Origin of the sequence: Caballeronia fortuita, from assembly GCF_001544835.2 — a bacterium.
In the GTDB taxonomy this organism is placed as follows: Bacteria; Pseudomonadota; Gammaproteobacteria; order Burkholderiales; family Burkholderiaceae; genus Caballeronia; species Caballeronia fortuita.
In genome coordinates, this window is sequence record NZ_FCNX02000011.1 from 113,935 (window position 1) to 171,605 (window position 57,671).

Sequence of the window (57,671 nt, forward strand, 5' to 3'; positions counted from 1 at the left end):
CGTTACTGTCAATCTATCCCGCTGGAGATGATATGCGTGCACTTCGCTGGCATGGAAAACACGACATCCGTTGCGACACGGTTCCCGATCCCGAAATCGAAGAAGGGCGCGATGCCATCGTCAAGGTTTCGTCTTGTGCGATATGCGGCTCGGATCTGCACCTGTTTGACGGCTTCATGCCGACCATGAAAAGCGGTGACATCTTGGGCCACGAGTTTATGGGCGAAGTCGTGGAGGTGGGCCGTGAGAATAAGGCGCTTAAAGTCGGCGACCGTGTGGTCGTGCCGTTCACTATTTTCTGCGGCGACTGCGATCAGTGCAAACGCGGCAATTTTTCGGTTTGTGAGCGCAGCAACCGTAATAAAGAGGAGGCCGACAAAATGTTTGGCCACGCGACCGCTGGTCTGTTCGGCTATTCGCATTTGACGGGCGGCTACGCAGGCGGCCAAGCTGAGTTTGTGCGTGTTCCATTTGCCGATACTACGCATGTGAAGGTGCCGGCGGGTCTTACTGACGAGCAGGTGCTCTTCCTCGGGGACATCTTGCCGACCGGTTGGCAAGCCGCGGTGAACTGTGAAATCGTCCCGACGGATACGGTTGCGATCTGGGGCGCTGGCCCGGTCGGCCAGATGGCAATTCGCAGCGCTGTCCTGCTGGGGGCCAAGCAGGTGGTCGTGATCGATCGCGTGCCTGAGCGCTTGGCGATGGCCCGGCAGGGCGGCGCTATCACGATCAATTTTGACGAAGAGAGTGTGCTTGAACGGCTTGCAGAGCTGACGGACGGAAAGGGCCCGGAGAAATGCATTGACGCGGTGGGAATGGAGTCACATGCGACGCGGTCCTTTGACGCAATGTACGACCGTGTGAAGCAGGCCGTCATGCTCGAGTCCGACCGACCGCACGTGTTGCGGGAAATGATTTATGTCTGTCGTCCAGCAGGCATCTTATCGGTCCCGGGTGTGTACGGTGGATTGATCGACAAGCTACCCTTTGGGGCATCGATGAACAAAGGTTTGACGTGGAAGATGGGACAAACGCACGTCAACCGGTGGACCGATGACCTACTGCAACGCATTCAAGAAGGTCAGATCGACCCGTCTTTCGTAATCACGCATACCGTGGCGCTTGAACAGGGCCCCGGAATGTACAAGACGTTCCGCGACAAGGAAGACGGCTGTATCAAAGTCGTGCTGAAACCATGACGCCTCGACCGAGTCACCCCGAGCAAAGTCGGGATAGCCGCTCGAACGAGTGGTCGTCCTGCAAAGCGTCATTTATCTCGGCGAACGCTTGATGCTGTTGCAAGGACGCGAACCCGGACGACCGCCCTCGTTCGGGAATTGCAATACTCAATCGAGGCAGGCCATGTGGCGGAACAGGCGGAGTTTAAGGCGGAAGAAAGTGACGGAATAGAAGTGAGTGCCCTGCTGCTCACGCGTCGAAAACGGCGGAATTAGTCAAGGTCCATTGTCTAAGCTTGACGAGCCGGTCAATAGACCAAAGCGCCCCTCGTTCGCCTACACGATGCCGCGGCTCAGTGGAACCGCTGTGGAACACCTGATGCGTTCGTCACCGGGGCAACTATCGAGGCACAAATCGTTGTACACCGCGGGTCCGTATGTCCATCGCGCGCAAAGTGCTTTTTCGGGAAACAGCATGTCCGATCAAACCGCAGGTGCTGGATCGCCGCACCTTGACAGCAGCGAGCGCGAGCAGGCGGCCGACCATGCCACACCGCATCCGCTTGTCATCCATGAAATCGTTCGCGAAGAGGGCGAGGCCGCGATGGAGCGCAGCGGCACTGCGCTCATGTGGTCAGCCCTTGCGGCGGGGTTGTCAATGGGATTCTCTTTTCTCGTCCAGGCGATCCTGGAAGGGGCTCTGCCTGATACCGGCTGGCGACATCTGATTTCGAGCCTGGGCTACACCATCGGGTTCGTATTTGTGATTCTCGGCCGTCAGCAACTCTTCACCGAAAGCACGTTGACCGCCGTGCTCCCTGTCCTGACGCGTCGCAACTTCACCACGCTCGGTAAGACGCTTCGGTTGTGGGGGATCGTGCTTGTTTTTAACCTTGTGGGCACGACGATTTTTGCCGCGCTTTTGCAGTTCAAGCACGTGTTTGGCCCCGAGGTGACAACGGCGCTCGCGGAGGTTGCACGTGCGCCGTTCAGCGCGCCGTTCGGCGTCACCCTGGTGCGGGCTGTGTTTGCAGGCTGGTTGATTGCGCTCATGGTCTGGCTATTGCCGACTGCCCGTTCGGCTCGTCTCGCGACCATTCTGCTCGTTACCTACACGGTTGGCGTCAGCAAGCTCACGCACGTGATCGCGAGTTCGGCCGAGGCCGCCTATGCGGTGATGATCGGCGCCGTCGGGGTGGGCGATTACTTCAGCGTGTTTTTGTTGCCGACCCTCATCGGCAATATGCTGGGCGGAATCTCGATGGTGGCAATCATCAACCATGCAGCGATTGCGCCAGAGATCGACGACACGCGGCGCGAGGAGTGAGCTGAGGCTGTGCGCGTTTCAAAATAGCCGTTTCGCTGCCTCTGTCATCGATCCGAGTCACTTATGTATGGAGCTGCGCAGCGAACCCACGTCATTCGCGGTCACAGGGCGTGCATCGTTGCCCCAGGACGCGCGAATATAGGTGAGCACCTGCGCGATTTGCACATCGGTAAGCCGGTCAGCGAACGGCGGCATCGGCTGGCGCGCGGGGCCGTGAATAGTCGCCGGGCTGTTGCCGCCTTCCACGACCAGTCGAATCAGCGAGGTCGTGTCTTCGCTGATCACCGACGGATTACCTGCCAGCGCAGGAAACGCATTCGCCACGCCGTGTCCGTCGTCACGATGACATTGCGCGCAAAAGCCCGCATACACTGCTGCGCCTTGCGCGGGCGGAACATCGGGCGCGCGTGTCTTGAGGCGCCCGGGCTGCGCGAGTGCTGGATCAAAGGTGCCGTCCGCGGCACCCGTCGCGGGCAGGCTCTTGAGGTAGACGGCGATCGCGCGCACGTCGTCATCGCTTAGATACTGCAGACTGTCCTCCACCGTCTGCACCATGCTGCCGTAGGCGACCAGGCCCGCGCCGTGACCCGTCTTGAGGAATGCGGCGATGTCGTTGGGCGCGATGCGCCCGAGCCCCGAGCCGGCATCTGCGCGCAAATTCGGTGCGAACCAGTTGTCATTGATGCCGCCGGCCAGGAATCTCGTCGACGCTTCGTCGTAACCCTGTTCCTGATAGCCCATCCCGCGCGGCGTGTGACACGCGCCGCAATGTCCGAGCGACTGCACGAGATACGCACCGCGATTCCACGCCGCATCGCGGGTCGGTTGCGGTGCGAACTGCGCCTTCGGCGCGAAGATCATGCGCCACAGCCGCAACGCCCAACGCTGGTTGAACGGAAACGGCACCTTGGTGGGCGGAGGGCGGTATTTAACGGGCGGTACGCCGTGCATCATGTAGGCGTAAAGCGCGTGCATGTCCTCGTCATTCATCTTCACGAACGACGCATAGGGCATCGCCGGATACAAGCCTTTGCCGCCCGGGGCCACGCCCTCGCGCAGCGCCCGTGCGAAATCCGCATAGCTGTAGTTACCGATGCCGGTCTCCGTGTCCGGCGTAATGTTGCTGCTGATGATCGTGCCGAACGGCGAAGCCAGGCCCAGGCCGCCGGCATACGGCGCACCGTTAAGCGGGGCGGTGTGGCAGCCCGCGCAGTCCGCTGCCTTGGAGACATATTCGCCACGCGCGAGCAACCCCGGAGAAGGCGCCTCCTCCGCCATGACGAAGCGGCAGGGTGACAAGGCGATGAGCAGCAGAAGAGCGGGGAGGGCGGCACGCATTGCATTCACTGGTGGTAGAGATAGGCGGCGATGTCGCGCGCATCGGTTTCACTGACATCGAGATCGGGCATTGCGTTGCCGGGCACCACGCGTTGCGGAAAGCGAATCCATCTTTGCAGGTTGTCGGGCGAGTTCGGCAGCGTGCCGGCGACGTAGGCGCGCTCGCCGATGTTTTCCAGCGTTGGACCGACGGTTCCATAGGCGCCGGGCACGCCGTCGATCCGATGGCACGCGCCGCAGCCGTAGCGCTGGATCGCCGCGAGGCCGCGTTGCGGATTGCCGCCGGTGATCGCGTCGGACGTGGGCGGCTGCCCTTTGCAGGCGGCGAGCGCGAGACATATCAGGAGTGTGGACAAGAGGCTTCGCATGTCGTTAGCCTTCATGCGATACGCTCGCGATGTGGGGCTGCGCGCGCCGCACGAGCAGACGGGTGCCCACCCACAGCCCGCCAATCAGGTAGGCCAGGCCCCCCGGCACCCACATCACGAGCCCGCCGAGTTGCTGGTCCTGCAGCGGATCGAAGCCGAGGGCAAGCGTCGTCTCGATGCATGACGGATACCAGACGCCCGGCGCCAGCGTCAGCAACGCACCGAGCGCGCCGGTGTGGACCATCGTCGTGAATAGCGAGAGCATCGCGTGTGCGCTGCCGCTGGCTTGCGCGCCGGATGGCCGCCCGAACACCGTCCACCAGAAGAGCAGTGCACTGCCCAGAAAGCTCGCGTGCTGAAGCGTATGAACGCCGGGGAGAGTGAGCGCCGCCTCAAAAAAACGCGGTGCGTGCCAGCACCAGAGCGCCGCCGCGTGCAACATCCAGGCGACGGCGGGCGCCGTCAGCCATTGCCAGGGCGCCTTGATCCAGCGCGAGCGCACCGCTGCGCCAATGGCTGCTCTTGCGCCGGTCGGAAATGCCCATGTCCACACCGCGAGGGGCCGGCCGATTACGAGCAGGGGCGCTGCGACCAGCATCAGCAACTCGTGCTGGAGCATGTGGGCGGAGAACAGCCACTCGCTCAACGCATGCAGCGGCGACACTAGTGCGAGCACCAGCGTGAGCCACCCGGCGCTGAATGAGACGAGTCGCATGGAGCGCGGCGCGCGACCCCGCGCGCCGCGCGGGCGCAAGCGCATGTATCCGGCGATATACAGCGCGAGGCTCACCAGCAATGCGACCACGACCCACCACTCGAAGGTCCACGCGAGCGGCGAGGCATCGGTACGTGATCCGGCGCTCGAGAGGGTATGCGAGCGCGCAGCGTCGCTCCATAAGGCAGCGCAGACGAGGGCGGGCGCAACGGCCCTCCTCAGCAGGCGGGAAGTATCCATTGCGGTATCGAAATGGCGATGACGGCCAATACGGACAATGCGCCCACGCCTGTCGCCACGGCGGCGACGAAGGCTGGCCGCGCAGGCAAGTCGGACGCATCATTGGTCAAGACGGAATGAGCGCGCCGCGCGTCGCGCCAGCGTTGCCACGCGAGCAGCGTCGCCAGCACGCACACGACGAGGCTCGCGCCGCTCGCGCCGTCGAGCAGCGTGTGATTTGACAGGCGACAGGCGGGCGCTAGCAGCGCGTAGTTGACGCTCAGACAGGTCAGCACGATCGAGGGAGCGCCCAGCAGCGCGAGCCACGTTTTCATGATCAGAGACGGGCCGCCCAGTAAATGACCGCGTAGATCGGCAGCCAGCTCAGCACGACGAAGTACCAATACACCGCGTTCTCGCTGACATCGACGAAGCGCTTGTCTTCGAACGGTCCCGTGACAAGTAGCACAGCGAGCACGGCGGTGTCCACGGTATCGGTGATCAGGTGCGTCGTATGCAGGCCGAGCAGCAGCCAGACGACCGAGCCATACGCGTTGGTGTACCAACTGACGTTCAGGGAGGCGAACTCGAAGCCGCGTATCACGAGAAACGCGGCAGAGGCGAGCAGGCACGCCCACAGCCACAGACAGGCCCGGCGCCGGTCGCCGCGCTCGGCCGCCTGCTTGGCAAGCTGATTGGGCCACAGGCTCAGCACCAGCACGGCGGTGTTGAGTGTGCCCCAGACGAGGCGCGGCGCCGCGGCCGCCATTGGCCAACTCGGCGCGCGGCTGCGCAGGTAAAAGTACATCATCACGGCAATGGCGAACACCGTCCCTTCGATCAGCATGAGCCCCATGGTGCTCCACCACATGAGGCTCCGATGGCTGAAGCCGAAGGTCGGCAGCGCGGTGACGTCCAGCACGATGCAGGTGCGCTCGAGATCGTCAGGGCGCGCATGCGCCGTGCGCTTATCGGTATTCGTGGATGTCGTATTCATGGATGACGTTCCCGTGCGACAGCGAGCCGGTTATCGGTGCGCCTGGGCCAGAACCACGCGATCATCGCTACCGCCACCGGTACCGAACCCCACACGATGGCCCACGGCGTGTAGATCGAGCCGATGAACAGGACGGTCGTCGCGACGGCGCTAAAGAACGGCCAGATCGACGGCTTTGGAAACAGCGGTCGAAGATCAGGTTTCGCATCAAGCACCGTGGTGACGAGCACTTCGCGCGCATCGGCGGCGATGCCGCTGACGAAGGCCGGTTGCGCGGACGGCTCCCACAGCGGGTCGCGGCCATGGACCACAGGAATTGCATCGAAGTTGTGCGGCGGTGGCGGCGACGGCACACTCCATTCGAGCGTGCCCGCGCCCCAGGGATCGGCCGCCGCGTGATCGTTGCTACGCAGCGTCCTGGCGACATTGACCAAGAACAGCAGCACGCTCGCCGCGATCATATAGGCGCCGATAGTCGCCGTCAGATTCATGCCGTCCCAGCCCATGCCGTGCGGATACGTCCACACGCGCCGGGGCATGCCTTCGAGACCGAGCATGTGCATCGGAAAAAACGTTACGTTAAAGCCGATGAAAAACAGCCAGAACTGCCACTTGCCGAGCCGCTCGTCGAGCATGCGGCCCGCGAACTTCGGAAACCAGTAGAAGAACGCGCCGAACAGCGGAAACACGGCGCCGCCGAGCAGCACGTAATGCAGATGGGCGACGACGAAGTAAGTGTCGTGGACCTGCAGGTCGATTGGCACCGAGGCAACCATGATGCCCGTCATTCCACCGATCACCAGGATGAAGAAGAACGCGAGCACATACAGAAGCGGTGTGCGCAGATTGAGTCGCCCCGTCCAAAGCGTGGCGATCCAGCAAAAAATCTGGATGGCCGACGGGATGGCGATCATCAGGCTCGCGGCCGTGAAGAAGCTCTTGCCGAGCTCCGGCACGTTGGTCGCGAACATGTGATGCACCCATAACCCAAAGGCGAGAAACGCCGTCGCGATCAGCGAGAGCACCATTGCCGGATAGCCGAACACGGGCCGACGCGCGAAGGTCGGGATGATCGACGAGATGAAGCCCAGCGGCGGAATGAAGACGAGATAGACTTCAGGGTGTCCAAAGAACCAGAACAGGTGTTGCCACAACAGCACGTCGCCACCCTTGGCCGGATTGTAGAAGTGCGTGCCAACGAGCCGGTCCAGAATGAGCGCGGTACTGCATAGCATGACGGAGGGCATGGCGAAGATCACCATGAACTGCGTGACGAGCGTCGCCCAGACGAACAGGGGCATGCGGTTGAGCGACATGCCGGGTGCGCGCATTTTGAAAATCGTCGTGATGAGCACCACGGCTTCGATAAGGCCGGCAAGCTCGGTGAAGGTGATCATCTGCGCCCAGATATCAACGCCCTTATTGGGCGAGTAATTGGGGCCCGCGAGCGGTACATAGCTGAACCAGCCCGCGTTCGGTGCTGTATTGACGACCAGCGACGCGAACAGCAACAAGCCGCCGAAAAGAAACACCCAATACGCGTACGCATTCATGCGCGGGAAGGCAACGCTGCGCGCGCCGATCATCAGCGGCACGAGGAAGGCAGCCACTGCCTGCATGACTGGCACGGCGAACAGAAACATCATCGTCGTACCGTGCATCGTGAAGAGCTCGTTGTAAAGGTTCGGCCCAATGAGCCGCTGGTCTGGGCGCGCGAGCTGTGTGCGCATCGCAAGAGCAAGCAGTCCCGCCAGCAGGAAGAACACAAAGGTCGTCGCAATAAAGCGCCGTGCGACGGTTTTGTGATTGATCGCGCTCAGCGCACCGATGAAGCCGGGTGGATCGCTCCACGTCCTCGCAAGCGCGTCGCGCACCTCGGGCGAAGCGTGAGGACCATCAACGAGTCGGGTGGCCTGTTGCTGATCACTCATTTGAGGGTCTCCAGCCAGACGAGCAGCGCCTGCAGATCGGCGGGCGGCAGGCGGGTGCCCGGCATGACGGTCCCGGGTTTGAGCGTACGCGGATCGACGATCCAGCCCGCGAGATTGCCGCGGTTGTTGGCGATCGTGCCGGCCGCGATGAACTGGCGGCTCGCTAGATGGGTGAGATCGGGACCGATGGTGCCCGTCGCACCGGTGCCGCGCACGGTATGGCAGCGAGCGCAATCCTGGCTAATAAAGACGTCGCGCCCGCGCAGCGCGAGGGCGTCGACGGGCGCGGCGGCCGGCTGGCGCTGCTGCGCAGCCCACGCCGCATATCGCGCAGGTGGGTCGGCGGTGATGGAGAACGCCATGAGCGCATGCTCGTAGCCGCAGAATTCCGCGCACTGCCCGCGGTAGACGCCTGCTTTATCCGCACGGAACTCAATGGTTGCATCACGCCCGGGAATCATGTCTTTCTTGCCATGCAGATTCGGCACCCAGAAGGTGTGAATCACATCGGCCGCCTTCAGTGAGATGATCACCGGTCGGCCCACCGGTACGTGTAGTTCATTGGCCAGCGTGAATTCAGGCGCGTTTTCATCGCTCAGATATTTCGCTTGCCACCACCACTGATAGCCGGTCATCTCGATGCGCAATGCGTCGCCGACCGGCAGGCGCGACAGCGCGCGGTCGGTCATGACGTCCGCGAGCAAGAGCCCAAGCAGAAGCAGCGTCGAGACGCCCGTTGCGGCGACGACCCACAAGCGCGTGCGCGGTTGCGGGCGGTCAATGCTCGAGAGGTCCACAGGCGTCGCGCGAGTGGCGCGTGGTGCACGTACGATCGCGATCAGGCACGCCAGCAAAATCGCGGCAAAGACTGCGCAACAGACCGCGAGCGTGAGGTGCCACAATTCAAGGATGCGGCCGGCCTGAACGCCGGCTGGGAACAACGCGGTTTGCATGATGTACGTGTGCGCTCGGGTTTACCTGAAGCCCCGCGCATCATGACGAACGTTCGACACGAGGCCCGCAACTCGGGCTTAGCAAACCGCGTTCCGCCAATTTTGCCGGTCTGTTCGCGGCCTTTTCCAAGAGTCGCGTGGCGACGGTGGTCGCGTACCGACCCGTGCGCAGGCATCTCGCCAGTTCGCAGTGGCGTTACACGGCGGCATGCTTCGTAGGTGTGGATGGGGTGCTTGGCAACGGACCAGACAAGGCGACTGCCCGGCGGTTCAACTGCCGTTTTCGATCACGATAACCTGTCAGACCAAGGCCTGCCATAAAAGCGCGGTGTTCAAGCCGACAATGAGGCCCGCGCATCCCCACGCAGCGACCAATGGCGTACGAGCCACGCGCCAGCGGCCCATGAGGCCGACGTCCGAAGCAAAGCGCACCAGCGGAATGATTGCAAGTGGCAATTGCAAACTCAGCACAACCTGCGTTGAAACGAGCAGCGCGTTCGAGCCGTGTTGCCCATAAAACCCTACGGCGAGCAGCGCAGGACCGATCGCAAGCGACCTCGTCAGGAGGGCACGTGCCCATTGTGCGATTCGCAGATTCAGGAAGCCCTCCATCACCACTTGTCCGGCGAGCGTGCCCGTGACCGTCGCATTCAGGCCGCAGGCGAGCAGGGCGGAGGCGAACGCAACGCCGGCCCAGTGACTTCCCACGAGCGGCGCAATCAGCCGATGCGCATCGGCGAGATCGTCGACCTCACGATGGCCGCTTGCGTGGAAGACTGCTGCCGCGACGATAAGTAGTGAGGCGTTGACCACGAACGCTAGACCGAGTAAAGCAAAGGTATCAATGTTCACCCCCTTGAGCGCGCGGCCGATGGCGGCATCATCGTGATTGGGCGCGTGATTCTTAACGAGCGCCGAATGCAGATACAGGTTGTGCGGCATCACGGTCGCCCCCAGAATGCCCGCGGCAAGCCACAGCATGCCGGCGTCTCGCAGCAACGCGGGGGGCGGGGTAAAGCCGCGCAGCGCGTCAGCCCAATCGGGATGCGCAAGCGCCAGTTCCACAACGAAGCAAAGACCGACAAAGAGGATCAGCGCCGTAATCGCGCATTGCAAGGGCCGCTTGCCACGGCTTTGCAGCGCGAGCATGACAAACGTACCCACTGCCGAGCACAGAACGCCGGCGGTGAGTGAGATGCCGAGCAACATCTGCAGGGCGACCGCGCTGCCTACGACCTCCGCCACGTCGCATGCAATGATCGCAATCTCGCACGCCACCCAGAGCCCGAGCGTCGTCCCCCGACTGAACCGCTCACGGCATAGTTGCGCTAGATCGCGTCCGGTGACCAAGCCCACGCGTGATGCCACCCATTGCAACAGCATGCCCATGAGACTGGCGATCAGAACGACGAAAAGCAGCCGATAACCGTAGCGGGCGCCGCCCGCCAGCGAGGTCGCCCAGTTTCCCGGGTCCATATAGCCGACTGCGATAAGCGAACCCGCGCCGACGAACGACCACCAGCGTCTGCGCGGCGCGCGGGGCGAGGTATCGAGCTCGCGAGGGTGCAACGGAACGTCAGACGCGTGGCCAGAAAGCTGGGCAAGCGTGGACGGGTCGGTATTCATATGATCAATTACCTTTTTCAGTCACTGTAACGTCAGTCGAATCGCCCTCAATGGGCCGGGCATTGAACCGTCGATGGATCTTTAGAACCCGCTAGTTAGAGCAACTCGCGTTCCGTGCCGGCAGCAACAGAGACCCTCGCCCAGTCAACCTGGAAAACCGAACAGGAGTTGGTTGAATCGAATCTCCGGTGGCTCCGATGGTGCGCGTATCTTGGGTTGATGAACAACCGACGAGCGGGTCGTGCCTGCCTCCCGCAGGGGGCCCTAATGTTGTCGCGGAGGAGGCGGAGAAACCGTCGGCGACGGCGCACTCGCTGACGCGCTGCGCGCTAGCTTATGGGGCATCAGAACGAGGTACTCGAACCGATCAGAACCGCGCGTTTCTCGGCGTCTCAACCACGCGAAAAGCCGGTGTCTGACGGGGCAACCGTTGCGCAAAAGCGGGACACGGTGCCCAGCGACGCGGGCGAGCGCTTCCTAGGAGGCGCATCGCGTCTGCACCGCAGTCCCGGGCCGCCAAAGCCGTTTCGGTTCGACTGCTTGACTTGTTCCTCCTGGAGCCGATGCGTGGATTCATCGGCCCCCGCAGCTATCCTGCACGCGGCGAATCCTAGCGGAGCTACCGAGCGAGAACCCGATGCCATTAAGAAAGGATGCGCACAGGGTAGGACCGACGTCGCTGACCGTGACTGTCGAAAGATGCGGCTGAAGGCAGGCGAGTTATCTCCGCGGCTCGTCCACGGACCACAGAACGGCCTTTTTCATCGGCAGCTTAATCCACCAAGTTTGACCCGCTTGTTTGTTCGGATTCTTGGAAGCTGTCCTCGGGATTACGGATTGCTTATCGCTAACACTAATCGGCCTAAGACAAGAGGCGAACATGGACATTCCGATGCAAGTGGTGTCGTTCCTGAGTTCCAGAGGATTGAAGCTCGCTACGGCCGAGTCGTGCACGGCTGGTTTCATCGCATCGTTGATCTCGTCAGTTCCGGGCAGCGGCGCTTGCCTGGACGTGGGCTTCATCACGTATTCGCCTTCCGGAAAAGCCGGCTTTCTAGACGTTCAGGAAGAAACAATGAACCGATATGGCCTGACAAGCGAGGAGGTCGCACGCGAGATGTCCGAAGGCGCGCTGAGACTCGAAGCGTGTTGCGCAGACGTATCGGTTTCCAACACCGGCGTTGCGGACGGCAACGCTGGGAGTGTTCCCACGCCCGGAACCCAGTGCTTTGGATGGTCGTTCAAATTGCGAAGTGGCGAGATTGTCAGTGCGACTGAGACTAAAGTGTTTGACGGCGACCGCAATGAAGTCAGGCATGCAGCCGCGCAATACGCGCTGTCGCGTCTCGAGCACCATTTTTATCACCTCGTACACGCGCCCGAGCAGCACGCCGACCGAACCGAACAGGACCAGCGATGACTCGCGAACGTGGCAGCGCGACCTGATGCCGCTTACTGGCTAAAGCATGCGTAGTAACCGTGCGGTTGCACGGTCGCCGAGTGCAGAGAACCGGCTGAACAGGAAAGCGCCCAACGCAGACAGAGAGTCGCTCACCCCTCGGCCGAGACGAAGATGGCTAGTAAAACTACTAATTCGATGCGCTGGGGCTGCGTTGCTCGGTACAATCGGTTCGCTGCAACGTGACTGAAGTGACGCCCGACAGCATCAATGCGCTTGACGCGAACCTGCGAAACGCAGCGGCTTGACCATAGCAGACGAATTCGAGACGCCGCGGGCCGGTGTCCTGGCTGCAGACAAGGCCCTCGGCCGCCATGAGTGCGAGAACATCGGCTGGTTCGATCGGCGGGACGCCGCATCCACGGATTGTTAGGGTCGCACGCACGCCGCCTCCTGTCTGTCGTTACTGCAATTTGTTGCTGAGCACGCGAATCCACGCGCCGTACATCGTTCAATCGTACGCAGGGCTCAATATCAGGCTTCGTGGACGCTTCTTCGGCAAGCTCTTCATGGCTTATGGCCCGATGTCAGGCCCGTCGTCGCTTCGGAGCAAGCGGGCGAATGCTGGAGCGTCCTACTGGCAAGTTCGACATCTGAGGGAAAGCTCGTTTCGTCGGCGACAGGGTTGAACCCGGCGCATCGATAGGCCTGGCTGTCCTGCTCCACCGCTCGACGTCCGGGATCACCGGACGGCGCACACCCGACAAGGCTCGCGACAATGGATAAGACCATCGGCGCGCGGAGCGCGTCCATGAAGCTAGGACCCGGTTGCCAGCGCGGGACTTTATAGAAATGGCAAACGCGTGGAATCACGAGTCCCTCCGCACAATGGAGATAAGATGCTCGACGCGTCCGCCATTGCGTGTCAGTGTCTCGATGCATCCGTGGTAGTCCATGGTCCAGCCCGCTCGCAGTTGGATCGATGGTCGATTGCCTTCCCTTCGGCTGTCAATGCCACCCAGCCCTATTGCAGGTGCCGGTACGTTGTTGACGAGCGTTGCGTTCGTGCCGACTACGTTATCGTGCTGTATTGGCAGATCCCGTTTCGCCTCGAGCCCTTTGCCGTCCGTGTCCACGGTGTCATCGGACGCCTCCATATTGGCATTGTCTACTGAGACGATACGAGACTTGGCCCGTTGGAGTGGATCCGGCGATGCTGAAGTCGAAGCATTCAGATCGATCGGCGGCAGCGTATCTCCGTCTCTTGCTCCGGTCTGATATGAGGTCGGTGGTGGATTCGCTCCCACGTGATCTCGTGCCATAACGTCGGGATCGGCGCGGGCGGTCTCCGTTGCCGGTGTCGCCGAAGGCGTCTTGGCCTGGATCTCCCTCTGTTGCGCCTGAGTGGGATTGGACTCGGCGTTGTTCATGAGCTTGCCTGTCTGGTTGCGTCGGTGTGGAGGGAAACGAGCCGGTCCGGCGTTCGCACAAGCTTGCACAGCATCGGCCGTGCCGGCGGATCAGCCGAGCGGGACGCGGCCGGCATCGGACCCAGGGGCAGCTCCGGCACACCGGTTGCTCACATACGATACCGACACAAAATTGAAGGAGCGTGCCGTGAAGCGAAATCTGACTATCCGTGCAACGTTGAGCGTTGCGTTACTTGGCGCTTTTTCATCCGGGTTTGCTCAAACCCAGGCTGCGAGCACGACGCAAGCCAACGAACTCCCTCCGGTCGACAAGGCGTTCGTGCAGGCCGCATCGGAATCCAGTTCGACCGAAATTGATACCGCGAAACTCGCCACGAAGCAGTCGCAAGACAAGGACGTCAAAGACTTCGCCCATCACATGATGGTCGATCACACTAAGCTGACTGTCGAGCTCAAGATGGCGGCCCCGCACGGTGTCGCGGTCCCCAAAGACAATTCGGACCCCGCAGTGCTCGATGCGCTGAAACCATTAAAGGGGAAGGCGTTCGATACGGCCTATATCAAGTCCGTTGGTATCGAAGGGCATCAAAAGGCGATTGCGGCCTTCCAAAAGGAAGCTCAGGAGGGACAGAATGCTGATCTGAAAAAAGCGGCCGCTAAGGCGCTGCCGACGATCCAGCATCATCTGGAAATGGCGCAGGCGCTGGCGGCTAAGAAGGGTGTGGAATAGCCACCAGCCTGATTGCGCAATACTCGACGATGCGGTGACGGCTCGCCGGGTGAGAGATCGGGCAAGCAGACTCGCAAACCCGACGCTTGCACCGTCGAAGCATGCTTTGGGAGGGTAACCAGCCATGTCACCGGATGAAGCGAGCACCATCGCTTTTGATATTGGATGGGATTTCGCCCGGTTTGGGCGACCGATGGATGCGGCAGCCCACGACTTGGATCTTCTCACCGGATATGCCGCCGGGCGCGAACATTTCCTTGTCGCTCAACACCGCCCCGACCGGTTCGTCTCGACATGGCTGCAGCTCCGTGTGAACGCCTTCAAACGACGTCGAATCCTGAGCGCTGACGTCGACCCGGCGTATCTCAAGAGAATCGACTGCGAGACCTGCCCGATTACCTTGATGACGCTGACCCACAGCGCGTTATGTGACAGCGACTGGTCCATAGATCGCATCAATAACGATGGCGCCTACGCGCGAGGCAATCTGGTCGTCATGTCGGTTCGAGCGAATCGCGCGAAGGGTGCGAAAGACTACGGCGATGTGGTTCTTCTGGCTTCTCAGACAGCCAACGGACAGACGGAGCACGCTGAGCGCAAGAACCTCTCAAAGCGCGAGTGGGAACGCCTGAGGTGCGTCATGGTCGGTGCGGAGGACGTTTCTGACGCGGCGCCGACACTCACCCCATTGCTTACCCGGATCCCCGAGGATTCCCGAGCGCCGCTTTACTATGTTCTCCAGCAGATGCTTTTGCAGGCCGTTACTCGGGCATCGGCGCGTAACCAGTTAGTCAAGGCGCTCAATCGTCTCCAGCCATCCAACGAAAGGTGTCTGGGGCTACGTTTCGCCGCCGAGCGGCTATCGGTTTTACTGAAAACGTCTGATTATCCCTACGACGCGCTTGACGACGAACTGTTCCAACGCCAATTGCGATGCTGGTTTGTAAATATCCCGCGGACGCACGTGCCAGAACTGCTCGGCTTATGCGCAAGCCATGGGGCCTACCGCTGTGAGCCGACGCTGCCGGCTGCTTGGTCGGTCGAAACCCACGGACGATTCTGAGAGAGGGAGCAGATCGGGAAAATGAGGGGCGTCCCCAAGCGCGAAGTAATGACATGAGCCGCCGTCCAGTGCAGAGCGCGGCGCGCCTCAACGCTGCGCACGTCGCCGATTAATGCTCTTCGCAGCGCCCCAAATGATTGCAACCTACGACGCCACAGCGAATCGTCCTTGAGTGCCGTCTCCTGCGCGCGTCATGTGCCGTATTGCACGCTCGATCTGTTCGGCAATTTCGTAGTGCACCATGTGGCCCGCACCTGGAATAACGTTCAGCGCGCTCTGCGGGACATCTTGGTGCAGCCGGACTGAATGGGCCTCCACGTCGACGATCTTATCGTCGGCACCTCCGAAGATAGCGACTGGCATCGCTAGCTCAGCATAGCGTTTGTGGAGCCGCGCCGCTGCCGGAATCATAAACGCTGCGTCCTCCGCCTCGGCACGAATCTGGAGCGGACGGGATAAGAAATCTCGAGGCATGGCAACAAAGAAATCTTCGGGCAGAGGCGTGGGCGCGAACATCGCCTCTGCTGTGCGCTTGAGCAACAGCCGCGCGGTGGGGGGAGACACCGTATAACGCAGTGCATCGCCCAGGAGCGGGACTGCCGCTGGCGCGCTGATCGCGACGTCCAGTCGGGCGCTAGGGTAGTAATAGCCGGAAACCAGAACCAGGCCCCGCACGTCCGCAGGAAAATCCATCGCCAGGTCGAGGGCCACCAGCGTGCCCCACGAATGGCCGAGTACCACGGGCTGCTCGACGCTCAGTTTGTCGAGCGCCTCATGCAAAAGCTGAGCTTGCGCTTGTGACGTCCAAAGTCGGTCGCGCGGCCGCTCACTGTAACCAAAGCCGGGGCGATCGAACGCAATGACACGATGCCGTTCGGCCAGCAGATCGAACAGACCGCTACAAAGTCCGTCTTGCAGCGCGACGGTGTTGCCATGGAGGAGCACAACGGCAGGACCGGTACCCTTTTCAACATAGTGCAGGCGCACCCCGTCGACCTCGATAAACCGACCGACGGGTGGGTTACGTCGTTCCGCCTTTCGTGCGTGATAGAGGTTCCAAACTGCGAGCGAGGCAAGCGCACCGGCGGCGAGCGCCAATGACGGCAGGACGCGCCCAACGGTGGGGTTCTGGCGGGACAGACGATTCATAGAGCCTCGTAAATGCCGATTTAGGAAAAGTCTTAAAATGAGCGTCGATTCGGCCCGGTAGTCAAACACACCGGTCCTTTCGACGAGAAACTCGTGTCGCAGTCGTCGCGACGTAAGAGCAGGCGCCGTGCGTTGTCATCAGTCGGAGCCACGCTCCAGTTCGCTCCGCCCCGCGCCTTCGTGCTTCGTAGTTGGCGGCAAACCGTGTCAGTGAACGATGGTCTCGCACAAAGGCTATCGCCGGGCGGGCTCAGCAAAGCAGTGCTCCGCCTCAATTCCGAGAGCGTTGATCTTCTCGGGTGTGGCAGCCCGCTTCACATAGCGGGCGATGAACGTCCGCGTCTCGTCGTCCGAACAGCGCACGGCGACGCGATCGCCGCTGACCATTTCTACCGTCCCTTCGCCATGACGGCGCACGCGGACGACGTCGCCTACCGCGAAGGTGCGCGTGAGCTCATGCGCGTGCGCCGGCACTTGGATTTCACGCGGACTCTCCTGCACGGTGGGCGGGTGCATACAGTTGTCGCACACGCCACAGCTTTCGCCGCCGAGTTCATCGATCGGTTTTCGATCGCCTGATGACGCTTGAGATCGCGCATCTACGACATCTGCGACATCGGTGGCGAAGTAGTCGAGCAACATCCGCCATCTACAGCGGGCGCTTTGCCCGTAGGTAATCATGCGGTCAAGCACCGCTTGGTCGCGCTCGGCGCGCGCTGCGAATTGTTCGGCGGTCGCGTCGATTTTCGCCATTGCGCCGCCGTCGTCGATGAGCTTCAACCCACCGTTGCGCGTGCGGCGGGTCATTTTTATATCGTTGAGCAGCGTTGTCGCTACGCGTAGCTTGTTGATGCCTACGTTTGGCAACGCTTGGCGTAACCGCTCAAGCGGTTTTTCGAGGACTTTGCTTTCGCTGTCCCGCGCGAGCATCTGCACCGTTTCGGCCACCTTGCGGATGGTTTCCGTAGTTGGATAGCGTCCGCCCAGGAAAAACTGCTGGACCTGTCTGTCTTTCAACTCGAACAGAAGAATGCAGCGCGCGGCTTCGCCGTCGCGCCCGCCGCGGCCTGCTTCTTGATAGTACGCATCGAGGCTGCCCGGCATCTGCGCATGGATAATGAAGCGAATATCCTGTTTGTCGATGCCCATGCCGAACGCGTTCGTTGCTACCATCACGCGTGCGCGGTTTTCCATGAAGGCGTCTTGTGCCTCCGAGCGGGCCTTGGCCGACAGCTTGCCGTGATAGCGCTCGGCTTGGACGTCTGCATCAAGGAGCAGTGCATGCAGCGTCTCGCACTCGGCCACGGTCGCGCAATAGATGATGCCGCTGCCTTCCTCCGCTCTCGCCAGTTCGACCGCGCGCTTTCGCCGGTCATCGAGATTTGTCATCTGTTCGACGGCGAAGTGCAAGTTGTCGCGATAGACGCCGGTATGAATAATGTTTGCATCGCGCATTTGCAATTCGCGCACGATGTCCGCGCCGACGGCAGGTGTCGCGGTCGCGGTTAGCGCAAGCACAGGCGGGTGCCCGATGTTTTTCACTGCATGTATCAGCTCGACGTACGCGGGACGAAAGTCGTGTCCCCATTGCGAGATGCAGTGTGCCTCGTCGATGACGACGAGCGGCACGTCAGGCGTGCCGTCGGCCGTGAGCATCGTGACGAACTCACTGCTAACGAGGCGCTCGGGTGTGACAAACAGGATGCGAATCGCACCGTCCGCGATAGCCTGCAGCGCATCGCGCTCCTCGATTGCTGACAGCGTGCTGTTGATGACCGTTGCTGCGATGTCACCTTCCATGAGCTTGCTGGCCTGATCGCGCATCAGCGATATCAGCGGCGATACAACCAGTGTCATGCCATCAAGATGTAGCGCGGGCAACTGATAGCAGAGAGATTTGCCCGCGCCCGTTGGCATGATGGCCAGTGTATCGCGTCCTTCAAGGACACTGCGGATGACCTCTTCCTGTCCGGGCCGCAGATTAGGGAAGCCGAACACCCTCCTCAGGGCGCTTTCCAGTTGCGGATCTAGCGGCGTGCGCGTTCGTGTAGACGTCTTGTCATCGTTATGCATAGAGCCGCATCCGTAGTATGGATGATCAGGAAGTTCTGTAAGCGTTGGGCTCTGCCCGCTCATTGTCGCAAGGTGACAGACCACTGACTTTAAAATCACTGATTCGTTGGCTCGCCCGGCTCTTCGACACCCTTGCCAATGTTGTCCTTCTGGTCGCCGTAGTCTTTTCTGTTGGCGCCATTCGTGATCTCAACGTCGCCCTTTAGCTTGCGATCTTCATTTCCCGTCAGGGTACCAATCGCAGTGTCGGTCCAGCCCTTGATCTGTTCCTTGATGCCTTCTTTTTGGTCGCTGTTCATTTCTACCTCCTGCAGTTCGTTAGTGTCGCGCAAGCCCATAGCGAAATGAGCGCGTACGGGGAGACAGGCGCCCGCGTGCCCGACCGGCACGTAGCCCATGCGTGCAAGCGGGCGGCTGTGCCAGATAGGGCTGCACCACGGTCAAACTGACACCGTCTAACCAAGCCCCAGTTGAGCGATGGTGACCAGTGCACCTGCAATCCAGTCAACCGGGTTGCGATGACCTAAAACGGTTCCCTTCGATGACAGTGGGCATTCGCAACGTCCTCCTGGCTAGATGGGCGTGACCGCGCCCGGAGCGCGGTTGCTTATCAGACGCTTGTCCGACGGTCAGACGGCCTTGCCAGATCCAAGGTCCGCGCCGGTAGTAGGATCGGCAGTCGGATCGGATGCGGTGCGCGACGCCATCGACTGCAGTGTCTGCACGTCCTCTTCGGACACCGTGACGGTAGCCGTTCCGTCGCCACCGTCGACGGCGGGCTGCGGGTCCTCGACGAATGCCCAGTCGCCGCCTTCGTTCCATGGACCGCGGGCGTCATCGCCCTTGGACATGTTGAAGTACACGCTCGTGAATTCGGGGTTGCCTGGCAACTTGCCTTGCGGAAAGTTCGGCTGAATGGAATGCAGCGCTTTTTCGAAGGACTTCTGGTGCGCGATCTCACGCGTCATCAGAAAGCCGAGCGCGTCCTTGATGCCCGGATCGTCAGTGACGTTGATAAGCCGTTCGTAGACGATCTTCGCTCTGGCCTCAGCAGCGATATTGGAACGCAAGTCGGCGGTGGGTTCACCGATCGTATCGATGTAAGCCGCAGTCCAGGGCACGCCTGCCGAGTTCGTCAGTGGGGGGCCGCCGCCGTACAGAATCGAGGTGATGTGCGAGTCATTGCCGGCCCCGGTGAGCGAACGGTAAAGCTCCCCCTCTTGCTCGACGCCTTCTGCCAACTGACCTTTCGCACCCTTGTTGAGCATCGCCACAATCGAACCGATGATTTCGAGGTGGCTCAATTCTTCAGTGGCGATGTCGAACAACAGGTCCTTACGGCCAGGGTCATCTTCGCCAACCGCCTGAGTGAAGTAGCGGCACGCGGCGGCGAGTTCACCTTGTGGCCCACCGAACTGCTCGAGCAGTAAATTGGCAAGGCCGGGGTTCGGCGTCGCAACGCGGACGGTGTATTGCAGGCGTTTGTTATGAATGAACATCAACGGCTCCTTTTTTCATGAGGTCGCGCGCAGGCCATCGCGGCACCGTGTACGCAATAAGTGATGGAAGGTACAGCTCGAAGCGGCCGGGGGAGCGCCTCGGCGTCACTTACGGTCCTTTGTGCTTCGAGTCTCAGCGCAACGAACGTACGCTGGCGTATGCGGCACCGCCGCTGGATAACAGGACCGCTTCGCGTTCAGACATCAAGCGCGCGGTCCTGTTCGTCGAGCAATGCGTGTGCCACCGGCATCGCCCCCGCTTATTTGGTCCCCTCGAACGTTGCAGCAGAACGCTCGCCGTAGGGGATAGGGCCGCTCAGAATGCTCGAGCAGCGAATCGCGAACGCTTGTTCATCACGCTAACTGCGCTCGCACACCAGTGTTCTTTGCGCGGCATCCTATCGATCGGCGGCCGCGTTTCCTACTAGGCATCATCGATGCTATATGTGGGGGAATCCTAAGCGGAGACCTGCAATGACCTCGCCGTCTTTTATAAGCCGAGCAAGCGCTTGGCCGGTCCGGATGTTTAAACGCTTCTCCGCGGATCGATGTGCGCCGATGGCGGCCAGCATTGCTTTTTACTCGGCGTTTTCGCTCGCGCCGACGCTCGTTATGGTGATCGCCGTAGCCGGCCTTGTCTTTGGAGCGGAAGCAGCACGCGGCCAGCTATTTGGGCAGATCAGTGGCATGCTGGGAAAAGATGCAGCGGCGAGCGTTCAGGCGATCGTGGAACATGCCAATCAGAGCGGCGGCGGCGGCTTGGCGGCCCTGATTTCATTTGCGTTGTTAGCCGTTGGCGCCTCCGCGACGTTCTCGTCGTTAAACACCGCTCTCTCGATCATCTGGCCGTCTGAAGACAAGTCGAAGTCCGGCGTGACGACGCTCGTCAAAGTCCGCCTTATCTCCTTCGGGCTCGTGATGGGCGTCGCATTCTTGCTGGTCATATCGCTGGTCCTGGATACTGCCGTGCAGGCAGCGGGAAAGTGGGCGTTTGGCGCATCACCCCTCGTCATTCTCACGGACGTCGCGCAGTTTGTGATCGCGCTACTGATCCTCTCATGCGCTTTCGCTGCGCTATTGAAGTACCTGCCCGACGGTCATGTGCCGTGGCGCGACGCCTTGGTAGGCGGCAGCATCGCTGCGGTTCTCTTCTCGGTCGGTAAGAAGCTTTTCGCGCTTTATCTCACGCACGCCGGGACCGCAAGCGCGTTCGGCGCAGCCGGATCATTGGCTGTTTTACTCATGTGGCTGTATTTTGCCGCCGCGGTACTCTTGCTCGGAGCAGAGGCGGCTGCATCACGGGTCGAACAACGTGGCGAAGAACACGAAGGGGGTAGGGCAAAGAAATCGGGGGAGACCCGCGGTGCTACTGCAGATGCCGTTCCCCAGACTTTGACTTCCGGCCGGGCGGGGGGGTCGCCTGTTTCTGCGCCGTCGAATCCGCAGCCCTGCGCAAGCGCGAAACGTTTGAACACGGTTGGACGCACGTCCGACACCCTGCGCTCGCCTGCTGCTTCACACTTTCTGCAGTTGCTGAGAGCGAACCCTGTACGCTTGACAGCGGCGGTAGTGGGAGCGGGGCTGTTCCTATTCGCCCGTAGCCCGAGCGGGTCGAGCCGGAAGTGACAAGGCGTCTCGCTCGGACGACTGGGCGATCTGCGCATTTATGGGGCGAGAAAGAGCCGATGGGCGGATGTGGCGACGAAAGACTGCCAAGCCGCCAATTCTCGGGGCCCTTTTTCCGTCTCATGTGCGACCCTATTTACGGCAGGCCGCGCGGCCAATTCTTGATGGTGTCAAAGTGATCGTGATGACGGTGATCCTGCTGCTCCTCGGCGGAGCGCTCGTCGTTTATTTGAACCGCCTGAGCCGCGACCATTCGCGGACTGCAGAAGAAACGAACATGCGAGTTCCAAGTGACCTGCGAACGCACGGGCTCAGGATGCTTCGGTCACGCCGCAAGGCTTCGAAGAAGGCGTCCGCGCCATAAAAAACGACCTGTGGCACGGGCAGGTGGCGTGCGGTACGTTATACAGTGTCGCGTGGCGATTGGGCGATTTTTGTAAGGCGAAATTAGGCATTGGCGCCATGCGACTCTCGCGGCATGGGCCCGCCACAGCAGCTTTGCGATACGCCAACGGATGCTAGCCACTGACAAAGGAACCACCGCACTTTTCGTGTTCCGTTGACCGCTATTTGAATGTGATCCGGCCGAACTGACATGAAGAGTTGGAGAGGAATCTCACGACGCGTTCCGGTCGACTGCACAAGCACCGGCTGCAGTGGAAGTCATCCGAGGAGACGACACGATGTCGTCTAACTAATGAGCGGTCGTGCCGAAGGACCAGCACCTGAGCAGGCCGAAAAATGAAGCCGGTCGGGGGCTTCCGATGAAAGGGGCCGTGACCCGGGTTATTTTCTGCCAGCACGCTGCGGCATCAAGACGAGTTCCGATGTCGTGTCGAGTGAATCCTTTGTCGTCCTCGCGCAAGGACGACACTCGCTCGGCTCTTCAAACCGGTGTCGCTGCAACGCGAGTTCTTCTGCGAGCGGGTGGAAGATAGGTCGGCTCGGTTCAGGCGGTACGACGCCCGACCGGACTTCCGTAGGATAACCCAGCAGTCCCGTCTCGCAATGCCGGTCGTTACTCCAGCCGGGATAGTCGACGATTGGATACAGGCACAGTCCCTCGACCGGTACGCCAGCCGCTCGTGCTCGATACGCCTGGTCAGCCACGAACGACAACCATGGCCGCCGCATATCACCTTCGGCACCGGTTTCGGCAATCACTAGCGGGCGATTGTACCGACGGTACACTTCTTCAAACATATCCGACAATGATCGATACGCTGGGTCGCCTGGACCGAGCTCGCCGCCTTCAATAAGCCACTGGTTGAAGCTGTAATAGTTCAAACCGACGATGTCTAGGTAGGCCTGCCCGCCTCCGAGTCCAGGCCAGAGCTCGCCCGTCATCATGTCAAACGCTTGATACTGGCTCAAGCGATGACGCTCGGCGTCATCCTTGCGTTCTGGCAGGCGTGAGACGACGTTGATCAACGGGTCGGTTGTGATGAAGCGCGCGCCTGGAACTACCGCCCGGACCGCGTCAGTTGCAGCGATGGTCGCTCGAATGAGTTGATGTTTCAGTTCGAGCCCGCGGCCGGATGTCGATGGGCGAATGTCGCCGACCTCGCCGCCGAACCATGACCAAAATGAAATTTCATTGATCAGGGTGAAGACCGGCGTTTCGTCGGTTTCCGATGCGACGAGTTCAGCGGTGGCCGCGGCAAACCGCGCAAATGCTTCGACGAACTGAGGCCGCCAGATGTCGATATGATCCGGCCACCCATAATGGCAGAGGTCCCAGACGACCTGCACGCCGCAGGCGTTAGCCGCACGCAGCATCGGGAGCACGCTGGTCCAATCGTATCGACCGGGTCGCGACTCAACCAGGTGCCAGCGCACGCCGTCCCTCACGGTAACTATGCCGTGTTCCGCCAGGCTGACATAGTCTGCGAGCGCGTGTACATCGTGCGCAGTGGAACGGAGCAGGTCGAGCCGCACGCCGTCATTCCTTCGATGACTTGCGCATTCAAACCCGCCCCAGAAAAAGGACTTGAACTCAGGCGCAGGTCTCATCGTGATGGGATGTCCGTCGCGGTTTGAAGTGGGCTGTCAGCCATGGCTTCCCTGTGACTTGCGCTCTGTGGCGGGGCGCGTTCGCCCGAGCGCGATTCGGCCTCAATCCGCGCATAAACGGCGAGCGCCTGTCCAACAACCTGGTCCATGTTGTAATAGCGGTAAGTGCCCAGGCGTCCCACGAACGTGATACCAGGCGTCTGGCCCGCCAGGGCCTCGTAGCGCTTGTAAAGCGCCTGGTTGTCCGAGCACGGGATCGGATAAAACGGATCGCCGGTGGCGCTCGGATATTCAAAGGAGATACTGGTTCTCGGATGACACTGGCCCGTCAGGTGCTTATATTCGGTAATGCGCGTGTATTTGACATTTTCGTCCGGATAGTTCACCACGGCCACCGGTTGAAGCTGCGGTCGGTCAAGGGTCTCGTGTACGAACCTGAGCGAGCGATACGGCAACTTGCCAAAGCAGAAGTCGAAATATTCGTCGATCGGGCCGGAATAGATAATGTGCTTGAAGAGGAAGTCGTTGCGCGCTTCACGGAAATCAGTGTTGAGCCTCACTGTGATCGCAGGATGCGATAGCATGGCTCTGAACATCGGCTCATAACCCTCAGCGGGCATGCATTGAAACGTATCGGCAAAATAGCGATCATCCGTGTCGGTACGCGTCGGCACACGAGAAGTGACCGACTTGTCTAACTGCGACGGGTCCATGCCCCACTGCTTGCGGGTGTATCCCTGGAAAAACTTTTCGTACAGCTCGCGTCCCACTGCGCTGACGACGACGTCTTCCGAGGTGAGTACCTCAGGTAGCGCCTCCGCGCGTTCGGCAAGGAAGGCGCGTGCCTCCACCGACGTCATGCGGAGCCCATACAAGATATTCAGAGTCGTCAGATTGATCGGAATCGGCACCAGCATGCCGTCGACATGCGCCTTCACACGATGTTCGTACTGACGCCATTCGGTAAATTTCGACAGGTAGTCAACAATCCGCTGTGCGTTCGTGTGAAAGATATGCGGCCCATATCGATGTATTCGGATTCCTGCTGCATCAATTTCGTCATAAGCGTTCCCGCCGATGTGGTCGCGGCGGTCAATGATTAACACCGTTTTGCCCAGTCCGGCGGCGAGGCGTTCGGCAAGAACAGCACCGGCGAATCCCGCGCCAACCACCAGGTAGTCAAACGGCTGGCGACGTGCGCATCGCGGGCCGACTGGGCCATGTGCCCAGGCGGCGTTGCCGCCAGTGCTGCCGGGGCCGCGGTTGTCCCCGATTGCTGGCTCGCGCCCGCTCAGGTCATTGCGCATTATTCACCTCGTGCCCTTGCTCCAACACTTGCAACACGACGTCGTGCATTCGCTCGAAGGTGTCATCCCAACTCATCCCCATGAGAGCCGCGTCTGCCGCTTGCTCGACAAAGTGCCGGTCGGCCGAACGCTCAAGGGCTTCATCGAGCGCCGCTAAAAATGACGAGAGCGAGGTGGCGTCCCCACATGCTCGTGCGATGGAGACGGCAGGGCTGCTGCCGTACCTGTCCACGACATCGCGAACCGCGGTCGACACAACGAGACGTCCGCCGGCCAGGTATTCCGGTGTCTTCGTCGGACTGATGAAGCGGGTGGATGCGTTGAGCGCAAACGGCATCATGGTGATGTCCCAGTGCGCGAGAAATGCAGGCAGCTCGGCGTACGCTTGCTTGCCAAGATAATGAATGTTCGGGCATCGCGGCAATTCGCTGCTGTCTATCTTCACGACCGGACCGATCACCACGAAATGGATATCAGGCCGCGCTGCAGCTGCCTCGCGCAACAGAACCGTGTCGAAGCGCTCATCAACCACCCCGAAAAAGCCGACACGTGGACGCGGTATCGCCCGCTGGCTCTGTGGCTCGGGGAGTGCCTTCCGGGCTTGTCTAAAATGCGCCACGTCGACGCTGCTTGGAAATAAGTGAACGGCCCTGTGATGCCCTCGTTTGGCCTGGTACAGACTTCGCCCACCCGCAAAGACCAGGTCAGCTTTCGCAAGCAGGGCGCGCTCGGCAAGTTCGAGCGACGCCGGCGCACCCACGAACGCGCTTAGTTCGTCCATGCAGTCGTAGACGGTCGCGACGGGTGCGAGAGACGGCGCGCACGGCAGTGCCATAGGCGTATAAAACCAGAGCAGATACCGCTTCAAGCCCATCTCTGACACGAGTGCGTCAATAAGGGATTTCTCGATAGCGTCGCGTTCTAGTGCGGCGCCTGCCGGCAGACACGGTACGACAACGGTCGGCCCTGTTCGGCCGCGCCGAATGTCGAGGCGAGCCTTTCCTTGGCCAACATCGATTGGCTCTTCGATAAACCACAGCGGATAACGGCTCGCCAGCCTTGACATGAGGTGTTGCGGGCGCTGATACACGAAGTCCCAGCGCAGATGCGAGAAGCAGATCACGCCATCGAACGGATCTTCGAGCGGGTAGGATTCTGCCGCGCCCGTCGTTGAATCTATCTTGTTCGCCAGCGCCGGACGTTGATTTCTGTTCATGACGGCCTCACGGGGTTCGCTATAGCCGACTGTTCCCCGGCGTTGTGACCGAGGAACGACGAGTGATCGGAGAAGGCGCCGAGCAATCCGTACATGGGCTTGGCAGCATTCAGCAAGGACGGTGCCTCAAGCCGTGGAAGTGCGACGTCTCGAGTGGACGCTGATGGCGCGGCTCATGCGGCGCCTATATACGGGTATTTGCGGTCTTAAGCGCACGCTGCTGCATCGAAGGATCCCATCGTCCTTCGTGCTCGCACCGAGTCGCGGCTGGGCGCGGAAGACGCTGGAGTTGCAATAGAGCCATGGATTGAGTGACCCTCCCTCGCCCCGTGCAATGGAGGTCACAATCGCGAACCCCTGTAGAGCGGCTGCCGACGGCTGCCCTTTCGGGCGGCACGACGTTTGCGCAATGGTTTGCGCCCCTACTTTCCACCTCGATAGGAGAATCGTCATGGCTGTCGCAACTCTCAACGATCTTTTCATTCACGGACTTTCCGATATCTATAGTGCGGAGAAGCAACTGACCAAGGCGTTGCCCAAACTCGCCCGGGCGGCCACTAACCCGGAATTGTCTGCAGCGTTCAAGACCCATTTGGAAGAAACCCAAGGCCAAGTCGAGCGAATCGATCAAGTCGTCGAGACCTCTGGAATCAAGCTAAAGCGCGTGAAGTGCGTCGCTATGGAGGGGCTTGTCGAAGAGGGACAAGAGCAAATTGAAGAAATCGACAAGGGTCCCATCTTGGATGCGGCGTTAATCGCCGCAGCTCAGAAAGTCGAGCACTATGAGATTGCTGCATACGGGACGCTTGCCACCCTCGCCAAGAAACTGGGCTATACGGAGGGCATGAATCTTTTACTCGAGACCTTGGAAGAGGAAAAGGCAACGGACGAGAAACTGACGATGTTGGCCAAGCAAGAGCTCTCTCAAGAGGAGGTTGGCAAGTAAGCCGCTATCGTTATCCGACCATTTTCAGTCGCTGAACCGATGTGTACGCCGCGTGGGATTCATTAAAGTTTCGAGCGGCGTACCCGTCGTATGAATGGCAACGGTGAGACGATCGGCGTTCGGAAGGAGACGATGGAGCTTCATGGGCTAAGAAACGAAGCCGTAGCGCGTGGAGGCAAGGCGCATTGCAACCGGAGGTATGTTGTGCTGATGTCGGCGTGTCCGACACGCGAGTCGCCGACGCTGCGCCGGCGGCGGCCCACCGCCACGCACGCAGTGTTTCACTTCGCGCACGTAGCGGCGAGATCGTCACCTTCCGCGAGAGGAAGAAGTTTAACGACAGCGTAGCGAAGTGCGCTGCGGGAGTGCGCCGCGCAGCAGCGCTTTACGCGCTGTAGCGTATTTAACATTACTTCGAGCGCCCACGGTCGCGTGACAAGGGAGGGAAGAGCGATGACTGAAGATCCGGACAACTGGAGAGCCTGGCAAAAGCAGATAATCCGCGAGCTCGGCGTAGCAGAGAATTTCGACGTGGACATTGAACGAGAGCGGCGAATAGGCTTCTTATGCGACTATTTGGTCTCGCAGGGACTTCGGACATTCGTCTTGGGCATCAGCGGAGGCGTCGATTCCTCCGCTTCGGGCCGTCTCGCTCAGCTGAGCGTCGAACGTTTACGAGCCCGCAGATATGAAGCTCATTTTGTCGCGGTGAGGCTGCCATACGGCAAGCAGCGTGACGAGGACGATGCGCGACTCGCGCTCGACTTCGTGCGTCCGGACGAGACTTTCGAGGTAAATGTAAAAGGGAGCGCAGACGAAATGCTTGCGGCCCTTGAAAGCGCCGGCGCGCAATACACGGATGATTTCCACAGGGACTTCGTCCTAGGCAACATCAAGGCGCGCGAGCGCATGATTGCGCAGTATGCGATCGCAGGGGCGCGCGTGGGGGTGGTGATTGGCACGGACCACGCTGCGGAGTCGCTCATGGGCTTCTTTACGAAGTATGGCGACGGCGGCGCCGACGTACTGCCGCTTTCGGGCCTTACCAAGCGACGCGTGCGGGCGCTGGCGCGTTCGATGGGGGCCGTAGAGCGACTCGTTATGAAGGTGCCGACTGCCGATCTAGAGTCGCTCACGCCCCAGCGACCCGATGAAGACAGCTACGGCATTAGTTACGAAAACATCGACGATTTTCTCGAAGGAAAAGAAGTCAATGAGCAAGTACTAACGACGATACGCCGCTTCCATACGGCAACACGACACAAGCGCTCGCTTCCCGTGGAGGTCCCTCGGAACTGATTGGTCGAGTCGCGGTACAGGCAGGCTGCGGGCAAACGTTTTTCGTGGGCCGTAATTTGCCCCCCACATACGTTGATTAGGTGGGAGCCTTTTACACGAGTGAATGCCGCGCACTACATCAAACTGCTTCCCGGTTCATGCTCAGAAACTCACTTGCCTGCGCCACGCCCTCTGCGCCACACCCGTACGTCCTGAATTTAACTCGGCTAGGTCGCACTGAGGCACGCTGGATGCTTACGCAGACTGCGGAAGTAACACTTACGAGGCAGCCATGAACCGCATCCAAACTTTGATAAGCGTCGTCTGTTTTGCTGCAAGCGCGAGCGCAGTTGCGCAAAACACTTCTAACTCTTCGTCGCCAGCGACTCAACGCGGCACGCCGACGGGCAAGGCAGCTCAGGCTGCCTCAACCGGGGCAAGCGGCGCAGGCGCTCCAACCCTGATGCAGCAACGCGAGAAAGGCATGTCGCCGGATGGCGCGTCGGGGCAGGGCGCAGACCCGAAGGCGACAGGCAAGATAAAGCAATAAACCGGTCCAGGGTGCCGGCTAGCATGAACTGCTCGCAGACAGGGCTGCGTCGAGGCGGTGTCCAAGACTCACGCATCGCAACCCGCGCTCAGCGACGGGGAGGAATGGATGGCTTCCGTGCTACTTGTCGACGACGATATGGGATGGCTGGGCTCGCTCGGCGTCGCGATTGCGGCAGAAGGCTATATCGTCCGAACGGCGACTGACGGCGAGCACGCTCTATTGCTTGCGAAAGCTGCACCACCGGACGTTGTCGTGACAGACTGTGCGATGCCCGGCCTCAACGGCGTAGGATTGATCCGTGTGATGCTCTCTGAGCCGAAACTTGCCCGGATCCCGGTAATCCTCATCTCCGATTCTCGACGACGCCCGAGCGTACCGTGTGCCTGCTTCATGAGCAAGCCGTTTCCAGTAATTGCGCTGCTTCGTCAATTGAAGGTTGTCGAACGACGGCGCCGTGGCGGCAAGTATTCAGTGCTGAGGGCTGCTGCCACCCACTTCTTACGCATTCGATAGGACTGGACGTACACGCCCTAGGTCCGCAACCGACCATGGCTCGCAGTGCCCTTCGATAGGTCGGGATTCGCGTAAGGGAGGCCACGACGGCCAATTGTTGAGCCGACCGTACGACTGCTTAACGAGTAGGGAACGGCATCTCGCCGCGCTGGCGACCCTTTGCCTCAGAGTCGCGCGGGGCGGCTTCGCAGGCGACGACGCTCCTACCCGATTCCCAGCGGTACGCGGTGCGTGCGCTGCGTTTGGCGTTGCGTGGTGGCTCGTTGTGCGCTACTTGGCGGGCAACGCATGGAAGGCCGTCAACGATGCGGTTGTGATCAAGCGGGAGCGGGCGGTCAAGATCGAGCGCACCTTACAGGCTGAGCTGTGGCGCAAGCTCCGGGTTGAAATCGATGCGCGGTCGGGCCGAAGCGCGAGCCGAGCACGGGACGCAAAAATACGAACGTGCGCGAGTCCGGCGCGTAGTGGCGCATGGACACGAACAGCGTCGAAGCGGCGTGCAGTGGCGGGCCGTACGCGCGGCGGCTCGATTGATGGGCGATTCCGGTCCTCGACGCGAGGAAGCCGCAAGTGCGCGGCGCGAACATCTGCGCCCTTCACCGTATGAGACGCTGGAGCGTCCCGTCTGGGAACTAACGGTCGTTGGCAAAGGGCAGCGGGAACGCACGGTGCCGGTTAGAGCGGCGACGCTCACGTGCTACGGGCCCATTGGCTCGATCGGGCGCAAGATTTTGACGGAGCGACCGAAGAAGGCAAGCAGAACGAGCCGCTCCTTTGCCCCATCGTCATTCCGTGGACCGACGCGTCACGCCGGCGAGATCGCGCGGCGCAGAGCGGTGACGGGCAGCCAGCGAATGAGGCGCTTTACACCGGGGATGGACTGAACCGGCTGATTAGTCGAAATGGTCACCGAACTGGTGACGATGGACGACTTGAGCCTCGATGAGCGGCGGCAGCTTAGGCAGGCAAACGCGCATGCGCTCCGGAGACATAGCCGATGTGCCTTCCCCACTGAGTCCTTCGCGGACGAGGTGCCCGTAGCTGTCGTACAGAAGGTGCTGGGGCATGCGTGGCTGCAAACGACAACGATTTACGTCCAGGCCGAAAAGCAGCGTGGTAGAAGAGGTGGCGCGCTACTGTGCCGGCGTCGCCCCGCATAAGACGCAATAGGAGCATCTGTCGCTGCACGGCGTAACTCCAGGAACTAAACGCTTCCCGGCGCGTCTCGCGTCAGAACCTGGGAAAGCACGATGACTGACCAAGATTGAACCTGCGCGCCGGACTGGCTGCGTTTTCCGATGTGCATCGCGTGATCGCTGTGAACCTCGATCAGTTTGATCCGCTCGACCCGCGCGACGACCTCATTAAGTTACTGGTCGAGACCGCCATCTCGTTCCCGACGACCGCCGGCAGCGCAAGCAAGAAGTCTGGGCAGCGTGCGTCGGCGATGAGAGCCGTGATGGGCGATGCATCGACGGAAACACATCGACTGATACCACCACGACGACATCGCTGCGGCGGCACAAAGAGCATCACCCGATTGGAATACCGGCGCCGCTCGAGCTGCATGCGCGGTCTGGACCTTGACGATCGTGGGAAAGCGTCGCAAGCAACGCACCGTGCCGGTGAGCCGCGCGATCATCGACGCGCTATGCGCACATTGGCGGGACCGGGGCGGCGACTTTGATGCCGCCGCGGCGAGCGGGCCCTTGATCGCGCCGACGTGGATCCCCGGCGCGCGCGGCGCTCGAGACGGCATGATGCGCGTTCGGACGCAGCGGATGATGCGGACCACAAGAGCAAGAAGGGCGAGGTGGAGATGCCCTATACCGTTGACGCGTTGGGCCGGATCGTTCGCATAGCGATGCAGCGGTTGAGCACTGAGACTGTCTCACTGGTCGAGTTCTGCACGGAGGACATAGTGCAGTTGGCCAACACGTCGGCTCATGCGTTCCGACACCCGTTCGGGACGCGCGCCGTCGCGCGCGAAAGGCCAACCGACGTGGTACATGCGATCCTCGGTCATGCGTCGTTGCAGACGAACTCGATCTACGTGCCGGCTGAGCGGCGCCGCATGCTCGACGCCGCGGCACGTTACTACGCTGACGACGAGGCATAGGGGTGCATTCCCGCTCGAGAGCGGAAGGCGTTCGACGCGTTCGGCTGTTTCTGGCGCGCAGCACTGCAGCGGCGAGATCGGGCGCGTCGTTGCATTGATCGACCAACACGATGGTCCGCTCATTCATACAGCGCGTGAACTCGGCGAGGGCGCCGGTCGGTTGCCTCCGGAAAACAGCATGTGCGGACCTCACACGTCGTTTAGCTTGTGCCGGCAAAGGACCATCGATATCGGCGCGTAGGAGCCCATTCGTTTGCCACTTTGCTCGACGCGCGGAGTTTTCCTTCGTGTTGATTTTCACGGAGTCTTAACCCACCGTTTTCATCTAAATTTGACCCACCTCGAGACAGCGTAGTACATCTATTCCGGTGTGGATAACTCTTCGTTTCCAGCCGGTTTTGCTGCTTTTTTTCTTGTCGCCTTCGCTTTGGCAGAACTGGTCCTGAAGCGCCACGATTCATTGCCGGTCTCGACGATGTGGCAGTGATGCGTAACCCGGTCCAGCAGCGCTGTCGTCATCTTTGCATCCCCGAACACGGTCGCCCATTCGCCGAAGCTGAGATTGGTCGTGATCGCGACACTCGTGTGCTCGTACAGCTTTGAGAGCAGATGGAACAACAATGCACCACCGGTCTGGCTGAACGGCAGATAGCCCAGTTCATCGAGAATCACCAGATCGACGTACATCAGCTTGTGTGCGATCTGGCCTTGTTTGCCGGTCGATTTCTCCTGCTCCAGCGCGTTGGTCAGCTCGACAGTTGAGAAGTAACGCACACGCCTGCCGTGGCGCTGTACGGCCTCGATTCCGATTGCCGAGGCAAGGTGCGTCTTGCCGGTGCCTGGGCCGCCGATGAACACGACGTTGTGTGCGCTCGCGAGAAACGACAGTTCGCTGAGTTCACGAACCAGCGCTTCATCAACTTGTGCCTGTGCGAAGTCGAAGCCTTTCAGGTCGCGGTGAGCCGGGAAACGTGCGGCGGTCATCTGGTAGGCGATCGAGCGTACCTGCCGTTCAGCGGTCTCCGCCATCAACAGCTGCTTCATGAAGCGCTCCGGCTCGAAGTCAGTGTGACGCGCCTGTGCCAGCAGCTCCGGCCAGGTGCTCGCCATGCCATGCAGTTTGAGGCCCTTGAGCTGGGCAATGATGTCGTTAGACATGACGATCCTCCGGTGGGTTGGCGCGTAGCGTCTCGTAGCGGCTCACGTCGGCCGCCGGCTCTTCCTTGAGCTGGAGTTTCGTCGTGGCGGGACTGGCACTCGTGACGGGCGCCTTCAGCCGGCTCAACACGTTCAGAACGTGCTCGCCACTTGGACGCCCTGAATCCAGCGCAGCCTGTACCGCAAGCAGCACGGCATCAAGCCCATGTTCGCGCACGGCCGAGAGCACTTGGGTCATGACGCGATCCCCGCCCGGGTGTTTCAGCAGGTGCCGCTGCAACAGCTGCAGCGGCTGCGGCATCGTTATGAAGGGCGCCCCGTTGCGTAGCGCGCCGGGTTTGCGCTCGACCAGCGTGATGTAGTGTCGCCAGTCGTAAAAGGTCATGTGCCGCTCGAAGCTGCGTTCGTGACGGGCGATCTCCTGGGCGTCGGCGACGACGCTGAGATACGCCGGATAGCAGCGCACGCTTACCAACTGGTTCGTGTATTCGGTGGGCACGCTGTAGCGGTTGCGCTGGACGTGGATCAGGCTGGTCGACGAGACCCGCAAGGTCTGCTCGATATACCCATCGAACGGCCGTGGATTGGGCATCAGCCGGGTGCGCTCGTCCTGCAACACGTCCTCGACTGTCAGCTCGGGCCATTGCGGGTGCCGCATGTGCCAGGCTTCGCGACACTGGCCGGCAACCCATTCGTTCAGGATCTCCAGCGTCTCCCAGCGCCGTAGCGCTGCTTCGTGCCAGATCTGCCGTCGGCGGTCCTGAACGTTCTTCTCGACGATGCCTTTCTCCCAGCCTGCCGCCCGGTTACAGAAATCCGGCTCGAACAGGTAGTGGCTGCACATCGCTTCAAAGCGGGCGTTAACCGCACGCTCCTTGCCGCGACCGACCTTGTCCACGGCGGTCTTCATGTTGTCGTAGATGCCGCGCCGGGGCACACCGCCGAACGCGGCGAATGCACGGGCGTGCGCGTCGAACAGCATCTCGTGACTCTGGGTGGGATAGGCGACGAGCCAGAACGCGCGGCTGGCGTTCAGTTTGACGTGGGCAACCTCCAGGCGCCGCCGCAGGCCGCCGACGAAGGCGTATTCGCAGCTCCAGTCGAACTGGAAGGCTTCGCCGGGCTCGAAGGCGAGCGGAACGTAGGCCTTTCTGCGCGGCGCGTCGGCCTGTCCCTCATGCCAGCGCCTCACAAACGCGCTGACGCGGCCGTAGCTGCCCGCGTAACCCTCGCCGCGGATCGCCTCGAACATGAATCGCGCGGTGCGCCGGTCACGCTTCGGTCGATGACTGTCCGCCCGCAGCCAGCCTGTCAGCTGAGCGGCCCACTCGTCCACGACGCTTGGGCTGACGCGCTTCGGATACTTCGGCTCGACCGCATCGGTCTGCCGCAGCCAGCTGCGCACCGTGTTTCGGGACAGGCCCGTACGCCTCGCAATCTCGCGCAGCGGGACCTTCTCGCGGAAATACATCCGCCTGATCTTGGCCAATATGCCCACCGTGATCACCTTTGTATCCCCTGCTCAAAGATTGAGCAGGACATTCAATCACGTGGGTCAAAATTCGATGAAAATTACGCCCCTTAGTGGGTCAGTTCTGCGTGAACATCAACACCTGAGGATCACTAACAAGCTGCATTGTGAATTCAAGCTACGCGATGCTGACGTAGCAGTTGGATCGCCACCCCAGCAGTGCAGGCAACGATGACCGCGGCGACTAGGAAGATCGCGCGCAGACTGGCGTGTCCGCCGACCCACCCAAGCGCCGGGCTTCCAGCAGCCATTGCGACATCCAGAAAGGCGGTGTAGAGGCCCATCGCCATTCCGCGATGCCTGGGCGATATGCTCCTGACTGCCTCGACGCCAAGCCCGGGATAAACGAGTGAATAGCCGAAGCCGGCGAAGGCCGCGCCTACGGACGCGAGCAACGTCGTCTTGGCCAACCACATGAGCAGCAGGCCCGTCGCCTGAATAGCGACGAATACAGCCGCAACCCTCGCGCCTCCAAACCGGTCCGGAAGATGGCCCGCGACCGTTCGCGCCACGATCAGTGCAAAGCCAAAGGCGGTGAAGGCCATCCAGACTGGCCGCCAGTGCATTTCGGTGAAGAATAGCGAACTGAAGGCCAGTATTGCACAGTAACCGATACTTGCTAGCGCTGCGCCTAGACCGGGCAGCCAGACGGCCTTCACGATCGAATTGAAAGAGGCGTGCGCCCCATGCGGGTGCGGCGCAACCGCGGGCACGCCGTTTAAGTAAGCCAGCACGATCAAGGGCAGCAGTGCTGTCAATAGGGCGATCGAAAAAAATCCGAATGACGTGTAAAGCAGGATCCCAATGGGACCGCCCAGAGCCATGGCCGCGAACATCGCTGTTCCCACCCACGCGATCACTTTCCCGGCATGATGTCTGTCGACGAGCCCGAGCCCCCAGGCGACGCCACCGGTGATGATGAAGCTCTCCGCCCCGCCCAGAACCGCGCGGCCGACAAGCAAAATTGAAATCGAGAGCGTTGGCGCCTTCACGAAAGCGAGTGACAGCAAGTACAGCAGCCCTGCCGCTGACGCGGCGACGAGACCGACGAGCACGCCGCGCTTGGCACCGCGTCTATCAGAAAACGACCCCGCCCACACTCGCGAGAAGAGCGAGGCGGCAAACTGTGCGCCGGCCACAAGGCCGACAACGAATGGACCGAAGCCCAAATCATCGTTCACGTGTAAGGGCAGTACAGGAAGCGCTATGCCGATGATGATGAAGCCGGCGAGAACTGCGGTCATCACCGGCGTCAGCGTCGCAAGCACGGACCGCCCGTCAACGTCTGTCGAACGCGACTCGACCATAAAACAGCTCCTATCGTGCGGCCTTTGCGCCGCGTCCGCTGATTGCGCAAGTGACGACGACTACTTTGCTGTTAACGTTCTTTTCATGGTCGTTCCCTTGGTGAAGCTTTCCTCAAGGCTCTGGAGTGTCGACCGCGACCGCTGTAAGCCGGCTTGATAGTCATGTTGCCCGTTTTGCGAACACGTCTTTGAACACTGGCATCGCCGAGAAGTTGTTCGGCCATCCGGCGTAGAATGCCAACTGCGTCAGTACTTCGGATGCTTCGTCCTTCGTGAGCCCGTTGTCCATGGCGCGGTTCAGATGATAGGGAATCTGCGCAACCTGACCGTTTGCGACGAGCGCGCTCACGGTGATCAGACTGCGGTCACGAGGCGCCAACCCCGGACGCAGCCAGAGATCGCGAAAGAGCACATCTGTCGTGTACTGGACAACGCCGGCAGCGACCGCGCCGAAGCTCTCTTCGACCATCTGCGCGCGCTGCCTTTCTGCGGCTTCGTTTAGTGGCAGCGGGGCTACGTCGGCGGGAGCGACTTGATCCGATCCGATACCGCGCTCATCGAAGATGAGTTTTGCGATACCTGATGCGGCGGTTGCATTGGGCCACCCGGCATAGAAGGCGAGATGTGCGATCATCTCCGAGATTTCCGATGGCTTTACGCCGTTGTCGAGCGCGAGTCTGATATGAAAAGGCATCTCGACGCTCTGGCTGCGGGCGATCAGCACGGAAAGCGTCACCATGCTGCGGTCGCGCGGCGAGAGTTGTGGTCGCTTCCAGAGACCATTGAGCACGGTCTGCGTGGTATAGCGCTCGAAGGCGGGAGATACCGCCTTAAGATCGGCGAGGGAAGGGGAGTCTTGCATGGTTGTCGTCCTTTGCGGTTGTACGCAGGCAGACAAGAGTACGGTCGCTCCTGCCGCCGCAAGCATCCATGTCAAGCGGCTGACTTTCTCGTTACGGATAACGGTATTGCTCATCCGTGACCTGTTCCAGCCGATCGACGTTTTTGCCATCGAGCGCCTCCTGTAGTGCGATATGCGTCATGCCCGCGGTGGCGGTCGCACCGTGCCAATGTTTGACGCCTGCCGAAATCGAGACTACGTTGCCGGCGAGGATCTCCCGCCGCTCCTGTCCCCACTGTCGGATCCAGCCTGTTCCCCACATGACGATCAATGTCTGCCCTAGCGGATGCGTGTGCCACGCGGTACGAGCACCCGGTTCGAACGTGACCATGACGCCTGACAGGTGCGAACGTGATACCGATTGGATGAGCGGCTCAATGCGCACCGGTCCGGAGAAGCGCTGATTTCCGCCCGGTACAGACGGCTGCGAGCCCGCATGCGCGATCGTTATGGCGGGAGACTCATCGGCGACAGCTGATGCGGCCAGTGACACGCAGAACATTGCTGTGACGATGATGGACGCGGAAAGCCTGATCACGTCTGCTCACCGGTGCCGAGATACAACTCGTCCGTCACCTTCTCCAGCCAGTTGACGTTCTTGCCGTCGAGCGCTTCCTGGATGGCGATATGCGTCATCGCGGTCGTCGACGTTGCGCCGTGCCAGTGCTTGTGGCCCGGCGGACACCAAATGACGTCGCCCGCGCGAATCTCGACGCGTGGCTCGCCTTGGCATTGCGTCCAGCCGCATCCGGCTGTGACGAGGAGCGTCTGGCCCAGCGGGTGCGTGTGCCACGCGGTGCGCGCGCCCGGCTCGAACGTGACGCTTGCGCACGATACGCGCGCGGGCGGCGGCGGAGCGTTCAACGGATCGATCCGCACAATCCCGGTAAACCATTCGTCGGGGCCCTTCATTGAGGGCTGCGAGCCCGCGCGCTTCAATTCCATGATCTTCCTTCCTCAGCCGATGGCTTGCTTGCGTGATGCCAGACCATACTAATTTACCGCCTCGCCATTCATGCGACTAGATGGCAAACTCGGCATGGTCTTATGCCGTGGAGCATGAATCGATGGAAGATTTCAACGATCTGGTGGCGTTCATGGCGGTCGCGCGCGAGCGCAGCTTCACGCGGGCTGCCGCGCAGCTAGGCGTGTCGCAATCGGCCTTGAGCCGCACGGTGCGGGCCCTGGAGGAGCGCATGGGGCTGCCGCTGCTCACGCGTACGACTCGTAGCGTTTCACCGACCGGAGCCGGCGAACGCCTGATCGCTTCGGTCGGCCCACGACTGGAAGAAATCGAGGCGGAGCTCGAATCCTTACGGGCAATGACTGACCGGCCGGCAGGAACGGTGCGGATCACGACCACGGACTACGCTGCGAACACCTATGTCTGGCCGCGCGTGCAAGCGGTTCTTCGCGAGTACCCGGAGCTGAGAATCGAACTGGTGAACGACTATGGCTTGTCGGATATCGTGGCCGACCGGTATGACATCGGGGTACGACTCGGCGACCAGGTGGCCAAAGACATGATCGCGGTGCGCATCGCACCCGATATGACCATGGCGATCGTGGGCTCGCCAGACTATCTGTCAACGAGGCCGCGGGCCAAAGCACCAACAGATCTGACGCTTCACAATTGCATCAATCTTCGCCTGCCGACGCGAGATTCACTGCTGCCGTGGGAATTGAGCAAGGGGCGACGGGAACTGCAGGTGCGCGTCGAGGGACAACTCACCTTCAACAACGTCTATCAGATGCTCGATGCGGCGCTCTGTGGCTTCGGACTCGCCTACGTGCCTAAGGATCTCGCTGAGCCACATGTCCAGGCGGGTCGACTCGCCTGGGTGCTGGACGATTGGTATCCCACTTTCGCTGGCCATCACGTTTATTACCCGAGTCGCCGAAAATCGTCGCGTGGGGTCGAACTCGTCGTACATGCGCTGAAGCTGGGCTTTCGACGCCGGCCGCAGTAACGTTGGGAAAGAGTGCCCAGTACAGCCGGCGCACGCAGCGGTGTCCTGCGTGGAGGAAAAAAACCGGGATCGCGGCGCTCGCAACTGAACTAAGGCGCGAACCGCAAAAAGGTTGGTGCACGCTTGACGTCGCCGTCAGCGGACGTTTCATCAGCAATTAAACAGCCAACGAAGTCGCCGCGAACGGCCGCCGACGCGTCCGCGCGTGCAGTCACCACGCTGCGACGACATTTCCGCAGGCGCGTCCGCGCGGTCCGAGACCGAAGGTTCCTCTCAAGGTCAGGATCCTTGAAGGACGTGCTTGCCCACGCGGCGGCGTCAATCGAACCATGCGAGCGAGACGTGAGTAACGGCATCAAGATGTGGTGTAGGACCAGCGCTATCGGACTTGTCTCGCCGAGGGCAATGTGCGCGTGGATCTTACTGGCGCGATCACTAGCATTTTCACCGCGGTCGAAGCAGAGTACGGCATCAGTCAGGTAAGAACTCGGCTCGCCCGCAGGCGGAAACAGATCGCCAACAACCATCGCGCTTGACACCGTTTGACCGGTAAACCGCGGGGGGAAATTTGACATAATTAACATGATCGAACTTTCGTATGCCGACTGGAGAAACCAGTCAACGAAAATTCATCATTCATTTCACGCCACGTGCAACGTCGGCAGCTAGTGCGACAATGTCCTCGGAATGGACCGTCTCGTCGGTGCTCTTATGACGCAATCCCGATGTGATCGCTGCAGCGTGACTGGGCCGGCGCACGACTTCGTGAGCGCGGGGTCGGACGGCACCTGGCGCGTGCTCTGCAGCCGGTGCTTCAACACTGAAATGGCGCAGTTCGCTGACATGCAGGGATTCGAACATCCGCGCTTTACACCGCTGCGTCTCCGGGATGCGGGCGGCAATGATCACGAATTTCACTTTCGCAGTTTGTTGCTCGGCGATCAGCTGTCCCTCGAGGCATTCGAGCTGACGGGCGACGATGAAACCGCAGGCTGCCGCTTTCAGACGCTTGGTGAAGCCCATTCGGAGCCGTTCGCCCTGTTGGGGCAACTGATCCAGAAGATGAAGCGGGCGTTAAACATGAAGCACCTGCAAGCCGACGCCGGCCGTTTGCAGATCGCCGACATGACCGTTCGAGGGCGCGTCGAATGGAACGGCGACGAAGGCGCCAGTCAACCGTGCGTGATCATCGATGGGCGGCGCATCGAATGGAATGACCTTGGCGCGATGCTTTTGGCATTCGAAGGATGGCAGTTCCGACTTGAGATGCTCGACCCGAGCGACGAGGCTTGACGCCTTGCGGATCGCTTGTTCTCCGGCTGTGAGTTTGGCTGGCCGCCTGCTCTCGTCCCCGCCTTTTTCTGAGCGCCCACTATGGGATCAACAGTGCTTGCCACCCGCCTAAAATGTGTATAAATTCACAGGACTGTGTTTATATACAGCATGGAGGGCGACGATGGAGCACCTGGTCAGGATCTGCAACGAGAAAGATCGGCAAACGCTCGACTGGCTGCGTAGACACGTAGGCGATGCGGCGATCGCCCTCGCCGTCCAGCGATGCACGGGATCCGGCAAGCCATATCTGTCCGCAGTGTGCCGACGCTTGGGTGTTCAAACACCAGACTTCGCCGAGCCGCGGCGGCAAACGTTGAGTCCGATCGCCGAAGACTCGTTGGCGACCATGCGGAGCATCCTCGCCGTGCGAACAACAGCGGCGAGACGGGTTGCGACGTCGACGTGGTAACTGCTCGGCGGCAGGTGGCATCCGACCGCAGGTTGATCTGACGGCGCGACTACCCTTCTTCGTTGATCAGCCACGCGGGAATATCCCGTGCGCCGTTAATCACGCGCCAGATTTCGACGTGTTCGTCGCGGTCGACATAAAAAACGACATGGGGATAGCGCTTGAGCGGCCACGAGCGAAGTCCGGGCAGATCGAGCGCGTAGGCATAGCGGGGAGATCCCACGGCGGGATTTCTGCCCAACTGCAGGTAGGCCGCTTCGATAGCAGCGATAAACCCCAGCGCAGCTCGCTCGGATCCTTCCTCGAAAAGGTAATAGTCAATCTCGCTTTCGACGTCCTGCCGCGCCCGATGCGTAGGAATAACCGGCTTCGACCTCATTTATGCGCATTACGCACGCGCGTGCGCAGCGACTCGAAATAGCTTCCATCAACCGGCGTCGTCGCACCCGATGCCGCACCCTCCACCAATAGCGCGCGCAATTGCTGCCGCTGCTGATCGCGGCGGATCAGTTCCCGGACATATTCGCTGCTGGTGCCATAGCCCCGCTCGTTGACTTGCTCATCAACGAAGCTTTTCAGCGTTTCCGGCAAGGAAATGTTCATGGTCGTCATGGGATCCAGCATAACAGGCTTGCCAAAATTTGCCAAAGCTGGCGGTCTGATGGCCATTCCTCCAGCGTCTCGATCGCCCTGGATTCGTTTCATGCGGCCGGGCGCAGCGGGACTCGGAACTCATTTTCAGATCGGAGCTGAGCGTTTCCCGTGAAACCATCCTGCGTGCCAGATCCCCAAACCATGTTTCCAAGCAATATCAATCTATCAATAGATAGACAAAAACCTAGGTTGGGTGGGTGCGAGGCAAGAACCGCCGCAAAGATTGACCAGCTTGGACGGAGCCGCCACCCATCGTCGCGAGGTGGCCTTTCCCCTGTCGCTGCACAGCTTCGAGTAGATTCGAAATCGGCAACCGACAGCGCTCGTCGGTTCCGCCCGGTTGTCTGTCTGGTTGCGTCGGTCCGCGTAAAATCCTTGGCGCGTTGTCAATCTGAATCCTTTGTCCATGCCCGTCTCCTACACCCGCAAACAGATCACGGATTGGTTAGGCTCCCATACAGTGACGAAAGCTCGCGACTATGCGCACGCCGTCTCGGAGCTGAAGTGGGAGGACGACTATACAACGCTTATGGGAAAGGTCCAGGGCACGCGATCGCGCCCCTATGATGCCTGGGTCGCGTTCAACGACGTCGACGAGGATATGTGGATCGAAAACGAATGCACGTGCCCGGTCGGCTTCGAGTGCAAGCACGTGGCTGCTCTGCTGATCGCGGGTCTTGAACACCTGCCTAAGCAACCTGCATCGGGCGTGCGGCCTGAGCTGGCGACCTGGCTGGAAGGGTTTCGTGCCGCCCGCACGGCACCCGTCGCCCGCAGTAAAAAGCCCGCGACGGCCAAGGCTACGCACGCACTGGCGTATGTGATCGCCGGTTCGTATCGCGGCGGCCCGGAAATTTTTCTCTATAAGGCCCGCGTGAACGCCGACGGCACGATTCGCTCCTTCGACGATCCGTGGCGCAATGTCGAAAATGCCCTCGTTAAACCGCCGAAATTTGTCGCCGAAGAAGACTTACCTGTCCTGCGTGGATTGTGGCTGGACCGTTCCGGCGAATATACCGGCAGCTTCGGGCTGCAAGGCACAACCGGCGCCGCCGTCCTGGAAAAGCTCGTCGCGACCGGCCGCGCGTTCGTCTCGCCAACGGCAAACCCCATGCACTCCGGCGAGCCGTGCGCGCTGCATACCGGGCCCTCGCGCCGCGGACAGATCGCATGGCATTCCCTGCCGGATACCCGTGTACGACCCGTTCTGCAAACTGAGCCACCCGCCACGCTCCTGCTGAGCGCGCCCCAGCCGTGCTGGTACCTGGATGCGCAATCAGGAGAAGCGGGTCCGATCGATTTACCCTGGTCGGCCGCGCAGCTCGGAGAATTTCTGGCGATGCCGCCCATCACACTCGACGAAGCCGCGCTCGTTGGCACGGTGTTGCAAGAGGTGGCGCCGGATTTGCCTCGACCGCCCACGCATGACGTGGCGAGCGTGCGGGTGATAAACGCCACACCGATCCCGAAGCTGGCGCTCGATACACGACCAACCTGGGCATCCGGTTGGTCGACAACGGCGTCGCCGAATGTGCTGGATTTTGCGACCGTCATTTTCGACTACGCGGGCCATGCTCTCGATGCCCAGAGCAATGTCACGCTCATACGCACGCCAGACGGTGATGTGATCCAGATCAAACGACAGCTCGACGTCGAGCAACGCCACTTGATGGAACTGCACAAAGCCGGCTTGCGGAAAGTTCCAGCCAGCCGCGCCCACGGCCCCCATCCGTTTCCGGATGGCATGCTAGCCCCGCAAAACGTCGATGACTGGCCCGCCTTCACCAAAATTGCGTTGCCCGCGCTCCGTGAGAACGGCTGGCAGGTCGCCATGACGGACGCGTTCCGCCACAACGTGATCGAAATCGAAGCGATCGACGGCGTTCTGCATCAGGCCGGTGACGGCTGGTTCGATGTCGAGATGGGTATCATGGTCAATGGCCGTATCGTGCGACTGGAGCCGTTGCTGGCCGACCTGTTTCGACGTGATGCACGTTGGCTCTCGGGCGGGCTCGACGCGATTGCCGACGACGAGGCTGTCGAACTGAAGACCGACCGCAACGAGCGGCTGCGCTTGCGGGCCGACCGGCTCAAACCGGTCGTGCGCGTGCTGATCGATCTGTTCGACACGATCGGTGCAGGCGATCTGCGCATTTCGGAGTGGGATGCAGCCCGGCTCGATGCGCTGGACCGAATCGGCCGCTGGCAATTTCATGGTGACACGTCCATTTGCCAGTTAGCTCAACGGCTCATAGCCGGTCCCGGCGTCAGCGAGGTGCCAGTGCCGCACGGATTGCAGGCCGAACTTCGCGCGTATCAGCGTCAGGGGCTGAGCTGGATGCAATTCCTGCGCGAACATGATCTGTCGGGCGTGCTGGCCGACGACATGGGGCTCGGCAAGACAGTGCAGACCCTCGCACATCCTCGCCGAAAAAGAAGCCGGGCGGCTGGATCGCCCCGCCTTGATCGTCGTGCCGACCACGCCGGTACACAACTGGCGCGTGGAAGCACAGCGATTCACGCCGGATCTGCGCGTGCTTGACCTGCACGGCCCGCAGCGTCGTGAACGCTTCGATGAAATCACCGGGCACGATCTCATCCTGACGACCTACGCCTTGCTATGGCGTGACCAATCGGTCCTCGTCAAACATGATTACCACCTGTTGATCCTCGATGAAGCCCAGTACGTCAAGAATGCCGCGACAAGGGCGGCGACGACCATCCGCGAGCTGCGCGCGCGGCACCGCCTTTGCCTGACAGGCACACCGCTCGAAAACCATCTCGGTGAACTATGGGCTCAGTTCGATTTCCTGCTGTCCGGCTTTCTCGGGACGCACAAGGATTTCACCCGACGCTGGCGTTCGCCAATTGAAAAGAATGGCGACACCATCCGACGTGATCTGCTCGCGCGGCGTATTCGCCCCTTCATGCTGCGGCGGCGCAAGGATGAGGTCGCCACCGAGTTGCCGCCCAAGACGACCATCGTCCGCTCCGTCGAACTCGATGGCGCGCAGCGCGACCTCTATGAAATCGTCCGTGCCGCGATGCAAGAAAAGATACGAGCGGCCGTCACCGCGAAAGGCCTCGCGCGTAGTCACATCATCGTGCTCGACGCATTGCTCAAGCTGCGCCAGGTCTGCTGTGATCCACGGCTCGTCAAGCTCAAGCAGGCTGCTCGCATTCAAGAATCGGCCAAGCTGGAGCTGCTGCTGAATATGCTGCCCGAACTGATCGAGGAAGGCCGGCGTATCCTATTGTTCTCGCAGTTCACCGGTATGCTCGAACTCATCGCCGCCGCCCTCGATGTCGCCCAGATTCGGTACGTCATGCTGACTGGCGAGACGACCGATCGCGTGACCCCGGTGCGACGTTTTCAGCAAGGTGAGGTACCGATCTTTTTGATCAGTCTGAAAGCCGGTGGAGTCGGCTTGAATCTGACGGCCGCCGATACCGTGATTCACTACGATCCATGGTGGAACCCCGCCGTCGAAAATCAGGCAACCGATCGAGCGCATCGTCTGGGGCAAGACAAGCCCGTGTTCGTCTATAAGCTGATCACGGCCGGTAGCGTCGAAGAGAAAATCGTCGTGATGCAGCAGCAAAAGGCCGCACTCGCCGACGCGATCCTCTCCGAGGATGCCGCCGGCGCCGTCAAGTTCTCAGCCGATGACCTCGAGGCACTGTTTGAGCCGATCCCTGCAGCGCCCGTTGCTTCATCCACAACGAAGTCTCGTTCGCGCACCAAAATGGTCAGAATCAACGGCTGAACTCCCGCAGCCGACAATGAGGCCCCCGACAATTGGAATCCCGTCATAGGAGGCTGTACTCGCTACGCACCTTGCCAGGAAAGCCTTGCCCGGAAGGGTCTGACGGGGATTTTCCGTTTTGGGGAATGGGCAAAAATACCCCACTAGGATCGAATGGTACTTGCCGCGCCCTCCACGCGCGCAGCAGCGGTCACCTCGACAGCCAATTTGGTGTAAAATAAATGCCAAATGGCAGGAGGGTTCGATGAACGTCATCGACAAAATTTCGGCTGACTCATTGCTGGGTGGACGCTCGGTACTCCCACGCGAGCCCCGCTCTGGCCTTGATTGGGTAGATATCGTCCGTCACGGGATATCCTCGCAAGCGCTCGATTTCATCCTGAAATCGATCGGAATCTCACAAGCAGAACTCGCGCAGGCACTCGACATCCCTGAGCGTACGCTCGCACGGCGAAAACGCGAAGGCGTGTTCAGCCGCGAGGAGTCGGCTAAGCTGCTGCGACTCGCGCGTGTCGCCGCGCGCGCGGCGGAAGTGTTCGAGGATCTCGAACTGGCCATCGGTTGGCTCAAGTCGCCGGTTGCCGCGCTTGGCGACGTGACGCCGCTTAGCTTGATCGACACAGACATCGGCGCGGACAGCGTACTGGATACACTTGGGCGCATCGAGCATGGCGTGTTTGCATGACGGTTACCGCATGGCGGGTAACGACAGAACGGTTCGCGGACAGCGCCTTCTCCGGGGAAGGCGCGCGACTTTACGGTGGGCGCTGGAATCCGAAGGGCGTGGCGCTCGTCTATACCGCGCAGACGCAGTCGCTCGCATTGCTTGAGATGCTTGTGCAGGACTCACCTCTGCGGGCGCGCTATATCATGATTCCGGCGCGAATTCCCGAGTCACTCATCGAACGAGTCGATCCCGCGAAGTTGCCGCGCGACTGGCGCGGCCTCGATGCTCGGACGGAATTGCAGCAAATTGGCGCTGCGTGGGCGCGAAAGCGAACGAGCGCGGTGTTCGCCGTCCCCAGCTCAGTCGTTCCCGCCGAGACTAACTACCTCCTCAATCCGAACCATGAAGACTTCGCGCAGGTCGAGATCGGGTCGCGTGATGAATGGCAGACCGACCCGCGGTTGCTGCGTCGCGCCGCTCGGAAAGACTTCTGATGCACGTCACGCGATCGAGGGCGCAAATTAGAGTCGAGCGCAAGAGAAAAAGGCGAGCGAGTTTTCGCACCACAGTGCCGAATGCAACTTACCGCTGCGATTGCTGGATCCTCCCGCGCCGTGTCAGGCGATTTGAATAATGTCCGTCGTGTGTTGGACCTCAAGCTATCCCAGATCGGAACGCGGTCAGCGGTCACTAGCGGCGCGATCGAGGCTGAGAGACCGATCGATAGCTGTTCTGCAATACCCCCTATCGATTAGCACTACGATATAAACGGCGATCAGTTTCATTATGTCAAGATTAGCTGCGATTGAAACGCGTCTTGTCGGTCAACGCGGCCGACCCTGTCGATTCTTCGCAATCTGCTCTTGCCGGCGCGCGAGCCGAGCCTTTTCCTGACTTGCGCCGTACTCCGCTTCGGCAGCGGAGACAACGCCGGTGATTGCGCCGGTTAGATCCACGCGCATATTGCCTTTCACGAGACAGGTCCAATAGCGTTGACCACGACACCAGAGCTCGACGCCATTACGAGCGTCTCGCTCGCTCAGCCCAAGCGACGCCGCTCGGGCAAGCACATCCCTGAGAATCCCAACCTTGAGAGGAATCTTTGGTCCGGGACTGCGTGGAAAGGCGTGCGGAAAATGTCGTTGCAGCGTCGTGACTGCGCGCGCGGCCGCGTCAGCAGATGTTCGCGGACGCTTCGGCGGCTGCTTAATTTCCTTTTCGACGCCTACAGGGGCTGACGTCACGTGTGAGGCAACCTTTCTGCGGTCCGAGCCTTGGTTTAGCTGCGCTTTGAGCGCCGCGAGCTGTTCGAATCCCATCGTGCATGCCTGAAATCAGTCGCCCCGATTTTACCGATCGCCTTCAACCCTCGCCGTTCAGCGTCCGTGGCGGTTCTCCCAGGCGGCGGTGCCGAACGCGTCCGAAACTTCTAGCTCAAGCCCGTTTGCGAAAAATAAATCAGCGATTGCGCAGCGACACGTTGTCATTGCGGTGCCGTTCATGGCTCGGTACGCGCCGCAACGCAAGGCCGAGCCCACGTCCTGAGAGCTTGGCGCCGTCCTTTTTCTCAGGGTCGCATCGGCGCTTCGATCTCGAACCCGTTTATATCACGATGTGATATATTAAAAGTGCGAGAAAGAGTAGACAAAGAACGGAGGCGGCCATGTTATTCAATAGCGATTTCGAGATTGCGTATCTGATCGTGGTTTTCGCGCTGTTAGGTATCGTTCTCGTCGGCGCCCTGCTGAACGCCTTGCATCTCGATGGCTGGCATCCCAAGGTTGTCAGTGCAGTCGTAGGCGCCATGATAGGCGTGGCGTTGATCGAGGTGGTACCGGCAATTACATAGCGGAGTATTGTGCTCCCACGTTCGGTCGAGCTATCCAGCAGTCGGCCGCTTCGTCTTGAACACGCGTACGCGTCTCCCGTCCACAGTTCACAAGGCTCGACCAACGACCCGACGCTGATCGCGCTCGATACCCGGGGTCGCTCAACATCGATGAACTTGTACCAGGTCGCGATTAGCCGCACGCGCAAAAAAAGTCACGGCGATGGATGCCACCGCCGCCGGTGTGCTGCAGTTCGCGGTCGCACTGGCGTCAGAACTGAACGGAGAAAGAGGCATTAGGTGACTAATGTTAGGACGGCTTCGCATTAGTTTGCAGTGGCCCTCCAGGCCGCCCGATCCAGGGTGCGGGTGCATCAGAACTGTTCTTGCCAGCGGCGTCGTCCGCGGCGTCCTTCAACTCTTCCTTCGTGTCACGGAGTTCTTTCCTGGCTTCGCCGCGGGCGCAGCGGACATTCTGATTCGACACCGATCTGGCCTGGAAGCAGTCGAACTGTCGCCATTTTTGGAACCGCGTTGTCAACTACGCGGGCGCCGCGTGGCGCTCGGCATGTAACAATTAACGACGCGCGGGCCTCCCGAATCATCGGTTCAGAGCGCATCCTTGTAGATATACCGGCGCGACCACGGCAGCGTCTTCGCGCTGCGCCCCGCCTTACGGCAGATCACCTGATAGATGGACACGTCGTCGTTCTCGAATGCGTACGAGCATCCCGCGAGGTAGACTCGCCAGATTCGGAAGTGCTCGTCGTCGACGAGCTTTCTCGCTTGCTCTGCGTTCGCCTCGAATCTTTCGGCCCAGATGCCGAGCGTATGCGCGTAGTGCCGGCGCAGGCTCTCGACGTCGATCGCTTCCAGACCGCCGCGCTGCATCGATTCGAGCGCGAGGCTGATGTGCGGCAGCTCGCCATCTGGGAACACGTACTTGTCGATGAACTCGCCGCCGCCGAACGAGGTCTCGCCGCTATCGGCATCTGACGACGTGATGCCGTGATTCATCGCGATGCCGTCATCGACGAGCAATTCGCGAATCTTTGAGAAATACGCTGGCAGATTTTTGCACCCGACGTGCTCGCACATGCCGACGCTCGTGATGCGGTCGAACTGCCCGGGAATTTCGCGATAGTCCTGCAGGCGGATCTCGATCTTTCCTTCAAGACCTGCCGCTTTCACGCGCTCGGCGGCGAGCTTGAACTGGTTTTCGGAAAGTGTGACGCCCACGCAGGTCGCGCCGAACTTCTGGGCGGCGCGAATCACGAGCGCGCCCCAGCCGCAGCCGATATCGAGCAGACGATGCCCGGGCCTGACCTGGATCTTGGTGAGAATGTGATCAATCTTCTTGAGCTGCGCGGTGTCGATGTCTTCATCGCCGTTCTCAAAGTACGCGCAGGAGTAGACCATGTTCTTGTCGAGCCAAAGCTGGTAGAACGCGTTCGACACGTCGTAGTGGTACTGGATAGCTTTCTTGTCCGACGTCTTCGAGTGACTAAAGTAGCGTCGCACGCGGGCGAGCGCGCCGGCACTCGTCACGGTACTGTTCGCGAGCCGGTGGCCAATGTCGATGATGTCGGTGAGCTTGCCGTCGATATCAATTTTGCCCTTCACATAGGCTTCGCCGAGATTGTCGAGGCTCGGTTCAAGCAGATAGGGCAGGGCTGTCGCGCTCTTCACATGCAGCGTGACTTCAGGGGCGGCGAACTCTCCGAAATCGAGCTGCTGTCCATCCCAAAGCACAAGCCGCGCGGGGAGGTCGGCCCCCGCGCGCACTTCCTCAACCCACTGCGTCAGCTTCTTCTCCCAGAACATGCTTGTTTCTCCGCACTACTCCAATTTAAGAGAGGCTCGCGCCATCATGTTTGTTACCTTACCCACGCTTGATTAGCACGATTCGCGCCGACGGTCGCGAAGGTCACTAGAAGTTCGCGTATCTGACACGGCGCTTCTGATCCCGACAGGCACATGTAAGCGGTTTTAACGTGGACATACGGAGAACCGCAATCGGTAAATGCGATTTTGCTTTCGACGCTCTCGCGACGACGAAGAGAGAATCCGGAGGCTGTCCGAGTGGCTACGAAGGCAGCACCGTTCAGTAGCGCGCTGCTTGCTGCGTTGCGCATGGCGTGGAACGAGGACCCAGAACGCCAAAATCCGGCCCGGATGACGCGTTGCTTGAGGTCAAGCTACCTCGATCGTAGAGCCAAGGTCTTCCTAAAGCCGCGAGTACATCTTTGTGGATCGGGCGTCCGCCTTTGCGATCGGCAACCTTCTTCAAGGGATCGCGGCAGGTCTGACCCCAGGCGGTCGCCGCAGCTTTGCCGATCCGTTGAAGTGTTGTAGTAGTCGCCGTTCGTGCGCCAGCGGCCACCCAAGCGGAGATCAAGACCGCGCATCGCAAGCTCGCGCGCAAGTTTCATCCGGACCTCAACAAGGGCGCCGACGCCGAAGCGCGCTTCGAGGAGGTCGGCGAGGCCTGGCAAGTCCTCAAGGACCCCGAGAAGCGAGCGGCGTCGATGAGCTCGGCATCGGCTACAAGGACGGCGACGAGATCCGCTCGCGTCCAGATGCCAACGAAGATTTCGCGTACAGCGGTGGCCACGACCGGCAGGAGGTCAACGACACTTGCCTTCCAGGCGAACTCACGAGAAACACATCGAGTTCACGCTGAGCGAACTTTGCCGTATTACGCGAGTTGGCCGACGATTTCGTCCGATGGGTCGTAGAAGGCACCTTCGAGCCGCGAGGCGCGCGCATGGAAGAATGGCGAGTTAGCGCAACTGTCTGTGCCGCGCCATTACCGCTCAAAGACTGGCGAAAGATCTGGAAGTGAATGCGCCAGGCGTGGCAATCGCGCTCGATCTACTCGGACAGATCGACGCTTTGCGCAAACGTCTTTCGCGCTATGCCGATGGCGTGAACAGGTCCGACGGCGCGACGTGGCCTGAGAAGCCGTAAGAGACAGTTCAGCGATTTGACTTGACATCCCGGCCGGTCGTCGGGCAGCGGACGGCCGCACACTTCGACATCGGCCGGTCGACGAGCCCAGTAACTCAGTGAAGGGGCTGTGGCGCACCACCGGCGGACCTAAGAAGGCCCTCCGTGCGTGTTGGCGGCTAAGGCGGATCCCATCCGCGTCGAACAGTCAAACGATTCGCACTGGAATCGACTTCGCGCCCGGCACTTTACTTTCCTTCGCATAGTGCCAAAGTGGCAGAAGAACGTTGCACTCAGGATAGTAGCCGCCGATGCAGCCTTCGGGCACTTCATAGGCCTTGATCTCTAGCCCGTCGAGACGGCGGTCGATGCCGTCGTCGGCGATCGTCTGCAAGGTCACCTTCTGCCCCTCCTGAAGTTGACGCTTCTCCATGTCAGCCTTGTTCATCAGGATTACCATGCGCGTGCCCTTCACGCCACGAAAACGGTCGTCGATATTATAGATGGTCGTATTGAACTGGCTGTCGCTGCGCAAGGTCATGAGGCGCAGCGCGTCGGGCATCTTCTCGCGCATGTCTGGGTCTTCCCCCAGCGACTCCGGCGCCATGAACTCGGCTTTTCCCGACTTCGTTTTCCATTGCCGATGCCGCGCCGGAAGCGGACGGTGAAAGCCGCCGGGCTGCCACATGCGTGCATTGAAGTCGTGAAACGTCTCGGGATAGGTTTTCGCGATTTCGTCGCGTACAAGCGCGAAGTCGTTCCGCCACGCATCCCAATCGACGGTGGAGCGCGCCCCGAGTGTGGCCATCGCAATGCCTGCGACGATAAATTGCTCGGAGCGCGCCTTCTCGCTCGCCGGCTCCGTGACGCCCTTCGAACCGTGCATGCAGCCGGTGCTGTCTTCCATTGATACGGCCTGCTCGCCCATCGGCGTGCGGTGGAATTCGATGCGGCTCAGACACGGCAACACGTACGACACTTCGCCGTGCACCAGATGACTGCGATTGAGTTTGGTTGCAATGTTGACCGTCAGACGCAGGCGACCCCACGCTGGCTCGGTCTGCAGTCGATCCGGTACGGAACGCACGAGATTGCCGCCCAGATTAACCACGGCTTTGACTTCTCCCTTGACGATGCCCTCGAATGCTTCGATCGTGTTCATGCCTTTCTTTCTCGGCGGCTCGAATGAGAACTGTTTTGCGAGCTGATCGAGCGGCGCGAGCTCCGGCTTCTCCGTGATGCCAACGGTGCGTTGGCCCTGCACATTGGAGTGTCCGCGTATCGGCGAAGGACCGGCGCCCGGCTTGCCTACGTTGCCTCGCAACAGGAGCAGATTGCAGAGCATGCGCACGTTTTGCACGCCCAGACGATGCTGCGTTAGTCCCATGCCGTAGTGAGCCATCACGGCGTTCGCGCTCATGTACTCCGCGGCGGCCTCGCCCAGCGCAGCGCGTCCGAGACCGCTGATGCGTTCTATTTCGCTCCACTCGGTTTCGCGGGCGCATGCGGCGAATGCGTCAAAGCCTGTCGTATGTTCCTCGATGAACGCTACGTCGATCACGCGCGGCAGGCCTTGCGCTCTCGCCTGATCGTCAGCCTCGATCACGGCCTTGCAGATGCCGAGGATGGCGGCCGTGTCGCCGCCCGTCTTGACCTGGTGATACTGCGTGCTGATCTGCGTCTGGGCCGGCGTCAGCATTTGCACGGGCGACTGCGGATTGGCGAAGGAAACGAGTCCCGGTTCGCGCAGCGGGTTGAAGGTGATGATCGGCACGCCCCGTTTGCGCGCATCCTGAAGTTGGTGAAGCATGCGCGGGCTGTTCGTGCCCACGTTCTGGCCGAAGAAGAACATCAGGTCGGTCTTTTCAAAATCGTCGAGCGTGATGGTACCCACGCCGACGCCGATCGCTTCCTTCAGCCCAACGCTCGAACTTTCATGACACATGTTCGAGCTGTCGGGTAGGTTATTGCAGCCGTACATCCGCGCGAACAACTGATACATGTAAGCCGTTTCGAGCGAAGCGCGCCCCGACGTGTAGAAGACGGCCTGCTCGGGATCCATCGCATTCAGTTCCCGGCCGATCTCCGCAAAAGCGTCCCCCCAGCTTACTTCCACATAACTGTCCGATGCCGCGTCGTACCGCATGGGCGCGGTCAGCCGGCCCGCTTCTTCCAGATCGTGGTCGGGCCAGTTCAGAAGCGACGTGACGGTGTTCAACTCGAAGAACGCCGGCGTCATGCGCTTGGACGTGGTGTCCCACGCCGTGGCTTTTGCCCCGCTCTCGCAGAACTCGAACGTATGAGGGTCCGCCGGCTTGGCCCACGAACAGCTCACGCACATGAAGCCATCCGGCTTGTTCTGTTTGAGCAGTATTGCGCTGTCCTTGAGCGGGACCTTTTCCTGCATCAGGATCGTGGCCACGGATTTAAGCGATCCCCAGCCGCCGGAGGCAAAGGGATAGGATGGACTCTTGCTGTCATTGCTCATGGCTGCGGGCTCCGGGGGAAAATCATGACGTGACATCGAACAAAACCTGTTCCGGCATTCACGACCGTCGTCTCTTTGATTCGCCGCGCTTCCTGCTCGAGAGCTGATGACGCAGCGCTCGTTACTGATGGATAGCCGATCGCAGTCGCTCTACTTCCTGATCTGAAACAGGCGCAGCATGATTGCCCCATGCGCCGCGGATGAAGCTCACTACCTGAGCCATCTCCGCGGACGTCAGCTTGCCGTGAAAACCGGGCATCTTCTGAGGCTCGGGTCCCGTATCCGTTTTTGGGCTCTTGCTGCCTTCAATCACGATGCGCATCACCGAGGTCGGGTCTTCGGCCAGCACCAGCGGATTGCCCGCGAGTGCAGCGACCTTATTGGGCTGACCTCGTCCGTCCGCCTCGTGGCACCGCGCGCAGAAGGATAGATACACACCAGCGCCAGGACGCTCCACTTCACCGATGCGAATGCTTCGCGCGGTCTGCACCTGAGCGTGCGCGTTGTTTGCGAAGCTGCCGTAGGTCTGTTGAGCTGAAAGTGATTTCAAATATACGGCGATCGCCTGAAGATCCGAATCGGACAGATGCTGCGTACTTTCCTCAACCACGGGGGCCATTGCGCCAAACGCGATGGCGCCTGCGCCGTGGCCGGTTCGCAAGAACTTGACGATGTCGTCGGCAGACCAGCGCCCAAGCCCACTACCTGGATCGCCGGTCAGGTTAGGCGCGAGCCAGTGATCGTTGACGCCACCGGTCAGATACCATGGTGACGCTTCGCTATAGCCCAGTTCGTTGTAAGCGGGGCCTCGCGGCGTGTGACATGCGCCGCAGTGTCCAAGTCCTTGTACGAGATACGCGCCTCGGTTCCACTGCGCGGTTTGTTTGGAGTTCGCTTGGTACCGGTCATGATTGCCGAACGCGAGACTCCAGAACAGCATGCCCCAACGTTGATTGAACGGAAACGGCAAGTGCGTTTCGGGCGCACGCTTGGCGGCCGGCGCGACGCCGTGCATCAAATACGCGTACAACGCGGTCACGTCGTCGTCCGTCATGTTCGCAAGCGACGGATATGGCATTGCCGGATAAAGCCGCTTGCCGTCGCGCCGCTTACCCACGCGCAGCGCGTCGGCGAAATCACGCAAGTTGTAGCGGCCAATACCGAACTCGGTGTCCGGTGTGATGTTGCTTGCATAGATCGGACCAAACGGCGAGTTGACAGGCATGCCGCCGCCCAGCGGCGTGTGATCTGCAGCGTCGTGGCATGCACTGCAGTCGCCGGCTTTTGCGAGATATTCACCTCGAGCAATCAGCTTCGGGTCGGTCATCGACGGTGACTGGCCGGTGATGGTATCGGATAAGCGATCCGCCGACCGGTCGCCACATGCGCTCAACGCCACAATCATGAGCGCCTTGACAAGCCAATCCCGAGTTCTGATCGCGTTCATGTCAATGCCACTGGCTACAAGATTGGAAAAACACTTCGGCAAGGACCGTGAACACCAGCCCTATAACAAATCCGCAGCCGATCAACGCGCTGCACAGCGCAACGAAGCGCTTACGAGTCACCTCCTCCTCAGCGCGCGACGGTTCCTCGGACAACTCCATGTTCGAACGCTGTGCTTTGAGCTGCTTTTGCTTGCGCCTCAGGAACACGAAGCCGTACACGGGGAGTGCGGCGCATATGGCCGCGACGGCGAAGGCAGCGATCGACATTCCATACAACCATCCATCGAGATTCGGAAAGACAGGTTTGACACGCGGGATCGATCCAGCCGAGCAGGCTTGGGCGGAGATCGTCTCAGAGACCATCAGTTGAAGCAGCCATGCGCCGGGCGCGAAGAAAAAGCCCGCACTCGCGCACAGGCCAAGACGGCGCTTTTCGCTTTGGGTGAGTGCAGACTTCTCCGCGGGGACGGGCGTTTGCATCAGTGGCCTCGCATCCAGAACGGCGTCACATACAACGATGTAAAGATGAATAGCCAGACGACGTCGACGAAGTGCCAATAGAGGCCGCCGATGCGCATCGGTGCGTTGCGTTCGGCGTCGAAATACCCTAACGCAATCCAGACCGCGAGCAGAACAAGGATGACCAGTCCGACGACGACGTGGGCCATATGAAAGCCCGTGATAGTGAAGTAGAGAGAGCCGTAGAGATGAGCGGTAATGCCGTACGGATGGTCGTGCCACTCTTTCCATTGCATGCCAGCGAACGTGACGCCCAGCGCAATCGCGACCAACATCCAGCCGAAAGCCGGCCACCGCTTACTTCTTTTGAGCGTTCGCTCGGAGAGCCACGCGAACACGCTGCTCAAGATGAGTGTGCCGGTGCTCAGTGCACCTGTGCCGATTTTCGGCATGCCCTCCGGCGGCCACGGGAGAGTCGTCTGAGACTGTGAGTAGAAGTAGCAGAAGATCAAATAACCGAAAAGACTCGCTTCCGTCGCGATGAGTGCCAGCACGCCCCACCATCCTCCCGAGTGCTCGCCTGCACTTCCGACGGGCAGAGCGTCCTTGCTTGTGCCGGTGTTCGCGGGAACGGTCTGCGCTGGTCCGGGAGGCTCGCGCTGCGCGAGCGCGCGTCGCGGCCACATCCACGCGATGAGCGTTGCGCCTGCCGCCGCGAGCGCCACCAAGGTAAAAGACGGCGAGCGCAACAACACGCCGACGAAAACAAGCGCGCCAAAAAGTCCGAGAAAGAATGGCGACCAGGCATCCTCGGGCATCTTGAGAATGACATCGGGGCTGCCGCTGAAAGGGTGTACTCCAAGCGCCTCGCGCCCTCGGTGAAGCAAGTATCCTGATGAGAGACTCGACTGCCGCCCCTTCGGCTGCAGGCGATCCTCCCACATCGGATGCCGCGATTCGATCACCGGCAAGACTGCAAAGTTGTACGGCGCCGGCGGCGACTCGGTCGACCATTCGAGCCCAGGCGCGTCCCACGGGTTCTTCGGCGCTTCACGTCCGCGGCGTGCCGAGACGAGTGCGTTCACCACAAAGAGCAGAACGCCTAACGCAAAAATAAAGGAACCGATCGTCGTAATCAGGTTCGACGTATCCCAGCCCATGCCTTCAGGATAGGTGTAGATGCGCCGAGGCATGCCGAGCAAACCCGAGATGTGCATCGGGAAAAAGCCAAGGTTGAACCCCACGAGGACGATCCAGAACGCGATCTTGCCCCATCGTTCATTCATCATCCGTCCGGTGAACTTCGGAAACCAATAGGTGATTCCGCCGAAGACGGGGAAAACGTTGATCCCCAGCAGCACATAATGCAGATGCGCGACGACAAAGTAGGTATCGGTAAGCTGCCAGTCGAGCGGCACTGCGGCCGTCATTACGCCGGAGACGCCGCCGATGACGAACATCAGCACAAAGCTCGCGAAATAGAGGAACGGTACAGCGAAGACGGGCCGTCCAGTCCATATCGTCGCGACCCATGCAAACACGGCGACCGCGCTCGGAATCGAAATGAGCAAGCTCGCCGCGCCGAAGAAGGCCAGTGCCAGGGGCGTGATTCCGGTTGCGAACATGTGATGGATCCACACTTCGAAGCCGACGGTCATTGTACCGACAGTCGCCATTGCCACCGCCGCATAAGCGACGAGGGGACGACGGCAGAAGGTCGGCAGGGCATCCGAGACGATGCCCATAGCCGGCAGCACGACGACGTAGACCCACGGATGCGCGAACATCCAGAACAAGTGCTGCCAGAGCAACGGCCGGCCGTCGCTCGCCACGTCGAAGAAGTGCGTACCGATATTGCGGTCCATCCACAGCAGCAGAAAGGCCAGACTCACCGACGGCACGGCGAAGAGATTTGCAAACGAGATGGTGAGCGTGCCCCACACGATAATCGGCAGCCGGTCCACCGACATGCCGACCGCGCGCATGCGAAAAAGCGTGACTACAAAATTTACTGCCCCAACGGTCGTCGAGATGCCCAGCAGCACCATACCGAGGGAATAGACATCGATATTTATTCCGCGGCTGTACTCTAGGGACGAAAGTGGCACATAGTTAAACCAGCCGGCGTTGGGCGCCTGGCCGAATGGAAAGCTGCCATAAAGGAAGATGCCGGCAAAGAGAAAGACCCAATACGAAAGCGCGTTCAGACGAGGAAACGCCATGTCGCGAGACCCCAACATGAGTGGCCAAAGGAAATTCGAGAAGCCGCTGAGGACCGGAAGCGCATACAAGAAGATCATCGTAACGCCGTGCATCGTGAAAAGCTCGGCGAACTGGCCAGGCGTCACCAGTGATTGGTTCGGTTGCGCAAGCTGCAAACGCATCACAAGCGCTTCAACTCCGCCCAGCAAAAGAAACAGAAAGGCTGTGACGATGTAGCGCAGGCCGATCTTTTTGTGATCGACGGTTGTAATGAAACCGCGCCAACCCGAATCTCCTTCCCAGATTTCACGCAGGTGCTTCTCGGCCTCCGACCCCTGGGGGACGCTGCCAAACTCAGGCTCACGTCGGAACGCGACCCGGTGGACCTGCGCAGCGCTTCGATCACCGATGGAGGCCATCGTCGATTCCTTACTTAAGAGTGGCGAGGTAGGCCGACAAATCGCCCGCTTCAGCGGGCGAGAGCTTCATGTCGGGCATGAGCGTGCCGGGCTTGATTTCCTGAGCGTGCTGAATCCAGTCGATCAGGTTCTCTGGTGTATTGACGACGCTACCTGCCGCAAGCAGCCGACGCGACAACACGTGGGTGAGATCCGGCGCCTGAACCCCGGTCGCCTTGCTTCCGCGAACCGTATGGCATCCCGCGCAGCGTCCTTCGAAGAGCTTCCTTCCTCGGATCGCTTGAGCTGTCGATCGTGCCGGTGCTGCCCCCATCTGCGCGGCGTACCACCGGTCGTAATCAGCCTGCGTCTGTGCGTAGACTTCGAACGCCATGTGCGCATGCTGTACGCCGCAGTACTGCGTGCATTGGCCTCGGAAGACCCCCGGGTGGTCCGCCTCGATCCACTGCCGGTTTGTGGTACCAGGAATCGTCTGCGTTTTGCCGGCCAGTTCCGGGACCCAGAAAGCATGAATCACATCGGCGCTTTTCAGCAACACGAGCACCGGCACGCGGGACGGGATGTGCAGCTCATTGGCCGTTGAGAACCGGCTCTCGCCGTCTCCATAGTC

General features: G+C 60.6%; 50 protein-coding genes and 2 pseudogenes (1 of these 52 running past the window's edge). 21 read left to right on the top strand and 31 right to left on the bottom strand.

What is annotated here, in order from left to right; translation table 11 throughout:
• The first annotated feature begins 32 nt into the window (after positions 1-32).
• Entirely contained in the window at positions 33-1,202 is a 1,170-nt protein-coding gene (locus AWB77_RS21500) for a zinc-dependent alcohol dehydrogenase (protein ID WP_061136461.1), read from the top strand.
• Between the two features lie 454 nt (positions 1,203-1,656).
• Complete coding sequence (locus tag AWB77_RS21505) at positions 1,657-2,508, top strand: formate/nitrite transporter family protein (RefSeq protein WP_061136462.1); 852 nt, start codon at positions 1,657-1,659, stop codon at positions 2,506-2,508.
• A gap of 57 nt (positions 2,509-2,565) precedes the next feature.
• Here the strand turns inward: AWB77_RS21505 and AWB77_RS21510 are convergent, their stop codons facing one another.
• From AWB77_RS21510 to AWB77_RS21545, 8 genes are all read right to left on the bottom strand, one after another.
• Positions 2,566-3,786, bottom strand: a complete 1,221-nt coding sequence (locus AWB77_RS21510; RefSeq protein ID WP_244158608.1) for a cytochrome c — start codon at positions 3,784-3,786, stop codon at positions 2,566-2,568.
• A gap of 65 nt (positions 3,787-3,851) precedes the next feature.
• Positions 3,852-4,214 (bottom strand): c-type cytochrome, encoded by a 363-nt coding sequence (locus AWB77_RS21515; RefSeq protein WP_061136577.1) that lies wholly within the window; start codon positions 4,212-4,214, stop codon positions 3,852-3,854.
• A gap of 4 nt (positions 4,215-4,218) precedes the next feature.
• Positions 4,219-5,169: a cytochrome c oxidase assembly protein gene (locus AWB77_RS21520; RefSeq protein ID WP_061136464.1), complete on the bottom strand. Its 951-nt coding sequence runs from the start codon at positions 5,167-5,169 to the stop codon at positions 4,219-4,221.
• Positions 5,148-5,483, bottom strand: a complete 336-nt coding sequence (locus tag AWB77_RS21525) for a hypothetical protein (RefSeq protein WP_061136465.1) — start codon at positions 5,481-5,483, stop codon at positions 5,148-5,150. The genes AWB77_RS21520 and AWB77_RS21525 overlap by 22 nt, the downstream gene beginning before the upstream one ends.
• A gap of 2 nt (positions 5,484-5,485) precedes the next feature.
• Positions 5,486-6,145 (bottom strand): cytochrome c oxidase subunit 3, encoded by a 660-nt coding sequence (locus tag AWB77_RS21530; protein WP_063936533.1) that lies wholly within the window; start codon positions 6,143-6,145, stop codon positions 5,486-5,488.
• Positions 6,142-8,076, bottom strand: coding sequence for a cytochrome c oxidase subunit I (gene ctaD / locus AWB77_RS21535; protein ID WP_061136466.1), 1,935 nt, complete (start codon positions 8,074-8,076; stop codon positions 6,142-6,144). The genes AWB77_RS21530 and ctaD (AWB77_RS21535) overlap by 4 nt, the downstream gene beginning before the upstream one ends.
• The gene (locus AWB77_RS21540; protein WP_061136467.1) at positions 8,073-9,029 is read right to left on the bottom strand and encodes a c-type cytochrome; all 957 of its coding nucleotides are present in this window, start codon (positions 9,027-9,029) and stop codon (positions 8,073-8,075) included. Before AWB77_RS21540 ends, ctaD (AWB77_RS21535) begins: the two co-directional genes overlap by 4 nt.
• Before the next feature lie 300 nt (positions 9,030-9,329).
• Positions 9,330-10,655, bottom strand: a complete 1,326-nt coding sequence (locus AWB77_RS21545) for an Nramp family divalent metal transporter (RefSeq protein WP_082852706.1) — start codon at positions 10,653-10,655, stop codon at positions 9,330-9,332.
• Between the two features lie 880 nt (positions 10,656-11,535).
• Here AWB77_RS21545 and AWB77_RS21550 point away from each other — a divergent pair.
• A complete protein-coding gene (locus AWB77_RS21550; RefSeq protein WP_061136468.1) occupies positions 11,536-12,075 on the top strand; it encodes a CinA family protein in 540 nt (179 codons plus the stop codon).
• An 848-nt stretch (positions 12,076-12,923) separates the two neighbouring features.
• Here the strand turns inward: AWB77_RS21550 and AWB77_RS21555 are convergent.
• A complete protein-coding gene (locus AWB77_RS21555; protein ID WP_061136469.1) occupies positions 12,924-13,484 on the bottom strand; it encodes a DUF3005 domain-containing protein in 561 nt (186 codons plus the stop codon).
• 199 nt (positions 13,485-13,683) lie between these two features.
• Here AWB77_RS21555 and AWB77_RS21560 point away from each other — a divergent pair, with 199 nt between their 5' ends.
• Together AWB77_RS21560 and AWB77_RS21565 are read left to right on the top strand one after the other, a co-directional pair.
• Complete coding sequence (locus AWB77_RS21560) at positions 13,684-14,214, top strand: DUF4142 domain-containing protein (protein WP_061136579.1); 531 nt, start codon at positions 13,684-13,686, stop codon at positions 14,212-14,214.
• 124 nt (positions 14,215-14,338) lie between these two features.
• A complete protein-coding gene (locus AWB77_RS21565; protein WP_157694861.1) occupies positions 14,339-15,277 on the top strand; it encodes a hypothetical protein in 939 nt (312 codons plus the stop codon).
• Between the two features lie 144 nt (positions 15,278-15,421).
• Here AWB77_RS21565 and AWB77_RS21570 read toward each other — a convergent pair whose 3' ends face one another.
• The 4 genes from AWB77_RS21570 to AWB77_RS21585 form a co-directional block, all read right to left on the bottom strand.
• Positions 15,422-16,426 (bottom strand): alpha/beta fold hydrolase, encoded by a 1,005-nt coding sequence (locus AWB77_RS21570; protein WP_061136471.1) that lies wholly within the window; start codon positions 16,424-16,426, stop codon positions 15,422-15,424.
• Positions 16,427-16,660: 234 nt separating this feature from the next.
• On the bottom strand, positions 16,661-18,499 hold the full coding sequence (locus AWB77_RS21575) for a RecQ family ATP-dependent DNA helicase (protein WP_082852708.1): 1,839 nt from the start codon (positions 18,497-18,499) through the stop codon (positions 16,661-16,663).
• A gap of 95 nt (positions 18,500-18,594) precedes the next feature.
• A complete protein-coding gene (locus tag AWB77_RS21580; RefSeq protein WP_061136580.1) occupies positions 18,595-18,798 on the bottom strand; it encodes a CsbD family protein in 204 nt (67 codons plus the stop codon).
• Positions 18,799-19,128: 330 nt separating this feature from the next.
• Complete coding sequence (locus AWB77_RS21585) at positions 19,129-19,998, bottom strand: manganese catalase family protein (RefSeq protein ID WP_061136472.1); 870 nt, start codon at positions 19,996-19,998, stop codon at positions 19,129-19,131.
• Between the two features lie 474 nt (positions 19,999-20,472).
• Between AWB77_RS21585 and AWB77_RS21590 the strand changes: the two genes are divergently transcribed.
• A complete protein-coding gene (locus AWB77_RS21590; RefSeq protein WP_061136473.1) occupies positions 20,473-21,624 on the top strand; it encodes a YihY/virulence factor BrkB family protein in 1,152 nt (383 codons plus the stop codon).
• Positions 21,625-22,410: 786 nt separating this feature from the next.
• Here AWB77_RS21590 and AWB77_RS21595 read toward each other — a convergent pair.
• From AWB77_RS21595 to AWB77_RS21605, 3 genes are all read right to left on the bottom strand, one after another.
• Positions 22,411-23,562, bottom strand: a complete 1,152-nt coding sequence (locus AWB77_RS21595) for a beta-glucosidase (RefSeq protein ID WP_208601542.1) — start codon at positions 23,560-23,562, stop codon at positions 22,411-22,413.
• A 71-nt stretch (positions 23,563-23,633) separates the two neighbouring features.
• Positions 23,634-24,944, bottom strand: a complete 1,311-nt coding sequence (glf, locus tag AWB77_RS21600) for a UDP-galactopyranose mutase (protein WP_074168924.1) — start codon at positions 24,942-24,944, stop codon at positions 23,634-23,636.
• Positions 24,934-26,160: a glycosyltransferase family protein gene (locus AWB77_RS21605; RefSeq protein ID WP_061136474.1), complete on the bottom strand. Its 1,227-nt coding sequence runs from the start codon at positions 26,158-26,160 to the stop codon at positions 24,934-24,936. Before AWB77_RS21605 ends, glf begins: the two co-directional genes overlap by 11 nt.
• 451 nt (positions 26,161-26,611) lie before the next feature.
• Between AWB77_RS21605 and AWB77_RS21610 the strand changes: the two genes are divergently transcribed.
• From AWB77_RS21610 to AWB77_RS21625, 6 genes are all read left to right on the top strand, one after another.
• Positions 26,612-27,106 (top strand): YciE/YciF ferroxidase family protein, encoded by a 495-nt coding sequence (locus AWB77_RS21610; RefSeq protein WP_061136582.1) that lies wholly within the window; start codon positions 26,612-26,614, stop codon positions 27,104-27,106.
• 453 nt (positions 27,107-27,559) lie between these two features.
• Entirely contained in the window at positions 27,560-28,405 is an 846-nt protein-coding gene (gene nadE, locus AWB77_RS21615) for an NAD(+) synthase (protein WP_061136583.1), read from the top strand.
• A 271-nt stretch (positions 28,406-28,676) separates the two neighbouring features.
• Entirely contained in the window at positions 28,677-28,934 is a 258-nt protein-coding gene (locus AWB77_RS35940; RefSeq protein ID WP_157694862.1) for a hypothetical protein, read from the top strand.
• 108 nt (positions 28,935-29,042) lie between these two features.
• Entirely contained in the window at positions 29,043-29,450 is a 408-nt protein-coding gene (locus AWB77_RS21620; protein WP_061136475.1) for a response regulator, read from the top strand.
• A gap of 1,264 nt (positions 29,451-30,714) precedes the next feature.
• Positions 30,715-31,137: a hypothetical protein gene (locus AWB77_RS35945; protein ID WP_157694863.1), complete on the top strand. Its 423-nt coding sequence runs from the start codon at positions 30,715-30,717 to the stop codon at positions 31,135-31,137.
• Positions 31,138-31,269: 132 nt separating this feature from the next.
• Positions 31,270-31,569: a tyrosine-type recombinase/integrase gene (locus AWB77_RS21625; protein ID WP_157694864.1), complete on the top strand. Its 300-nt coding sequence runs from the start codon at positions 31,270-31,272 to the stop codon at positions 31,567-31,569.
• Between the two features lie 360 nt (positions 31,570-31,929).
• Here the strand turns inward: AWB77_RS21625 and istB are convergent, their stop codons facing one another.
• From istB to AWB77_RS21655, 6 genes are all read right to left on the bottom strand, one after another.
• Positions 31,930-32,727 (bottom strand): IS21-like element helper ATPase IstB, encoded by a 798-nt coding sequence (istB, locus tag AWB77_RS21630; RefSeq protein ID WP_061136477.1) that lies wholly within the window; start codon positions 32,725-32,727, stop codon positions 31,930-31,932.
• Positions 32,720-34,198, bottom strand: coding sequence for an IS21 family transposase (gene istA, locus AWB77_RS21635; RefSeq protein WP_374728709.1), 1,479 nt, complete (start codon positions 34,196-34,198; stop codon positions 32,720-32,722). Before istA ends, istB begins: the two co-directional genes overlap by 8 nt.
• Before the next feature lie 173 nt (positions 34,199-34,371).
• Positions 34,372-35,565 (bottom strand): MFS transporter, encoded by a 1,194-nt coding sequence (locus AWB77_RS21640; protein ID WP_061136478.1) that lies wholly within the window; start codon positions 35,563-35,565, stop codon positions 34,372-34,374.
• 160 nt (positions 35,566-35,725) lie between these two features.
• Positions 35,726-36,577: a carboxymuconolactone decarboxylase family protein gene (locus AWB77_RS21645; protein ID WP_061136479.1), complete on the bottom strand. Its 852-nt coding sequence runs from the start codon at positions 36,575-36,577 to the stop codon at positions 35,726-35,728.
• Complete coding sequence (locus AWB77_RS21650; protein ID WP_208601544.1) at positions 36,519-36,917, bottom strand: (R)-mandelonitrile lyase; 399 nt, start codon at positions 36,915-36,917, stop codon at positions 36,519-36,521. Before AWB77_RS21650 ends, AWB77_RS21645 begins: the two co-directional genes overlap by 59 nt.
• An 83-nt stretch (positions 36,918-37,000) precedes the next feature.
• The gene (locus AWB77_RS21655; RefSeq protein WP_061136480.1) at positions 37,001-37,411 is read right to left on the bottom strand and encodes a (R)-mandelonitrile lyase; all 411 of its coding nucleotides are present in this window, start codon (positions 37,409-37,411) and stop codon (positions 37,001-37,003) included.
• Positions 37,412-37,533: 122 nt separating this feature from the next.
• Here AWB77_RS21655 and AWB77_RS21660 point away from each other — a divergent pair, with 122 nt between their 5' ends.
• From AWB77_RS21660 to AWB77_RS37590, 3 genes are all read left to right on the top strand, one after another.
• Positions 37,534-38,436, top strand: a complete 903-nt coding sequence (locus AWB77_RS21660; protein ID WP_061136586.1) for a LysR family transcriptional regulator — start codon at positions 37,534-37,536, stop codon at positions 38,434-38,436.
• A 687-nt stretch (positions 38,437-39,123) separates the two neighbouring features.
• Complete coding sequence (locus tag AWB77_RS21670) at positions 39,124-39,729, top strand: DUF7713 domain-containing protein (protein WP_244158602.1); 606 nt, start codon at positions 39,124-39,126, stop codon at positions 39,727-39,729.
• A 163-nt stretch (positions 39,730-39,892) separates the two neighbouring features.
• Positions 39,893-40,180 carry a CppA family protein gene (locus tag AWB77_RS37590; RefSeq protein WP_061136483.1) on the top strand — a complete coding sequence of 96 codons (288 nt, stop codon included), beginning with the start codon at positions 39,893-39,895 and terminating at the stop codon, positions 40,178-40,180.
• Positions 40,181-40,229: 49 nt separating this feature from the next.
• On the opposite strand, the gene AWB77_RS21680 is transcribed toward AWB77_RS37590, so the two are convergent.
• Both AWB77_RS21680 and AWB77_RS21685 read right to left on the bottom strand, forming a co-directional pair.
• Positions 40,230-40,559: a type II toxin-antitoxin system RelE/ParE family toxin gene (locus AWB77_RS21680; RefSeq protein ID WP_061136484.1), complete on the bottom strand. Its 330-nt coding sequence runs from the start codon at positions 40,557-40,559 to the stop codon at positions 40,230-40,232.
• Positions 40,556-40,792 carry a type II toxin-antitoxin system ParD family antitoxin gene (locus AWB77_RS21685; protein ID WP_061136587.1) on the bottom strand — a complete coding sequence of 79 codons (237 nt, stop codon included), beginning with the start codon at positions 40,790-40,792 and terminating at the stop codon, positions 40,556-40,558. Before AWB77_RS21685 ends, AWB77_RS21680 begins: the two co-directional genes overlap by 4 nt.
• Positions 40,793-41,240: 448 nt before the next feature.
• Here AWB77_RS21685 and AWB77_RS21690 point away from each other — a divergent pair.
• The 3 genes and pseudogenes from AWB77_RS21690 (at position 41,241) to AWB77_RS21700 (ending at position 45,762) form a co-directional block, all read left to right on the top strand.
• A pseudogene (locus AWB77_RS21690) lies at positions 41,241-44,601 on the top strand (DEAD/DEAH box helicase).
• A gap of 244 nt (positions 44,602-44,845) precedes the next feature.
• Positions 44,846-45,286, top strand: coding sequence for an Xre family toxin-antitoxin system antitoxin (locus AWB77_RS21695; protein ID WP_061136485.1), 441 nt, complete (start codon positions 44,846-44,848; stop codon positions 45,284-45,286).
• Positions 45,283-45,762 (top strand): RES family NAD+ phosphorylase, encoded by a 480-nt coding sequence (locus tag AWB77_RS21700; RefSeq protein WP_061136486.1) that lies wholly within the window; start codon positions 45,283-45,285, stop codon positions 45,760-45,762. The genes AWB77_RS21695 and AWB77_RS21700 overlap by 4 nt, the downstream gene beginning before the upstream one ends.
• 330 nt (positions 45,763-46,092) lie before the next feature.
• Here the strand turns inward: AWB77_RS21700 and AWB77_RS34585 are convergent, their stop codons facing one another.
• On the bottom strand, positions 46,093-46,587 hold the full coding sequence (locus AWB77_RS34585) for a ProQ/FinO family protein (RefSeq protein WP_074168925.1): 495 nt from the start codon (positions 46,585-46,587) through the stop codon (positions 46,093-46,095).
• Positions 46,588-46,931: 344 nt separating this feature from the next.
• Here AWB77_RS34585 and AWB77_RS21705 point away from each other — a divergent pair, with 344 nt between their 5' ends.
• Positions 46,932-47,117 (top strand): hypothetical protein, encoded by a 186-nt coding sequence (locus AWB77_RS21705; protein ID WP_061136487.1) that lies wholly within the window; start codon positions 46,932-46,934, stop codon positions 47,115-47,117.
• Between the two features lie 588 nt (positions 47,118-47,705).
• Here AWB77_RS21705 and AWB77_RS21710 read toward each other — a convergent pair.
• Entirely contained in the window at positions 47,706-48,920 is a 1,215-nt protein-coding gene (locus tag AWB77_RS21710) for a class I SAM-dependent methyltransferase (RefSeq protein WP_061136488.1), read from the bottom strand.
• Between the two features lie 560 nt (positions 48,921-49,480).
• Between AWB77_RS21710 and AWB77_RS37345 the strand changes: the two are divergent.
• Positions 49,481-49,834 (top strand): annotated as a pseudogene (locus AWB77_RS37345) (J domain-containing protein); the annotation flags it as partial.
• 58 nt (positions 49,835-49,892) lie between these two features.
• Positions 49,893-50,066 carry a chaperone modulator CbpM gene (locus tag AWB77_RS37350; RefSeq protein ID WP_374728710.1) on the top strand — a complete coding sequence of 58 codons (174 nt, stop codon included), beginning with the start codon at positions 49,893-49,895 and terminating at the stop codon, positions 50,064-50,066.
• A 187-nt stretch (positions 50,067-50,253) separates the two neighbouring features.
• On the opposite strand, the gene AWB77_RS21720 is transcribed toward AWB77_RS37350, so the two are convergent.
• The 5 genes from AWB77_RS21720 to coxB all read right to left on the bottom strand — a co-directional run.
• Positions 50,254-52,533: an FdhF/YdeP family oxidoreductase gene (locus AWB77_RS21720; RefSeq protein WP_061136490.1), complete on the bottom strand. Its 2,280-nt coding sequence runs from the start codon at positions 52,531-52,533 to the stop codon at positions 50,254-50,256.
• A gap of 121 nt (positions 52,534-52,654) precedes the next feature.
• Entirely contained in the window at positions 52,655-53,980 is a 1,326-nt protein-coding gene (locus AWB77_RS21725) for a c-type cytochrome (RefSeq protein WP_061136491.1), read from the bottom strand.
• A gap of 1 nt (position 53,981) precedes the next feature.
• Entirely contained in the window at positions 53,982-54,461 is a 480-nt protein-coding gene (locus tag AWB77_RS21730; RefSeq protein WP_061136492.1) for a hypothetical protein, read from the bottom strand.
• Positions 54,461-57,061, bottom strand: a complete 2,601-nt coding sequence (ctaD, locus tag AWB77_RS21735; RefSeq protein WP_061136493.1) for a cytochrome c oxidase subunit I — start codon at positions 57,059-57,061, stop codon at positions 54,461-54,463. The genes AWB77_RS21730 and ctaD (AWB77_RS21735) overlap by 1 nt, the downstream gene beginning before the upstream one ends.
• 10 nt (positions 57,062-57,071) lie before the next feature.
• On the bottom strand, positions 57,072-57,671 hold the 3' portion of the coding sequence (gene coxB / locus AWB77_RS21740) for a cytochrome c oxidase subunit II (protein ID WP_061136588.1). Its footprint extends 456 nt past the window's final position; only the last 600 of its 1,056 coding nucleotides appear in the window; the start codon falls outside the window, past its right edge; its stop codon occupies positions 57,072-57,074.

What these genes read in the sequence shown, in the direction of transcription:
- AWB77_RS21545 (WP_082852706.1), bottom strand. Translation starts at nt 10,655, where the DNA reads ATGAATACCGACCCGTCCACGCTTGCCCAGCTTTCTGGCCACGCGTCT.
- AWB77_RS21625 (WP_157694864.1), top strand. Translation starts at nt 31,270, where the DNA reads ATGCCCTATACCGTTGACGCGTTGGGCCGGATCGTTCGCATAGCGATG.
- AWB77_RS21705 (WP_061136487.1), top strand. Translation starts at nt 46,932, where the DNA reads ATGTTATTCAATAGCGATTTCGAGATTGCGTATCTGATCGTGGTTTTC.
- glf (WP_074168924.1), bottom strand. Translation starts at nt 24,944, where the DNA reads ATGCGCAATGACCTGAGCGGGCGCGAGCCAGCAATCGGGGACAACCGC.
- AWB77_RS21505 (WP_061136462.1), top strand. Translation starts at nt 1,657, where the DNA reads ATGTCCGATCAAACCGCAGGTGCTGGATCGCCGCACCTTGACAGCAGC.
- AWB77_RS21500 (WP_061136461.1), top strand. Translation starts at nt 33, where the DNA reads ATGCGTGCACTTCGCTGGCATGGAAAACACGACATCCGTTGCGACACG.
- AWB77_RS21570 (WP_061136471.1), bottom strand. Translation starts at nt 16,426, where the DNA reads ATGAATCGTCTGTCCCGCCAGAACCCCACCGTTGGGCGCGTCCTGCCG.
- AWB77_RS21565 (WP_157694861.1), top strand. Translation starts at nt 14,339, where the DNA reads ATGTCACCGGATGAAGCGAGCACCATCGCTTTTGATATTGGATGGGAT.
- ctaD (WP_061136493.1), bottom strand. Translation starts at nt 57,061, where the DNA reads ATGGCCTCCATCGGTGATCGAAGCGCTGCGCAGGTCCACCGGGTCGCG.
- AWB77_RS21610 (WP_061136582.1), top strand. Translation starts at nt 26,612, where the DNA reads ATGGCTGTCGCAACTCTCAACGATCTTTTCATTCACGGACTTTCCGAT.
- istA (WP_374728709.1), bottom strand. Translation starts at nt 34,198, where the DNA reads ATGTATTTCCGCGAGAAGGTCCCGCTGCGCGAGATTGCGAGGCGTACG.
- AWB77_RS21590 (WP_061136473.1), top strand. Translation starts at nt 20,473, where the DNA reads ATGACCTCGCCGTCTTTTATAAGCCGAGCAAGCGCTTGGCCGGTCCGG.
- AWB77_RS21525 (WP_061136465.1), bottom strand. Translation starts at nt 5,483, where the DNA reads ATGAAAACGTGGCTCGCGCTGCTGGGCGCTCCCTCGATCGTGCTGACC.
- AWB77_RS21700 (WP_061136486.1), top strand. Translation starts at nt 45,283, where the DNA reads ATGACGGTTACCGCATGGCGGGTAACGACAGAACGGTTCGCGGACAGC.
- AWB77_RS21710 (WP_061136488.1), bottom strand. Translation starts at nt 48,920, where the DNA reads ATGTTCTGGGAGAAGAAGCTGACGCAGTGGGTTGAGGAAGTGCGCGCG.
- AWB77_RS21555 (WP_061136469.1), bottom strand. Translation starts at nt 13,484, where the DNA reads ATGAACAACGCCGAGTCCAATCCCACTCAGGCGCAACAGAGGGAGATC.
- AWB77_RS21550 (WP_061136468.1), top strand. Translation starts at nt 11,536, where the DNA reads ATGGACATTCCGATGCAAGTGGTGTCGTTCCTGAGTTCCAGAGGATTG.
- AWB77_RS21510 (WP_244158608.1), bottom strand. Translation starts at nt 3,786, where the DNA reads ATGGCGGAGGAGGCGCCTTCTCCGGGGTTGCTCGCGCGTGGCGAATAT.
- AWB77_RS21655 (WP_061136480.1), bottom strand. Translation starts at nt 37,411, where the DNA reads ATGGAATTGAAGCGCGCGGGCTCGCAGCCCTCAATGAAGGGCCCCGAC.
- AWB77_RS21515 (WP_061136577.1), bottom strand. Translation starts at nt 4,214, where the DNA reads ATGCGAAGCCTCTTGTCCACACTCCTGATATGTCTCGCGCTCGCCGCC.
- AWB77_RS21685 (WP_061136587.1), bottom strand. Translation starts at nt 40,792, where the DNA reads ATGACGACCATGAACATTTCCTTGCCGGAAACGCTGAAAAGCTTCGTT.
- AWB77_RS21575 (WP_082852708.1), bottom strand. Translation starts at nt 18,499, where the DNA reads ATGCATAACGATGACAAGACGTCTACACGAACGCGCACGCCGCTAGAT.
- AWB77_RS21695 (WP_061136485.1), top strand. Translation starts at nt 44,846, where the DNA reads ATGAACGTCATCGACAAAATTTCGGCTGACTCATTGCTGGGTGGACGC.
- AWB77_RS21620 (WP_061136475.1), top strand. Translation starts at nt 29,043, where the DNA reads ATGGCTTCCGTGCTACTTGTCGACGACGATATGGGATGGCTGGGCTCG.
- AWB77_RS35940 (WP_157694862.1), top strand. Translation starts at nt 28,677, where the DNA reads ATGAACCGCATCCAAACTTTGATAAGCGTCGTCTGTTTTGCTGCAAGC.
- AWB77_RS34585 (WP_074168925.1), bottom strand. Translation starts at nt 46,587, where the DNA reads ATGGGATTCGAACAGCTCGCGGCGCTCAAAGCGCAGCTAAACCAAGGC.
- ctaD (WP_061136466.1), bottom strand. Translation starts at nt 8,076, where the DNA reads ATGAGTGATCAGCAACAGGCCACCCGACTCGTTGATGGTCCTCACGCT.
- AWB77_RS21580 (WP_061136580.1), bottom strand. Translation starts at nt 18,798, where the DNA reads ATGAACAGCGACCAAAAAGAAGGCATCAAGGAACAGATCAAGGGCTGG.
- AWB77_RS21585 (WP_061136472.1), bottom strand. Translation starts at nt 19,998, where the DNA reads ATGTTCATTCATAACAAACGCCTGCAATACACCGTCCGCGTTGCGACG.
- AWB77_RS37590 (WP_061136483.1), top strand. Translation starts at nt 39,893, where the DNA reads ATGGAGCACCTGGTCAGGATCTGCAACGAGAAAGATCGGCAAACGCTC.
- AWB77_RS21670 (WP_244158602.1), top strand. Translation starts at nt 39,124, where the DNA reads ATGGACCGTCTCGTCGGTGCTCTTATGACGCAATCCCGATGTGATCGC.
- AWB77_RS21530 (WP_063936533.1), bottom strand. Translation starts at nt 6,145, where the DNA reads ATGAATACGACATCCACGAATACCGATAAGCGCACGGCGCATGCGCGC.
- AWB77_RS21520 (WP_061136464.1), bottom strand. Translation starts at nt 5,169, where the DNA reads ATGGATACTTCCCGCCTGCTGAGGAGGGCCGTTGCGCCCGCCCTCGTC.
- AWB77_RS21725 (WP_061136491.1), bottom strand. Translation starts at nt 53,980, where the DNA reads ATGAACGCGATCAGAACTCGGGATTGGCTTGTCAAGGCGCTCATGATT.
- AWB77_RS21640 (WP_061136478.1), bottom strand. Translation starts at nt 35,565, where the DNA reads ATGGTCGAGTCGCGTTCGACAGACGTTGACGGGCGGTCCGTGCTTGCG.
- nadE (WP_061136583.1), top strand. Translation starts at nt 27,560, where the DNA reads ATGACTGAAGATCCGGACAACTGGAGAGCCTGGCAAAAGCAGATAATC.
- AWB77_RS21645 (WP_061136479.1), bottom strand. Translation starts at nt 36,577, where the DNA reads ATGGCAAAAACGTCGATCGGCTGGAACAGGTCACGGATGAGCAATACC.
- AWB77_RS21660 (WP_061136586.1), top strand. Translation starts at nt 37,534, where the DNA reads ATGGAAGATTTCAACGATCTGGTGGCGTTCATGGCGGTCGCGCGCGAG.
- AWB77_RS21730 (WP_061136492.1), bottom strand. Translation starts at nt 54,461, where the DNA reads ATGCAAACGCCCGTCCCCGCGGAGAAGTCTGCACTCACCCAAAGCGAA.
- istB (WP_061136477.1), bottom strand. Translation starts at nt 32,727, where the DNA reads ATGTCTAACGACATCATTGCCCAGCTCAAGGGCCTCAAACTGCATGGC.
- AWB77_RS21605 (WP_061136474.1), bottom strand. Translation starts at nt 26,160, where the DNA reads ATGAACAGAAATCAACGTCCGGCGCTGGCGAACAAGATAGATTCAACG.
- AWB77_RS21540 (WP_061136467.1), bottom strand. Translation starts at nt 9,029, where the DNA reads ATGCAAACCGCGTTGTTCCCAGCCGGCGTTCAGGCCGGCCGCATCCTT.
- AWB77_RS21720 (WP_061136490.1), bottom strand. Translation starts at nt 52,533, where the DNA reads ATGAGCAATGACAGCAAGAGTCCATCCTATCCCTTTGCCTCCGGCGGC.
- AWB77_RS21680 (WP_061136484.1), bottom strand. Translation starts at nt 40,559, where the DNA reads ATGAGGTCGAAGCCGGTTATTCCTACGCATCGGGCGCGGCAGGACGTC.